Raw genomic sequence first — 57,671 nt, forward strand, 5'->3', positions numbered from 1 at the left:
GACCCGGAGCCGGGGACCGGCGGATCGTGTGGAAGCCAAGACAATCTCCCGGGCGACAAGTGAATAGGGCTCCGGTCAATATAGTTGTAAGTCGAACTATCCGAAGGCGAAATTCGCCCCCGCGGATCGCCTGATTCGGGGTATCGTGCCCGTTCGACAACACATCTGCCGATACCACCTGGTAACGGTCCCCCAGCGGGTAGCGTAGCGCCGCGCAACACTGCACTCGAAGCCGTGCGACACTGCACTCGAATCACGCTCGTGTACCGCGAAACGATGGATACCTGAATCGAAAGGGATTGCTTTCCAATGGATTTGACGCAGTTGCAGTTGCTCACCGAACTCGAGCCGGTGGTCGCGAGCAACCTGGACCGGCATCTGGCCACCGCCAAGGAGTGGCATCCGCACGACTACGTGCCGTGGGACGAGGGGCGTAACTTCGCCGCTCTGGGTGGGGTCGACTGGGATCCGGAGCAGTCGCGACTGTCGCAGGTGGCCAAGGTCGCCATGATCACCAACCTGCTCACCGAGGACAATCTGCCCTCCTATCACCGCACCATTTCCGAGCACTTCTCCCGTGACGGCGCCTGGGGCACTTGGGTGGGCCGCTGGACTGCCGAGGAGAACCGGCACGGTATCGCGATGCGCGATTACCTCGTCGTGACCCGCGGCGTGGATCCGGTAGCGCTCGAACAGGACCGGATGGTGCACATGACCCGTGGGGTGCACGCGCCGGACGATTTCGCCGGCGTGCTCGACCAGGTGATCTACGTGACCATCCAGGAGCTGGCGACCCGGATCAGCCACCGCGCCACCGGCAGGGTGTGCGGTGACCCTGTAGCCGACCGCATGCTGGCGCGGATCGCGGCGGACGAGAACCTGCACATGATCTTCTACCGGTCGGTCGCGGCGGCGGCGTTCGATATCGCCCCGGATCAGACCATGGAATCGGTCACCAAGATCATCAAGAGTTTCGCCATGCCCGGCAGCGGTATGCCGAACTGGCGGCGTAACGGTGTGCTGATGGTCAAGCACGGCATCTACGACCTGGTCCAGCATCAGGACGAGGTCCTGAACCCCACACTGCGCAGCTGGAATGTGTTCGACCGCACCGACTTCACCGCCCGCGGCGAGCGTGCCCGGGAGGAACTGGGCGAATACATGGACAAACTCCGCCGTGACGTAGTGCGTTTCGAGGAGCAGCGGGCGCGGCTCCTGGCGCGGGAGGCGGCCAAGGCCGAAGGCAAGGACCCGGCCCGGGTGTAGGACGAGGGCCCGGCCCGGATCCACCGGGCCGGTCGGCGCGCCGCTCGTGGGGGAGCGGTGCCCGCCTCAGCGGTCCGTACCGGGACTCAGCGCGGAGTCCGGCTGTTCGAGAAGTCGATCTGCGCCGCGGCATTGCCGACAGCGGTCACCATGCCGGTGCCGATCGGGCCGCGTGAATCGAACAGTGTCGCAGTGCCGACGGAGATCCCGTGGTCGGTGAGGTGGGTTTCGGCATGCAGGCCGATCCGGTCGCCGACCGGCAGACGGTCGAGCGCGACGGTGAGATCGCCGTTGATGTAGCCGATGCCCTCCGACCCCCAGTTGGTGACCAGGCTGGTCGATTCGGCGGCGATGACCGCCTGCACGAAGGGGCTGCGTTCCTCGCCGTCGACCGCGCTCAGCGGAACCGCCCACAGGCTTTTACGGCCGGTGTTCTGGTGGTCTTTCATCGAGGTGGTCCAGTCGTTGTCGCTGCGATACCACCAATTCAGGCCGGGGTCGGCGGGCGGATCGAACGGATGCTCGGAATGCCATTCGGTACCGCGTGGCGGTTCGGTCGTGCGCAATTGCACCAGCCGGGCCTGAGCGACCTCGACCTCGCCCTGGCGAATACTGGCCGCCGAGATGTGGATGCGCCGCCCCGCCCGGACGACTTCGGTGTGGACTTCGAGCGGCTGTCCCTTGGCCGCCTTGAACAGATCGATCGTGAACCGTGCGGGGACGAACTCGGACATCCCGTGCGCCCGCTCGAGCGAGCGAGCCGCGGCGCCGCAGATGGCGGGGCCGTTGAGCATATCCGCACCCCAGCGGCCGTACGCCCACCGTTGCGGCAGGTAGCGTCCCTCGTCGTCGAGCGTGAACATGGCGGGCATATCTGTCATGAAGACATAGTGTCCTATCGGTTCCGGGGCGCTGGATCCGGCTCGTCCGATATCCGGACTGCGAGACTCACTTGGGCGCCAGTGCGTTCTGCAGGCCGCCGACGTCGGTGATCGTCCAGCCGGAATTGCTGTCGATGGTCAGCGAGTAGGTCACGGTGGTCTGGGCACCGTCCGGGGTCTGCGCACTGGTCGAATTCATGTTCAGGTAGGCGTCCACCTTGTAGATGCCACCCGATTCGGAGGTGACCACCGCGGACAGCGGGGTGGCCTTCGAGGTCCACTGCAGCGGCAACAGGATCTGCTCGAGTTGTGGTGCGGTGGACTCGAATTTGGCCGAGAGCTGCGGGCTGGTGCCGTGCTGCAGCCGCTTGATCCACCCCTTGACGTCGTGGAAGTCGATCGTCGAGGCGCCCACGGCGTAATCGGTGGCGACCTGCTCGGCGTGGGTGTTGCCGGCGGCCGCGGCATCGCGGTCGGCCAGGGTGGATCGCACCGAGAAGTACAGGAAACCGAAGACGATGGTGGCCGTCAGCAATGCCACGATCGCCACCGCGGTGAGCACTGTCGACAGGCGGACGGCGAGGGTGAGCTGGCGGCGCCCCGGGGGAGTCTTCCCGGTCTCCGACTGCTTGGTCTCGGTCGTTCCCTGTTCGGTCCCGGTTGCCGTGTCCGCTACCGCTGTGCCCATATTCGGTCCTCCTGCCGGTCGTGCTGGTGGTGCGTTATTTGACGTTGATCCGGAAATGCAGCGTTCCCTCCGGGTCGACCCCGTGCAGGGCCTGACCGATCAATGCACCGATGTCGAGCTGCGGGGCCCGGCTGACCGCATCGGTCACCACGGGCTGCAGCATCGGTGCGAGTGGGGAGAGCTCGGGGCCGATCCGGTCCAGGAATTCGGTCAGCCGGCCGAGGAAGGGGTTGAGCCCGTCACCGGTGAAGTAGTTCGACACCGGTTGTTTGTGGGTCAGGACGGATCCCGATTCCACGATCTGGGTCAGTGAGGTGCCGAACAGGCCGAGTTCGGGGCCCGCGGTGGACAGTGAGGGCCCCAGCCAGGCCATATCGCCGCCCATGGCCTGCATATCGCCGAGCAGTTGGCGGATGGCGCCGGTGCGGCTCAGCAGGGTGGCCGCCAGCAGATCCGACGACCGCCGCAGCGTCGCCATCGCGTCGTCGGTCCCGGCCAGTGCGGTGTCGAAGGTGCCGACCAGGTTGGCGACGGCTTCCGGATGGATCTGGTCGAGCAGCTGGACCACCCGCGACGACAAGGCGGTGACCGTCATCGGCATCCGGACGCGGTCGGTCGAAATGGTCTGCCCGTCACGGACATACGGTCCGCCCGCGGCAGTGGGGGCGAACGCGATGTACGGCTCGCCGAGTGCCGAGAGCTGCTCGATACGCACGTCGCTGGCGACCGGGATGTGGTATCGGGTATCGATCCGCAGCCGCACCAGCACCCCGGAGGCCTGTTTGGTGACCGACTCCGCCTTGCCGACCGCGACCCCGTCCAGCAGCACGGGCGAATTCGATGCCAGCCCACCGGAATTGCGGAGGTGGAGTTCGGCGGTGAGATACGACTTGCGAGGGTCGTAGTGCAGTACTCCCACGGTCATGTAGACGATGCCGAAGACGAGCACCACCGCGATGGCCAGCAAGGATATCGTCGCGCGTGTTCTCATCGGACCGCTCCGATCATTCGCAGGGTGTCGATGATGCGGTCGGTCTGCTCTCCGGTGCTCAGCCGGGGGCCGTCCGGGGTGGTGACGTCGACGCCGACGAGATTCACCTTCGGGCCGCGCTCGGCGAACGGGATGATCTTGTTCTGCAGCAGGTCGAGCAGCGCCGACAGATTCGACGGTTCGGAGGTGTCGAGCGGATGGCTGCCGAACAACATCGGCACCACCGCGCGCAGGGTCGAGTCGGCCGAGTCGAGCATCGGCCCCAGCCAGGCGGTGGACGGGGCGAACGGGCCGAGGGTGGTGAGGACGAAGATGACGCCGGTTTCGGCGCGCATCACATCGGTGGTGCGCTTGACACCGTCGGGCGTCAGCAGCGGCACCCACGTCTCGAGATTGTTCAGCATCCCCTCGTCGACGGTGGCCTGAATACCACTCACGATGTCGTGGATCGAATCGGTATGGGCGGCAAGATCCCCCAGATCCGAGCCGAGCGTGTCGGCGATGCGTGCCGTCTCGCGGGGATCGTCGGGCATCACCCCGTTCATCGTCCGGACGATGTCCTGGATATCGTGCACCGCACCGCTGCCCACGAAGGTGGCGAGCTCGGCCAGGATGTCCTCGATCGGTGGCGACTGGTGGGTGTCGGCGAGTGGAATGGTGGCATCCGGCGGAATCGGGGCCGCATCGGTTGTCGGTGGTTCGGTGAGCGCGATGTGCACATCACCGAGCGGGGTCGCCTGCCGGAGTTCGGCCGTCGTGCCGACCGGCAGCCGGACCGAGTCCCGGATCTCGACGTCGGCGATCACATACCCTTGGCGGGCGGGGGCGGTCGCCGTGGCGGCGACCGGATCGACCAGCGTGACACCGGTCAGCTGCCCGATTCTGACGCCGTCGGCGACCACTTTGGCGCCCTGCGGCAGATTGAGCACATCGGCGAACTGGATGCGCAGATGATAGGTCGGGCCGCCCACGCCGGTGCCCGGGATCGGAATATCGGCCGGTTGCACGTCGCATCCGGTGCTCGCGACGGTGATGGCGGTGGCTGCCAGCGCGCTGAAACCGATGCGGCGCAGCAGCTGTGGAGTTCGTTTCATGGTGTACTCACCGCCGCGAGAAGGGCCGGAAGTGCGGGAACCGTGACCGTGCCGCCGGCCGCGGGCCGGCAGTCCTGGCCGACGGCGCGCAGTGCCGCGCAGATCTGATCGCTCTGCTGGGGTGGCAGTGCGAGTTTCGGTGGGGCGTAGCCGATGGTGGCCCTACCGTCGGCGGGGTCGATGGCTCCGGCGAACGCACTCGTGATGCCCGGGGCCATCCGGATGATCTCGGCGAGCGAACCGACGCCGGCCGAGATCAGTTGCGGCAGATTAGGAATCGATTCCAGTGATCGCAGCGCGGGGGAGCCCAGCTTCATGATCACCTCGTTGAGCTGCGGCAGCACGTCGATGAGTGCGGTCACCAACTCGATGATGGGTGGGAAGGCCAGGGTGTTGATGTCGGAGAAGAGCTGGGTCAGACCGATCACCGAGGTGTGTAGATCCGACCAGCCGTTGCGGGCGCGGTGCGCGAGCTCGGTGAGATTGTCGAGCAGACTGCCGAGGTGACCGATCGCCGCGTCGGGCGAGTTCAAGGCGCTGCTGAGCTGTTGGATCACCGCATTGATCTGCTCTCCGGAACCGGCGGTGGCGCGGTCGAGTGCGTCGATGCCGTTGCCGAGGGCGGCGCGTTGCGTGGGGTCGTCGGCGGCGTTGAGCTGATCGGCCAGGCCGGCGAGGGCGTCGAAGGTCTGCGACAGGCTCTTGGGAGTCAGGGTTTTGGTGATGCAGGTGCCCGGATCCCAGGCTCTTCCGGTGGGCTCGGCGCCGACCAGTGCCAGATTCCGGTCGGCCACAATGGCATTGCTCACCGTCACCGCGCCGACATCCGGCGGCAGTTTACGGTCCGCGCGCACCGTGAAGTGGACGCGTGCGGTGCCACCGCGCGGCTCGATATCGGTGACCGAACCGACCTTCACTCCCATCACGGTGACCGCGCTGTCGGTGTACAGGCCGATGCTGTCGGGCATATCGGCGCAATACGTGCGGACGTCCGGTTCATCTTTCGAGATCTTCAGTCCGAGCCCCGCGGCCAGGACCAGGACCAGGATCACCGCGGCCGACATCAGCCCGCGCGAGCCCAGAACTTTGACCAGCATCAGCACCCTCCACCCGGGACCGGGACGCAGAATCCGGAAATCGTGGCGGCCGACTGATCGACCGTGATCCTGCCGCCGGGCGCCACGAACGGCGTGAGGCGCTGTTCGAAGCCGCGCACCGACTCGAGCAGTCCGTTCATCCGGGTGCCCAGTTCCTGGAGTTTCGGGATCGCGTCGATCAGCGGTTGGGCCTGTGCCTTCAGTGAGTCGTCCCAGATCCGTCCGAGGGGCGTGAACTGGTGAACCAGCTTCGCCAAACCGTGCAGTGCCCAATCGAGCGAATCGCGATTGTTCTTGACCAGGATCTCCAGGGTGCCGAAGGTGTTCATCAGCTGGGCAGCCACATCGGAGTTCTGGTTCAGGGCCGAAAGGTATTCGTCGGACAGCGACAGTGTGTGGGAGATGTCGGCGTTCTGTTTGTCCATGATCGACACGATGTCGCCGACAGCTGTCACCGCGTTGCGCACCGAGTCCGGACTCTTGTCGATCGACGTCGACAGCACCGCGAGATTGCGGCGGATCGTCTCACCGTCGGTCTGCCGCACCGGGGCGATCGCGTCCTCGAAGGTCTGGGTGAGACTGTAGGGCAGGATGACTCGCTGCGGCGGGATCGCGGTCTCGCCCAGCGGTGCGGTGCCCGCCGGTTCGACGGCCACGTAGTAGCCGCCGACCAGGGTGAGCATGCGTACCGCCAGGGTGGTCTGATTACCCAGGAACACACCGTCTTCCACGGTGAACGTCATCCGGACCCGGTCGGGGAGCAGGTCCAGGGACTCGACCTTGCCGACCGGAATTCCCGCGACCCGCACATCGTCGCCGGTGCGGACCGCGACGGCCTCACCGAGCTCGGCGGTATAGGTGCGGTGCGAGGTGGTGCCCACCAGGTTGATCACACCGACCGCGGCCACCAGGATCAGCACGACGACTATTCCCGCGATACCCCAGCGCAGCTCCCGGCCGCGGTCGGTCGTGGCGGCGACCAGGGTGCGTACCCGGCCCGGACGCCGCCGCGCCCACCGCGAATTCACCGATGACATAGCGTAATCCTCTGTCCGGCAACGAGTATGCTCAGCGGCTCGGGAGCGACCGCGACGCCGTGCGAACACGTCATCGCTGCTTCCGGACCGGTCGGTGGCACGGTGGCGGCCATGGTCTGAACCAGGCCGGGCAGCCTGCCCAGCACCGCCACCGCCTGATGCGGATCCGGCAGCGCCTGATGCAGCAGGGCGTCGAGGTCCTTACCGCGGTCACCGGTCACGCCCAGGACCTTCATGATGTCCAGCAGCGGTCGCAACATCGGGGGAATCTCCAGTCCGAACTGGATCAGTCCGGGCAGCTGGTCGGTGATGGTGACGAACAGATCGGTCAGACCCTTCATCAGCGCCATCGCATTTCCCGATCTGCCGGCCATGTGCTGCGACACCTGCGCGAAATTGCGGACCAGGATCGACAGCACCTGCTGCCGATCGGAGGCGTACCGGCTCAGGGTGTCGATGGCACTCAGGGCGGGGCCTATCCCGTTGCCGTCGCCCTGGATCACCGCGAGCAGGCTGGAGGCGAAGCGGTTCAGATCCTCGGGCGACATCTCCTTCAGTACCGGCTGTAATCCGTTGAACAGCGTGGTGATGTCGAAGGCCGGAACGGTGTGCGCGGTGTCGAAGACCGCCGCCGGTTTCCGCGGCTGTCCCGGCTGCTCGGGCTGTTGGATATCGAGGTACCGGAACCCGGTGAGGTTCTGATAGCGGACGGCGACCTTCGTCTCGGTGAACAGATCGTGGCCCCGGGCGACGGTGAAGTGCACCCGGGCGTGGGCGTCGCGGTCGAGCTCGACGTCACCGACCTTCCCGACCTGCACGCCGTACAGGCGTACGTCGTCGCCGGGACGCAGGCCGTTGGCATCGGTGAACACCGCGGTATAGGTATCGGTGTGCTCCGCGACTGGGCGTTGGATCAGGCGGAAGACCCCGACCAGCACCACGGCCATGACCACCACCGACACGGCGACGCGCAGCAGCAACTTCCGGGTCGACATCAGCGCCCTCCCGGTCCGGGCTGCTGGTTCAGCAGTGCCGACAGCGGCGCCGCCAGACCGGGCACCATCGCCAGGTCCAGTTGTGCGTTCAGGACCGGACCCGAGGGCGAATCATGGAAGGCGGCGCCGAGCCGGGTGAGCAGTTCGCGCAGCTCGTCATGTGATCGGGGCGTCGTGCCGGCCGATGCGGTCACCTGATCGAGGATCGCGGACGCGATGGGCATGAAGCCGCCGAAGTGCCGGGCCGCGGTGTAGAGCGTGCGGGTCGCGGTCGGTAGCAGATCGGTCTGCACCTTCCCGAACATGTTGGTGAACAGCGCGATGTCCTCCGGGGTCTGCAACTTCTGGTTGTTCAGATCGGATTCGAGCAGCACGGCAGCTCCGGTGAGGAATGCCGGCACACCGTCGAGCGCCGATCCGAACTGGCTCAGCAGATACGACGGCGGCAACTGCCTGGTCTCGGTGTAGGAGCGCACGGTGGTTCCGATGGCCTGCATCAGCGGGGTGAAGGCGCGTACATCGTGCGACACCGTGCGCAGCAGTTGGGTGAGCTTCGGGGTCAGCACGTCGCCGGTGAGCTGTCCGGTCGATTCGAGTATGGCGGTGAGGGTGGCGTCGCGCACGTCGTCGCGGTCGCTGAGATCCACGATCGATCCGTCGTCCAGTGCGGTCCCGCCCGTGCCCGAATTCAGTTGCAGGGCCGTAATTCCGAACAGATTGTCCGGCGCGTAATCGAGGGTGAGCGCATCGGTCAGGCCGAACAGCTGTGAGCGCAACAGTTCCACGCCGATCCGCTGCTGCCCGGGGCCGGCGGCTGCCACGGTGTCTACCCGGCCGACCCGGACCCCGTCGAGCCGGACATCGGTGCCGGGACCGACACCGGCGCCGATCCGGGTCGTCATCAGCGTGACCCGGATTTCGTCGTCGGGGCGCTGCTCGGGCAGCATCTGCCACACGCCGACGATCAGCACCGCGAGAACGAGGGCACCGATGCCGAGCAGGCGTGCGCGGCGGGGCCCGACTTCGGTTCCGGGCAGGGCATAAGCAGGCATGGCATCACCCGGTGAACGTGATGGGGGATTGGAATCCCCAGAGGACGATGGTGGTGACCATGTCGAGCGCGATGATCGACACGAGGCTGGCGCGTACGGCACGCCCGGAGGCGGTGCCCACGCCCTCGGGGCCGCCGGTGGCGAAAAACCCCTGGTAACAGTGGATCAGGACCACGGCGAGTGCGAACACCATCACCTTCACGGTCGCGGCGATCACGTCCCAGCCGACCACGAACTGGTCGAAGTAGTGGTCGTAGGTGCCGGCGGGGGTGCCGTGGATCGCGGTGACGATCAACTCGCAGGACACATAGCTGAGGATCAGTGCCACCACGAAAGCCGGTGCCACCGCGATGATTCCGGCGACAACGCGGGTGGTCACCACGAACGGCACCGACCGCACACCGAGCGATTCGAGCGCGTCGATCTCCTCGGAGATGCGCATCGAACCGATTTCGGCGGTCATCCGGCAGCCGGCTTGGGCCGCGAATCCGACCCCGGCGGCGATGGGGGCGAGCTCCCGGGTGACACCGAATGCGGAAATCAGCCCACTGAGCTGGCCCAGTGACAGTAGATTGAGCGCACTGTAGGCCTCGATACCGATGGAGGCGCCCATGGCGGCACCCATCAGCAGCATCAGCGGCACCACGCCGCCGCCGATGATGACCGACCCGCGACCCCAGGTCATATCGGTGATCACCGCGAGGGTCTGGCGGCGGTAGTGCACGAGGGTATAGGGCACCGATGAGAGCACCTGCCAGCCGAAGCCGAGGACGAAGCCGATCGATTCGACGGGGCGCATCGGGTGGATGCGGTGCCGGTAACGACTGGCCCAGCGCAGACCGAACGGAGCATACGGAGTCGCGGTCATCAGGCCATCCTCACCGGGAAGAACATGGTGACCACCTGTGTGATCGCGGTATTGAGGACGGTGACCGCGGCGATCGACATGACCACCGCGGCGTTCACACCGTCGGCGACGCCGCGGGGACCGCCGTGTGCTTCGAGTCCGCGCTGGCAGGCGATCACGACTACCAGGAAGCCGAAGATCAACGCCTTGATCAGCGAGACCCACACATCCAGCGAGGTGGTGAATGCGCCGAAGGATTGCCAGTAGCTTCCGGGAGTGACGTCCAGTGCGGCGACCGCGACGGCGAAACCGGAAGTGATGCCCACCGCGATGATCAGGATGTTGAGCAGCGGGGCGACCAGCATCATGGCGGCGATCCGCGGCACCACCAGGCGCTGCACCGGGTCGATGCCCATCACGCGCATGGCGTCGACCTCTTCGCGCACGGTCTGCGCGCCGAGGTCGGAGGCGATGGCCGCCGAACCGGCACCGCCCAGCATCATCGCCGTCGCCAGCGGCGCACCCTGTTTGATCACGCCGAGGCCACCGGCGGCGCCGATCATCGAATCGGCACCCAGCTGGGACACGATATTCCCGACCTGTGTGGAGACGATAACGCCGAACGGAATAGCCATCAGGACGCTCGGAATCGCGGTGACCTTGATGAGAAACCACGCCTGGGTGAGTGTTTCGTGCACGCGAAAACGCATCCGGACCACATCGGTGACGCCGATCCGCGCGGCCTGTACGCCCATGCGTAACGCGCGGCCGAGGGTGGCGAGGCTGGACAGCACCGTCTCGGAGAAGTTGCGGCGCAAGGCCGCACTCGCCGTGGGTTGCGGCGCAGTCGGGTGTATGTCGAGTTCTGCGGTCGACATCGAACCTCCCGTATTCGCCGACGCACTGCCGGGAAACTACCATATGATCTGGACCACATTCCAGACACTTATCCAGATACCTGACCCGACGGGTGAACATAACAGCGTCGACCGATGTAGGACCCGGAAATCGACGGTTTTATCAGGAAAGATTTCCGCTGCCCGTTCTGCGTATTTTCGGCTCCGAGTGGGTAGGTGGGCAGTCTGATCTACGGATGTGATGCAGGGTGCCCGCACATGTGCCGCCGGTGCTGTCGGGGAACGCCGTGCCGGGTCTTGGGCATCGCTGTTCCCCCGATTGCCGGCTCGACGCGGCAGGGCCTTGGGCGGGGCTGCCGCACGGTGGTAGCCGGCATCGGCCGGACCTCCCTTACCGGCCGGGCGGCAGCCGCGGAACAGGGTTGCCGATGGTGTGCTGAGCCGTTTCAGTGAAAACGAGAATCCTTGAGGGAACGTACGTTTCGTTGCTAATGTGACATATCGCCATCGGTGTGAGGGGCTGTTCGCGAGCGCAGCGCATCGGTGGCTACGCGAGAGACATTGCAGGGGTTCGAACTTCCACGTGGTGGTGGCGCTCCCGGATGTGCAGAGCAAGGGTTGGGCAGGGAGACGATGGCTGCACCGGATATCGACTACGGGCGGCTCGCGGCGGCGCGAGCACAGGATTTTCTTCATTCACAGTGGGACGAGCGGGGTCTGCCGAGAACGCTGGTGTCGGTCTCGGCCGCCATGGACGCGGCTCGTCCGGCCACCGAAGGGCGGCAGGTGCTGCTGCGTGAGTTCGGCCGGGACATCGGATTCGATCTCGGCGACGAAAGATTCACCGCCAGCCTGGCGTTGGCCCACCTCCCCGACGGTGACACCGCCGATCGGAGCCTCGGCGCGCAACTGGGCGAGGTGGTCAAGTCGGGGCGGGACGAGGCCAATCGTTTCGGATTCTTCTTTGACGCCAACGGTTTTCCGGCCGACAGCGACTGCACCGGGATGGCGGTGGGTGCCCTCTACGACCGCGGCCTGATCTCGACCGGTGAACTGGTGGAGTTCGGCCGCGAACTGCTGGCCTCGGCGACGCCGGCAACCGGCCCGGCCGACGAGCCCGGGGTGGTCATGGTCTACTGGCAGGACCGGGCCGAACCGGGAAAGCTGCGCCGTGGGCCCACCTACGACGCAGTGGCCTGCGCCAACGCGCTCTATGTACTGAAACATGCTGTCACACACGGGCTACCGGACCCGGACGGCGTGGTAGCGGCAACCACCGGATACGTCGCCGACCACCTGCGTTCCGGTCGCTATCGCGGCGGTACCCGCTACTATCCGCGCCCGGAACCATTTCTGCATGCGATGTCGCGGCTGTGCGCGTCCTTCGACGACATCGCGGCGGAATGTGGTGCTGAACTGGCCCGTGCCCTGTCGGCAAGCGACGCCCCGGAACAGGTACCCGCGCTGGATCTGGCGTTGACGATCCTGGCGGTCGACAATCTGGGCGGCGACGCACATCAGCGGTGGCGACGCGATGTGCTGGTCGCCCAGCAGGACGGATCCGGCAGCTGGCCGGCGAGCGCGTACTTCCGGATGGGCCGGCTACCGCTGTACTGGGGTTCATCGACACTGACCGCCGTCTTCGCGGCCGGAGCGCTCGCATGACCGACAGCCCACACCTCACGGACGCGCTGGCACCCTTCCGCGCCCATTTCCTGCCGGGGCGACACCACGAGGAACTTGCCGAACAGATCCTCGACTGGTTGTTGCGGTACTGCACCTGTGCCCGTGGCGCCACCCGGCACGCGATGGATGCATACGTGGCCAGTACCTATGAACTGTATTGCGCCCCAGCCGATGCCACTCCCGACGAGTATCTGCTCGGAGCGCAGTACGTGGCGGTCACCCTGCTCGCCGACGATGCCTACGACGGCGCGCCGGACCTGAACGGGCTCGAACGCTACCTGCGCACCGGTGAGGTGGCCGACGACGGCGAACTACTGTCCTGCTACCGCTCGATCACCACGACCATGCGGGAACGCGGACGGTCGCCCGCCGGTTTCGAGGCCGCCGTCCTCGACACCCTCGAGGGCAGGTTGCGGGAACGCCGGGCCGATCCGGACACCATCGGATGGGCCGAACACTGGTCGATCCGCCGCCACACCATCGCGGTCGCACCGTATGTGTGGTGCCATCGGGTGGCCCGCGGCCTGCAGTTGTCGGCCGGTGCCGAGGCGGCGGTGCGTGCCGAGCGGGTTCTCGAACTGGTGTCGGAGGCGGTAGCGCGCGGCAACGACATCGCCTCCTATCTCAAGGAGTCCGAGCCGGATCCGGACGACCCGGTAGCCCTCAACAGCGTGCTGCACTACGCGCGTGACCTCGGTAGCCTGCAGGCCGGCATCGATGCCGCCGTCCCCGCCTACCGGGAATCGGTGCGCGCGTTCGAGACGGCTACCGCGAACGTGGCGGCGACGTGGCCGATACCGCCCGTGCAGGACTATCTGGCGGTGCTGCGGGCGGTCCTGGCCGGCAATCTGCGAGCGATCCGCCGGCTGAGTGCTCAGCGGTATCCGGGGGCCCTGCCGTTGCTGGACGAGTTGGCGCACGTGCCGGCCTCTCCGACCGCTTAGCTCGGCCCGGGAACCACCAGCACGCGTCACCGAGTAACTGCATGGTCGCGGGCACCAGTAGTACCCGCACGATCGTGGCGTCGATCAGCAGTGCCGCGACCATGCCGACGGCGATGTACTGCATCATCACCAGATCCGACAGCGCGAAGGCGCCGGTGACGACCAGCAGGATCAGCGCGGCGGCGGTGATGATGCGGCCGGTGTGCGCGACACCGGACCGGATCGCTTCGGTGGTGGAGGCGCCCGCCGCGCGCGCCTCCACCATGCGGGACAGCAGAAATATCTCGTAATCGGTGGACAACCCGTAGATCACCGACACGATCACCACCAGGACCAGCGCCATGATGGGCTGCGGGGTGAAGCCGAGCAGTGCGGCGCCGTGCCCGTCGATGAAGATCCAGGTGAGAATCCCGATCGTCGCGCCCAGTCCGAGCAGATTCAGCGCCGCGGCCTGCAGCGGCAGGATCAGGGACCGGAAGCTGATCGCCATCAGCAGACCGGTGGCCAGGAAGACCAGAGCGATCACCAGCGGCATGCGGTGCACCAGAGCGTCGATGCTGTCCTTCTCGACGGCCGGCTGACCACCGACCAGCAGGGTGCTGCCCGGCGGCAGTGGCATCGAACGCAAGTGTTCGATGGTGGCATTGCGGTCGGCGCCGGGCGCGAGCACGGTCTGTGTGGTGAACACACTGGACTGCGCCGGGCGTTGCATCCACTGCGCGAACGGTGCGGCCAGCCCCGGAGTCCGGGAAGCCTCGGCCAGCACCGAACCTCTGCTGCTCGAGTCGTAGGTGATCAGTACCAGGTCGATCGGATCGATCTGCCGTAGCGGGAAGATCTCGTCGAAATGATGCTGCGCCAGCCGCGCCGGATGCTCCGCCGGCAGGAAACGCTCGTTGATCCCGCCGAAGGCGAGTCCGCGGATCGGCGCGACCAGCACCAGCAGTCCGATGCCGACGGTCACGGTCACCACCAGCGGCCGGCGCACGACGCGGGCCGCGACTCGACCCCAGACGGTGTCCGGCACCCGATCCGGCGGACTGGTCCGGCGAAACCAGCGCACCCCGAAGCTGTCCACCCGAGGTCCGAGCACCGCCAGGACGGCCGGCAGCAGGGTGACCGAGGTGAACGCGGCCAACGACACGGTGATGACCGCACCGTAGGCGAACGAGCGCAGAAAGCCCTGCGGGAAAACGAGTATCACGGCCGCCGCGACGACGACGATCGTGGCGGAGAACGCGACGGTACGACCCGCGCTGCCCAGCGCATGCCGCACCGCATCGTGCACCTCGCGTCCGGCGGCGAGCTCGTCGCGGAAACGGCCCAGTACGAACAACCCGTAATCGATCGCGAGGCCGAGGCCGATCATCGAAACCACCGGGGAGACGAAGGAATTCACCTCGGTGACGGTGGTGAGCAGGCGAATGATGCCCCAGGCACCGCCCACGGTGAGCCCGCCCACGAGCAGCGGCAGCGAGGCCGCCACCGCACCCCCGAACAGGAAGAACAACAGCACCGCCACCGCGGGGATCGCGAACAGCTCCATCCGCTGCTGATCATGGACCATGGTGTCGTTCAGGGCCCCCGCGACGGCCTGGCCGCCCGCGATCTCCATATCCACACCGGGAACATCGAATCCGTCGGCCTCGGCCACGGCGCGATAGTTACGCGCCTGCTCGGTGGCATCGGCACCGTGGATCGCGATCGACGCGAAGGCATGCCGGCCGTCGTCGGAGCCGAACAGTTCCGGTAGCGCCATGCCCGTCGTCGTCGGCCAGTAGGCGCCGTTGACCCGGTCGATGTGCCCGGGAAAACGCTGCGGCAGCGTGTCGAGCGCGGCCACGATCGGATCGGCGAAGTCCGGATCATCGAGACTCGTACCGGGCGGAGCGTGATAGAGCAGCAACACATCGGCGCTGTGATCGCGGCCGAAGACTTGCTGCCGAACCTGCGCGGCGCGCACCGACTGCGAGGACGGATCGTCCCAGCCGGACGAACTCAGCTGCTCACCCAGTCCCAGCCCGTACCCGCCGAGAGCGAGCAGGCCGGCCACCATGACGCCGATGACCACGAATCGGCCGCGCAGCACTACATCGGCCCATCGGCCCGACAGCGCGAAAATGGTGCCTCCCAACTCCGAACCTCGAAATACTCGACCGGGAAATATATGACCGTGACGGCGGCGACGGGGCCCGGTGCCCGAAATTGAAGGACGATCATAAATTCGCAGTCCCGCTGTTGTGAGATGTCGGAACCGGACACCGCGCGACGCGTACTCGTAATGCGCTGGGCAGCTTCACAATCCGAGGTTTCGCTTTTGGTCGCCCTCCACAGAAGTCCGAAGAATCCGCTCATGCGATGTCCACGATCAATACCGTGTCGGCCATCGGTCGATTCACGCGACCGCACCGAGGACACGGCCACCGACCCGGTCCGGGGCCGTTGTACGCAAAACCGGAGGACATTCGTGTCGGATATTGCAATTGTGGGTATCGGTTGTCGATTCGCCGGTGGCATCGATTCACCGGACAGTTTCTGGGACTTCGTGATCGACAAACGAGACGGCGTGGTCGACATGCCGGCCGACCGGTGGGACTACCGCCGCTACTACGATCCCGAACCTCGCACCCCGGGCCGCAGCTACACCAAACGCGGCGCGTTCATGACCGCCGATCCCTGGCAGTTCGATCCCGACTTCTTCGGTATCTCCCCGCGCGAGGCGACGGTGCTGGATCCGCAGCAGCGCCTCATGCTCGAGGTGACCTGGGAGGCCCTCGACGACGCCGGTATGGCCGGGAGTGCGGCCGGCGGTTCGGTCGGGGTGTACGTCGGCGGATTCGTGGTCGACCAGTCGGTGATCGGTGTGGTGGGCCCGGCCCTGTTCCACACCGATATGCACACCCCGGCCAGTGCCTCCTACACCATGCTGTCGAACCGGATCGCGTATGCGCTCAACCTCGTCGGGCCTGCGATCACCGTCGACACCGCCTGTTCGTCGTCGCTGGTGGCCTTCCATCTGGCCTGCCAGGCGGTGCAGAACGGCGATTGCACGGTGGCGCTGGCGGGCGGCGTGAACGTGATGCTGCAGCCGGAAACCTTCGTGCTGATGTGCAAGGGCGGCTTCCTGGCCACCGACGGCCGCTGCAAATCCTTCGACGCCTCCGCCGACGGGTACGGCCGCGGCGAGGGCGCCGGCATGGTCGCGTTGAAGAAACTCGACGACGCGGTGCGCGACGGTGACCGGATCTACGCCGTGGTCAAGGCCACCGGCTCGAATCAGGACGGGCGCACCACCGCCATCACGGTGCCCAATGTCGATTCGCAGGAGTCGCTGGCGCGCACGGTCTGTGCACGCTCGGGCCTGGCGCCGGAGTCGATCACCTACCTGGAGGCGCACGGCACCGGCACCCTGGTCGGTGACCCGGTCGAATTGCGCGCGCTCGGCAAGGTTTTCGGTGCGCCGGCCGGTCGCACCGATCCGGTCGGTGTCGGGTCGGTGAAGGCCACCATCGGCCACACCGAAGCCGCCGCCGGTATCGCCAGCGTGATCAAGGCGGCGATGGCGATCAAGCATCGCACTCTGCCACCGCAGGGCTGGCTGGAGAAACAGAACCCCGACATCCCGTTCGAGGAGCTGGGCCTCTACGTTCAAACCGAAGCGCAACCGCTGCCCGCCGCGTCGGGACCGATGTCGGTGGCGGTCAACGGATTCGGCTACGGCGGCACCAACGCCCACGCCATCCTGCAGGAATACACCGGCGTGCCGGTGCACCCCGCATCCGCCCCGAGCAGGCATCTCGGCATCCTGCCGATTTCGGCGCGTAGCACTGCCGCAGCCCGTGCCCTGGCCGGCCGGTTCGCGGACCTGATCACCACCGGCGCCGATCCGAATCACCTGGCCGAGGCGGCTTGGACCCGGATGGCGCACCACGGCTTCCGCACGGGTGTGCTGATCGGCGACGACCCCGAAGAGCTGGTGCGCGATCTGCGCACCTATGCCTCGGGTGAGGGCCGCGACGCGTCGCGCACCATCGTGTCGCGAGCCACCGAACCGGTCTTCGTGTTCTCCGGAATGGGCCCGCAACACTGGCGCATGGGCCGCGAACTACTCGACGCCGGTGGGGTCTTCGCCGAGACCGCCGCCCGCATCGACGCCGAGTTCCGCGCCCTGTCCGGCTGGTCGATCGTCGAGGAGCTGCGTAAACCGGAGGGCGAATCCCGGGTCACCAGCACCGAGGTCGCGCAGCCGGCGAACTTCCTCGTCCAGGTCGGACTGGTGCGGGAACTGGAACAGTACGGGATCGTCCCGGCCGCCATCGTCGGACACAGTGTGGGTGAGGTATCGGCTGCGTACGTGAGCGGAATGCTGTCACTGCACGACGCCGTCACGGTCGCCTACCATCGCGCCCGCCTGCAGGCCACCACCGCGGGAACGGGCGGCATGCTCGCGGTGGGCCTGCCCAAGGACAAAGCCCTGGAACTGATCGGCGACGACCCGGGCATCGATGTCGCCGCGGTCAACAGTCCCAGCGCCGTCACCCTGTCCGGTGATGTGGAGCGCCTGGACGAGCTGGCCGAAAAGCTCACCGAAGACGGTGTTTTCGCCCGCCGGCTGCGGGTGGAGGTGCCGTATCACAGCCGCCTGATGGCACCGATCGAAGCCGAACTGCGGTCGGTACTGGCCGATCTCACGCCGCGCACGCCGACGGTTCCGCTGTATTCGACCGTCACCGGCATGCGGGTCTCGGAGGCCGACTGGGACGCCTCCTACTGGTGGTCGAATGTGCGGCGGCCGGTGCGGTTCCTCGATGCGATCACCGCACTGATCGGCGAGGGCAGCCGGATCTTCCTCGAGGTGGGGCCGCATCCGGTGCTGTCGGGCAATATCCGTGAAGCGCTGCTCGGCGCGGATGCCCACGGCACCACGGTGCCGACCTTGGACCGGGAACAACCCGATACCGACAGCATCCGCCGCACCCTGATCGGCCTGCATGCGGCGGGCGTACTCGACCGCGACCTGCTGTTCCCGCCGGATCGTCCCGCCACTGCGCATCTGCCGCTGCCGCGTTACCCGTGGCAACGCACCCACCTGCATTCGGCGCTCCCGCTGTTCGAACAGGCCCGCCTCGGCACGCCCGGCGGCTACGCCATGCTCGGCGACCCCGATGTGGAGGGCCGTCCGGAATGGCTGTTGCAGGTCGGTACGGAACTGCTGCCGTGGCTGGCCGATCACGTGGTCAACGGCATCAAGATCATGCCCGGTGCCGCATATCTGGATGCCGCCCTGAGCGCCACCCGCTCGCGCCTCGGTTCGGATCAGGTGGCGCTGGAAGGGGTGCGGTTCGTCGCCCCGCTGATCATGGGTGCCCCGGACGTTCCCCTCGTCGCGTTGAGTATCGAGGAGGCCAGTGGCCGTTTCCTGATCCGGTCCCGTAGCGCGACCGGCACCGCGTGGACGGTGCACGCCTCCGGGCGCACCCTCACCGGCAGTCATGAACAGACCACGGTGCAGGTGCCGGAGATCGAGGTCGGCATCGACGTCGACCCGGCCATGTTCTACTCCGGTCTCGCCGCGGCCGGACTGCAGTACGGGCCCGCGTTCCGGCGGGTCACCTCGGTGCGGGTGGGCCGCGATGTGGTGGTGGCGAGTGTCGACGGTGAGATCGCCGCCGAGTCCGGTCATCTCGCGCATCCGGCCGTCGTGGATGCGGCCATGCAGTGTGCTGCGATGCTGTTCGCCGACGAACGCATCGACGAGGGGGTGATGGTGCCGGTCGGGGTGTCCGCGGTGCGTCTGCTCGCGGAACTTCCCGACACGGTGACGGTGGTGGCCCGTCGCGACCCACAGGCGCGGCTGCGGGCCGACGTCGACCTGCTCGACGCCGAGCACAAGCTGGTCGCCCGCCTGTCCGGCCTGCAGATCGGTGCCCTGCGGCCCGGTGACGACCCGCTGCACCGGATGGCCGATTTCTATTACACCGAGACCATCGAGGAACGCGATCCGATCGATCCGGCCGCCTTTGCCGACGCCGGTTCGGTCAGCACACTCGTGGTTCGTCTCGGCGAGACCGGCCGCGCCGCCGAACTGGTCACCGCGATGCCCGGGTCCCGGTTGTACGCGGTCGAATCCACCGGACCGGAACTGGAGTCCGAACTGGTGGAACAGCTGCGCGCAGCCCGCGCGGAACCCACCGAGCGGCTGCACGTCTGCGTGGTGGCCGGTGCGCTCGGCGACGATGTCGACGAGTTGTGGACGGTGAAACGGATCGCCGTGGCGATCGCCGAGTTCATCGAACCGCCGAGTGAGAACAGCACGCCCCAAACGGTTTTCGGCGACGGACTGGCCCACTGCACCCTGGTCACCGAATCCGCGTTCACCCTGCCCGACAGTCTCGCCGCCCCCGACACCGGCCAGGCGGCGCTGGCCGGCGCGCGCCGGGTACTGCTCAACGAACAGACCGCCCTGCGCTGGCGGCTCGTCGACACCGAACCCGCCACCCCCATCGCCGATCTGGTGGCCGAACTGGCGATACCGGGCGCCTTCTCGCACGACAACTGCGACGAGGTGCTGCTGCGGGACGGCAAGCGCTGGGCCACGGTGATCACCAAGCCGCTGCCCGAGCGTCTCGAAGCGTTGGAAACCTCGGAGCCGCTGACCGACCCGGAGGCGAACTTCGAACTCGATATGCCCCGCACCCGCATGCTGTCGGCGCTCGCGTGGCGGCAGTGCGCGCGCCCGGAGCCGGGGCCCGGCGAGATCGAGATCCGCATGCAGGTCATCGGGTTGAACTACAAGGATCCACTGAAGGTCATCGGCCTGCTCGGCGAACGCGAACTCGCCCCGACCTATTTCGGCACCGTGCCCGGAATGGAGGGCGTCGGTACCGTGGTGCGCGTCGGCGCCGAGGTGACGGGTGTCGCACCCGGTGACCTGGTTGGTGTGGCAGCCAAGGGGATGATGCGCCGTTTCGCGGTGGTGGACCGGCAGCTCGCGGTCGTACTGCCGGAGGGCACCGATCCGGGCCACTGCACCAGCATCATCGCCTTCGGCACCGCCGAATACGCACTACTGGATCTGGCCCGGCTGGAGCCGGGGGAGACGGTGCTGGTGCATGGCGCGGCCGGTGGTGTCGGCACCGCGGCGATTCAGGTCGCCAAGGCCCGGGGCGCCACCATCATCGGCACCGCCAGTACCCCGGAGCGGCGTGAGCACGTGCTGGCGATGGGCGCCGACTACGCGGTGAATTCGCGGTCGCTGAACTTCGTCGACGAGGTCGCCGCGATCACCGGCGGGGCCGGTGCGGATGTGATCGTCAGCAGCGCACCCGGCGAGATCCTGCGTCAGAACTTCCATGCCGCAGCTGAATTCGGTCGCATCGTGGAGGTCGGCAAGGCCGATATCTATACCGGTGGCCTGCTGGAGCTGTCGAACTTCGACAAGAATCTGTCGTATTTCTCGATGGACCTGGACCGCCTGGTCAAGGTGAAGCCGCAACGACTGGCCGCCCTGCTGCAGCGGGTCTTCGAGAAGGTCACCGAGGGCACCTATCGTCCGCTGCCGTACCACCTGTTCGACACCGCAGAGGTCGGCAAGGCATTCGAGGAAACCTTGCGGTCCTCGCGGCCCGCGCGCATCGCGCTGCGTATCGACGCGCCGGAGCCGCCGGTGCGTCCCGGCCTTCCCGATGTCGAGATCAGTGATACGGCAACGTATCTGATCACCGGCGGTTTCGGTGGCTTCGGCCTGGCGATCGGCCGCTGGCTGACTCTGCGCGGTGCCCGCCGGTTGGTGTTGCTGGGCCGCCGCGGCGCGACCACCGAGGAGGCATGCCGCCAGCTCGAGGCGTGGCGGGCCATCGGCGTCGAGATCGTCGAGGAACTGGTCGATGTCACCGACCCGGCGGCGGTGGCCGGGGTGATCGCCAGGTCCCACAGCGCCGAACAGCCACTACGCGGGGTATTCCATGCCGCGGGTGCGGTCGCCGACAACAACCTCGCCAAGATGGAACTCGGTCAGCTCGAACAGGTCTACCGCCCCAAGGTGCTGGGCGCGCAGATCGTGCACCGGGCCGTCGCCGACGCCGGCATCACCCTCGACATGTTCGTGCTCTGCTCGTCCGGTGGATCCATGTACGGCATCTATGGGCAGTACAGCTACTGTGCGGCCAATATCGCGGTCGAATCGCTGGCCCTGCGCTGGGCCCGGGCGGGGGAGCGGGCATTGTGCGTCGGCTGGGGTCACCTGTCCGGTGCCGGTGGGATGGCCGCGAACGAGACCTCCGAGAAATACCTCGACCTGGTCGGATTCGGGCCGATCGATATGGGCGACGCCACCGCCTACCTGGAACAGGCCCTGCGCCTGGGTGCCTCCCGGGTGGCTGTCATTCCGACCGATTGGGGCAAACTCACCGGCACCTTCCCGCAGCTGGCCCGCACCGGTCGCACCGCCGCACTGGCCCGCGCCTCCGCCAAGGACACCTCGGAGCTGGCGCAACTGCGCGAGGAACTGGCCGCGTTGGAGGAAACCAAGCGTGGACCGCATATCGCGCGGCTGATGGCCGGGGAACTAGCGGTGGTGATGGGGGTGGACGTCGAAACCATCGATATGACCGTCCCGGTGCCCGAACTGGGGCTGGATTCGCTGATGGCGGTCGAACTCGGGGCCCGGGTGACCAAGTCGCTGGGTATCGACCTGATGTCGTTGCAGATGGGCCGCTCCTTCAGCCTGGAACAGGCGGGCCCGAAGGTGGCCGAGCTGATCCTGGCGCACGAACCGGGTTCGCAGCCGGACCCGGCGGCACTGTCCGCGGCGGCGGAGCCCTCCGAGAACGGCGCTGTGCCGGCGGCGGACGGCCCGCACGGTTCGCAGGCCGGTGCGGTCGCGGAGATGGCGGGGGTCAGCTGATAACCATGGTCGACTTCGGACTCATCGATGAATGGGCACCGCCACCGGGCCGGATGCTCACCTGGGTCGCGTCACCGGAGTCGGTGGCGCGGGCCCGGACCGCGCCGGTGCACCCGGCGCCCCCGTCCCTGCAACAGGAACAGTATCTGCGCCAGGCGGATCGGCATGCCGCCGCCGACTTCCGGTTCTCCGGCCTGTGCCTGGCCACCGCACAGATCCCCACCGGCGATCTGGACCGGGAGGTGATGACACGCATCATCAACACCTTTCTGTTGCGCCACGACACCTTTCGGACCTGGTTCGACATCGACGCCGGCGGTGCGGTGCGCCGGCATCTGGTGCCCGAGGAGGTGATCGACTTCGTCCCGGTGGATTACGGCTGGATCGACGATCCGGCCGGGATCCGCCGGCACGTCGAGAAGACCACTCCCGACCCGTTCCACTGGGATTGCTTCACCTTCGGTGCCATCGAACACGGCGACGCGACCACGGTCTATCTCGCCGTCGACCACCTGCACACCGACGGTTTGGGGCAGTACCTGTCGGCCTCGGATTTCGCGCAGCTGTATCTCGCCGAACTCGGCGGCGAGGCCGAACCCCTCCCACCGACCGCGAGCTACCTCGACTACTGCGTGACCGAACGCGCCTACAGCGATACACACACGCTGTCCTCACCCGGCGTGCAGAAGTGGCTGCAGCTGTTGCGCGGCAACGACAACCGGTTGCCGTCGTTCCCCCTGGACCTCGGCAAGCGCTCCGACGGCTACCACCGCAGCGCCCACCGCACGGTGCAGCTGCTGGACGAGGACCAGGCATCGGCCTTCGAGGAGATCTGCCGCGCCGCGGACGCCGAATTCGTCGGCGGAGTATTCGCGGCCGCGGCGCTGGCCGAACGTGCGCTCACCGATACCGACTACTACTTCGGCATGACCCCGGTGAGTACCAGGACCTCTGCGGCGGAAGGTAATTCGGTCGGCTGGTACGTGACGCTGGTACCGGTGGCCTTCCCGCTCGGTCCGGCCACTCCCGTCGCCCGCATTCTGAAACTGGCGCAACATGCCTACGAGAACGGGCTCCGCCTGGCCCCCACCTCGTTCCACCGGGTACTCGAACTGCTGCCGCCCGATTCCGAGATCAAGGCCGAACCCGGCTGGGTGACACCGATGATCTCGTTCATCGACGCCCGCGACTTCCTCGGCAACGAATTCTTCGACGAGGTCACCGCGGGTGTATACGCCAACCGCGCCGCCTCCGAGGAGGCGCTGATCTGGGTGAACCGATTCCCCACCGGGACGACACTGAGCGTCATCTATCCGGACACCGCGGTCGCCCACGAGTCGGTGGAGCGCTACCTCGCGGCGATGAGCTCGGTATTCGCGACCATCATCGGCCGCGGCGCCGAATCGAACTGAAGATCAGGAGGTTTCGTGGTGTCAGAGGATTCGGTGGATTCGGTGGATTCAGGTGAGGTTCGCTTCCGGGACCCGGATATTCCCGACGGCGAGAAGTGCCGGTACACGGTCACCACCGACGGCCGGAGTTCGGGATTCGAGATATCCTCCGTCCTCACCCACGAGGACGGCGGCTACCGGGCACTGCTCGAGGCATCCAGCGGCGACGACGAGGTGCAACTCACCATCGACCAGCGCTTCGGCCGGATCGACGGATTCCTGCGCGCGGAGGACTACCGGGCCGAGACCCGCTCACGTGGTGTGGTGGTGTCGCGCGAAGAGGCGCATTTCGTCGACACCGTACACCTCCCGCTCGGCGGTGCACCCGCACCGTTCCCGCCCGCCATCATGCCCATCGTCGGAGGACTGACCCTGCTGCGCGGACTGGATTTCACGGAGGGGGCCGCGCAGACGATCGACACCTGGCTCGCGTTCTCGGTGCACTGGCCACTGATCGCGCGCGCCGAGAAGACCACGACCGTGACGGTCGGTGCCGGCGACATCGAATGCCGGCAGGTCCGGTTGCGGCCGGGCTTCGGTCAGGTGAATACGCTGCTGGACAAGATAATCGGTGGGTTGCTGCCGCCGTTCGTCTTGCACTTCGAGCTGGCGGCGCCGCACCGGCTGGTGCGAATGAGCTTCCCGACCGAGCTGTCGTTGTCCGCGGCGCGTGGTGTGCTGGAGCTGGCCGGGTGACGGGGCGCGATACGGCTGTCGGCGATCGGGCCCGGGACGGTGAGCGGGCAGCAGGTGGTGCCCGCACCGAACTGGCTGCCTGGCTCGCCTTCGCCGGCTGCCTGATTGCGGTGTTCATGCAGATGATCGACGTGACGATCGTCAACACCGCGCTGCCGAAACTGACCGCGGACCTGGCGGCCTCGAGGTCCGCCGAGCTGATGGTGATCTCGGGGTACTCGCTGGCCTTCGCCTGCGCCCTGCTCACCGCTGCCCGCCTCGGCTCGATGGCCGGGCGGCGGATCATGTTCCTGGCATCGGTGGTGGTCTTCACAGCAGCCTCGGTATGGTGCGGATTATCCACCGGCGCTACGGAACTGGTGATCGCGCGCATCGTTCAAGGGGGCGCCGGCGCGGGAATGGCGGCGCAAACCATCGCGATTCTCATCGCGAGCTTTCCTCGTGAACGCCACTCCTTGGTTTTCGCCATGTACGGCGGCGTCGCCGGGTTTGCGGGCATGCTCGGTCCGATCGTCGGCGGGGCGTTGTTGACCCTCGACCTCGGCGGCTGGGGCTGGCGTTCGGTCTTCCTGATCAACCTGCCGATCGGGGTGGTCGCCTTCGCGTTGGCGTGGCGTTACCTGCGGATGGGCCGCCCACCGTCTCCGGACCGCCTCGACCTCGGCGGCGCGGCATTGTCGGGAGTCGGGCTGCTCCTGATCGTCTACGCCCTCGCGCTGGTCCAGCAACACGGTTGGCAGGTCCGCTCCGCCACCCTCGGACTTGCCGGAGTAGCGGTGGCGGCAGTGTTCGTCGTCCATCAGATCCGCCGTGAGAAGCGCGGCGCCGACCCTTTGATGCGCTCGGCCCTGTTCTCCGACAAAGGTTTCCGTATCGGCTCGATCCTGATTTGCGTCTTCTTCGGCCTGTTCACCGCATTCGTGTTCGCCGCATCGATCACCATGCAGGACGTACTCGGCTACACCCCGTGGCACACCGCCGTGGTGATGACCCTGTTCGCCCTGGGCGCCGGCGCCGGAGCGATCGGCTCCCTCTTTCTGGTGCGCCGGTGGGGAACTCTGGTACTGGCCGCCGGCATCACCCTCTACGGCGGCTGCATGGCCGCAGGCGGGATCTATCTCTACCTGACCTCGGGCGAGGTGAACGCCCTCCTCGCCGGCCCTCCGGTCTTCGCGGCAGGGTTCGGGGTCGGCATCTTCGCAGTCCAGATCCAGCCGATCATGCTGTCCGGCCTGAGCGCCGACCACATGTCGGAAACCTCGGGCGTCGTCCCGACCATCGAGCAGATCGGCAACGCCCTGGGTTTGGCGGTCCTCACCACCCTGTTCTTCCGCTCTCACACCCTCAGCGGCGCCATCACGATGATGCTCGCGCTGGCAGCAGTCTCCTTCGCCCTGGGCACGCTGACACTGGCCATGCCACGAACGACAAGGGGGGAGTAGATCGTTCCGCGTGGGACGACCGTGATTCTCAATCGGGGAGGATGACGTCCTTCGGGCGCGGGATATCGGGCATCTCGGATTTGACGAACTGCTCGGTGGTCACCCATTGGGTGAAACCCCAGGGGTTGTAGATTTGCAGTTCGCCCGGTCGGGTAGCGACCACGACCACCTGATGACCGTCACCGCTTCCCTTCGGTTCGAGTCCGATCGGGACGGGTTTGCCCGCTGCCACCGCGGCCTCGATCTGCGGCAGGGCCGCCGCCCGCGTCTCTTCGCTGGACAGCTTGGACATGTGGTAGTTGCTGCCGGTGACGGGGTTCAGGAGGTCGTTCACCATCTTCTGGTTGCCCCGCGGGTGTGGGGTGAGGTCGGGGTCGAAGTTGTCGTTGAATACCCGAACCAGTCGATCCCGGAACGCTTTCGGGCTGTCGTCGCCTGCTTTCGCGCCGCTCACCGCCGCCGGCCCGGTGCCTGTGGTGACACCGAGCATCAGCACGGGATCGGCGTCCAGCCGAGCGACGACCGTGGACGCCGACGTGCAGTTCTCCCTGTCCTGGGTGTAAGTGACGGCCTCGGCCACCTGATCGGGAGTGTAGCCGAGACCGTGCCTTCCGTCGCGCACCCTGCGGTTGTCGGCGACGTCGTCGACATGGAGGTGTTTCCAGAGCCAGTAGCGATTGTTCCCGTGGTCGTGGATCTGTTTGTCGAACGCGGTGATGTCGGACAATGAGTATCCCGCCGCCAACGCCTCCCAGAGGTAGGCCGCTTCCTGCGGCGATTCGGCGTCGCTCACCAGCTTTTCGAACCTGGACCGATCGTCGGATGACATTGCCGAGAGCCGCTGCGATGCGCGGGCCAGAGCTGTCGGAGTGAGGATATCGTCGGAGGGGTTGGATGCTGCGCCGGCTTGACCTGTGTAGGCGAGGGTTGCGGCATCGACCGGGCTGATGCCGGGTGCTTCGACCATGCGGGCCCGTGCTCTCTGGGCGGCCGCATCGAGCAATGACGCGCACGTTGTTGCCGCCGTCTCATAGGACTTGGTCGCAGCAATCCGGGCCCGGCAGCCGTCGATGGCGTGCTCGCGAACCTTGTCGTCGGTCTCCTGGCCGAGTCGAGTACGCGCCTCGGTGAGTCCGGCCATCGCGGTGTTGTCTTGCCGTTGTGTCTTGGCCAGGGCGTTCGACCAGGTGCTCAGTGCCTTGCCGGCCGTGGTGAACGCGCCGTGCGCGTGCCGGGCGGCGCCGCCGAATGTCGAGACTGCCTCCGCCGCTGTCTCACCGGCATGACCACGCCAGGAGTGCGGAAGCTTGTCTTTTGCCACCTTCTCGAGATCGTCGTGCGCGCGTTCGTACACCGAGGCCGACGCGGCGAAGGTCTTGGCCTGAATGTCGACGGCTTTCGTCGATCCGGGTAACGCCGGAACCTCGAGCGCGATGTCGATCGCCTTTCGCAGATGATCCCGGTTCAGGCCCCACTGCATCGATATCAACGCCAGCTCCAGCGCCTTCAGCCGCTCGCTGCTCCCGGCCAGCGCGAGTTCCGATGGGATCCCGGAAAAGCCGTCGTAGGCAAACGCGTAGCCCGTGGCCGACAAACCGACCCCGCCCGCCTGGACCAGCTTGCTCACCGTCGTGCCGACACCTGCGGGAAGTCGGGCGGCGAGTGGCGCGATGCCTTTGCCGACGACCGGTAGCTTGCCCGCCAGCCCTTTCAGTGAGCCGGCCAGTCCGCCGGCCGCCTTCGCGAACAGGCCTCCCGTGACAGCCCCCACCCCGGCGTCGACCAGAAGGCCCGTTCCGGTCTGACCATCGATCAACCCGGTGAGAGCGCCGCTGACCGCGCCACCGACGAGCGCCGCGCCGGGAACGGGGGCCAGCGAGATGGCTCCGCCGAGCAGTCCGGCGCCGACGCGTTGCCAGGTCTTGCTGATCATGCGTGGCTCCACGGTGTCCGGGCCCTGCGGACGAGCGTGCGCCGCGACCGCAACACGGAGGCCACCGTCTCCAACCATCGTGCGAACGCCTCGTCGCGCGCGACATCGGGCTCCGGGGAGGGGCACGCCGCGGTCATCCAGGTGTGGACGATCGCTGTGGAGTGCGCGCCTACCAGTGGTTCGGGTAGTAACCGCGCATCGGGCAGCCCCATGGCGCGCACGCAGGCCGCGAGGAAATCGACCGGATTCGGGCCCACCCGAAGATCCTCCAGTTGCAGTGCGCCGGCCACCGCCGCTTCGGCGAGCGAAACAGCCCGAGTACCGGGGGAACTCGACATCGCGGCGGTCAATGCCGACGCGACATCCAGGGTGCGCAGCGTCGCGTCGACACGACGGTCACCGGTCATGGCCTAGGGGACAGGTCCGAAGGTCCGGCGATCGGAGGAACCTGTGCGGGCATCTCGGCGATACTACTGTCGATGCTCCCGCCGCTGTCCTGGTCGACTTCCTGATATGCGCGCTTGACCCGTGGCAGTAACTCCACGATGATTCCGACCGCTTTGGCGGTGAGCTCGGTCTCGGCCACCCAAGCGCGGTGGAAGTCCGTGCACGCCGATACAACGGTGCTGTCACCGAGATCGGAGTAGTCGATACCGGTGTTCTTCATATTGCTCGACAGGCTGTTCAGGTCGTCGTAGGTCATGACAACCCCGGCGACCGCCGGGTCGAAGGAGTCCGGGTCGAGAAAGAGTGGCAGGCTTCTGCCGTTCCCTAAATCGAAATCGCCCACCCGCAGATCATAATTATCCAGGTACAACTTCCCTGGTGTGGGAATCGCTTCTGCCGGTACCGCCGACCGGGGTATCCACTCGTGAAAGGACACTCAGATGGCTGAGGGGTTGATCGACAACACCGGTGCGTCCGTGACCGTCGAGCGTCATATCGCCGATCCGGTCAGCTCCTATACTGTGAGTCTCGCCGAGGGGGCGCAGGCCGGCCGGGCCGATTTCGTCGATCGGCCCGCAGCGGCGGAGCGGATCTTCTTCCACACCGAGGTAGCTCAGGAGTTCGGTGGACGTGGGCTGGCCGGGTTGCTGGTGCGCGAGGCGCTCGCCGACTGCATTCGCGAGAAACTCACCGTGGTGCCGGTGTGCCCGCTGTTCGCTCGCCATCTGCAGACGCACGGCGAGGAATTCGCCGCCGACGGTGGTGTGTTTCGCCGACCGGTGCCGGCCGATATCGACCTCGTTCAGCGCGCGGTCCGAAACGAGGCATAGATGCGTCCGGCGTTGGACAAGGTGATTCCCGAGGCGTGGCAGGCGGCGGAAGAGTTCGCGGCGGCGATCCGTCGGGCGGCGTTGCTGCGCGGGTTGTCGGTCCAGGAATCCGAGTTCGTCAAGTTGCGTGCCTCGCAACTCAACGCGTGCGCGTTCTGTGTGGATCTGCACTCGCGCTCGGCGAGACGTGCCGGGATCACGCAGCAGAAGCTGGACTTGCTGCCGGCCTGGCGTGAGACCGGCTTGTTCGACGAACGGGAGCGGGCGGTGCTCGCGGTGGCCGAAGCCGCCACCATGCTCCCGACCACCGACGAATCCGATGCCGATCTGGTGGGTGCCCGATCGGTGCTCGGCGACGACGCATTCGTCGCGGCCGAGTGGGTGGCGGTCACCATCAACGCGTTCAACCGGATCTCGATCCTCAGCCGGCACACGGTGCGCCCTCGCGACAACGAAGGAAGGATCATTCGATGACCGACCTCGACCCGCATCCCGATCTGAAGGTTCTCGATCCCGGGCAGCCGTGCACGGCCACGGAGGTCCTGGAGTCGCGCCCCGTGCCCCTCGGTGGCGTGCGGACGATGACCGTCTACCGGACCCTGCCGCAACGCCGGCGGTCACTGGTGGGCGCGTGGTGCTTCCTGGATCACTACGGTCCGGACGACATCTCACTGACCGGCGGCATGCAGGTGCCGCGGCATCCGCACACCGGGCTCGCGACCGTATCCTGGCTGTTCTCCGGCCGCATCGATCATCTGGACTCCGGCGGCAACGCGGCCTCGGTCGTTCCGGGGGAGCTGAACCTGATGATCGCGGGCCGCGGCATCACTCATCAGGAGATCAGCGACCTCGACACCAGCACCCTGCACGGCGTGCAGCTCTGGTACGCGCTGCCCGACGAGACACGCTTCAGCGACAACGCTTTCGCGCACTATGTGCCCGAACCGGTGACGATCCCCGGCGTCACCGCACGTGTGTTCCTCGGCGAACTCCTCGGATCGGTCTCCCCGGTCGATACACGAACCCCCGACCTGCTCGGTGCCGAACTGACTCTCGCGCCCGGCGCCACCGCCGAACTCACCGTGCGGACCGACTTCGAACACGCCGTCCTCGCCGAAAATGGCGGCGTCACAGTGAATTCGACCGCCGTAGCGCACCGATCCCTCGCCTACATCCCACCCGGATCCGATACGGTGATCATCACCGCAGGCGACACCGAAACCCGCATCATCCTGCTGGGCGGTATCCCACTGCGGGAACGAATCGTGATGTGGTGGAACTTCGTCGGCCGCGATCACGACGAGATCGTCGAATACCGACGCCGCTACCAGGCCGAACTCGGCTTCGAGCCCGCCGACCCGGCAGACGCCGGCAAACCCGCCCTGTTCGGCGACTACCCACCCGACCAGCCCCCACCACTCCCGGCTCCACCGCTCCCGAACTCCAGGTTGAGGCCGCGCGAGTAGCTCTACAAGGAAGCGTCGACCGACCCACGGACCGTGCCGACGCGTATTCTGCGTGCACGCAAATTTGCGTGCACGCAAGTTAATCTTCTAGTCTAACGTCCTCTCGAGTGGCCTCGGCGGTATTACCGCGGCGGACCACCCTGCGGACGACAGAAGGAAGACGCAGATGACCGTCGATGTTGTGATCAGCGGAGGTGGCCCGAACGGGCTGATGCTGGCGTGCGAGCTGAGCCTGGCCGGAGTTCGTGCCGTTGTGCTGGAACGGCAGGCCGCACCGAATGAGGAACCGAAAGCCAATGGGTTACTCGGCCAGGTCGTGCAACTGGTCGACCGGCGGGGCCTCTACGGGCAGCTGAGCGGCAGTACGGAACCGCCGCAACCGAATTCCACCTACTTCATGTTCGCCGCGATGGCCCTGGACCTGAGCCTGCTCGACGAGAGCCCGATCTACGGTCTGCCCGTCCCGCAACACCACATCACCAAGGTCCTCGAAGAGCGTGCGGTGGAACTCGGCGCACAGATCCGGCGCGGACACGAGGTGGTCGACCTGACGCAGGACGACGATACGGTCACCGTGGATGTCGCAGGCCCACAAGGAAATTACCAGCTGTCGGCCCGCTACCTCGTCGGCGCCGACGGCGCGCACAGCGCGACCCGCAAACTGTCCGGAATCGGTTTCCCCGGTGTCACCTACGACCGCGCGACCAGCCGGGCAGCACACGTCACCGTCCCGTCCGACTGGATGGACCCGGCGACCGGTGCGCTGACCGTGCCCGGCTATGGGACCGTCCAGTCGTTCCTGCCACTGCGCACCGACCACGGCGGATTCTCCTACGCGCCGTTCCCCGGTCTTCCGCCGCTGCTCAGCACGATCGAATGGGATCAGCCCGCGACCGACGCGCCCATGAGCCTCGACGAACTCGCGGCGAGCGTGCGCCGCGTACTCGGCGTCGACATCCCACTCGGCCCACCCGCCGGCGCGGGGCCGCACGTGCTGCGCCGGCTCAGCGGCGGCCACACTCGAATCGCCGACCGATTACGAGACCGCCGCGTGTTCCTGATCGGCGACGCCGCCCACATCTACACCGCAGGAGGCGGTCCGGGACTCAACCTCGGCCTCCAGGATGCCGCCAACCTCGGCTGGAAACTCGCGACCGACCTCCGCGGCAGCGCCCCGGCCGCGCTGCTGGACAGCTACGAGACCGAACGCCGGCAAGCCGCCTCCCGCATGGTCACCTACGCCCAAGCGCAATCCGCGCTGATCGCCCCGGGCAGCGATGTCACCGCCCTACGCGACCTGTTCACCGAACTACTACGTGACCAGAACACGGTGCACCGCCTCGCAGCCCTCACCGCAGGCAGCGACATCCGTTACGACATGGGCGGATCCGACGCGCACCCACTGATCGGCCGATTCGCTCCAGACATGGAACTGGTCACTGCGGCCGGGACCGTCCGGCTCGCCGAGCTGACCAGAACCGCACGGCCGCTGTTGCTGGACCTGACCGGCGATCCAGGTCTGCCGGAATCACTGACCGAGTGGGATGGGCAGATCGATATCGTCACCGCACGTCCGCAACCCGGTGCGCCCACCGCACTACTCCTACGCCCGGACTGCTACGTCGCCTGGGCAACCACCTCACCTCACCCGGATGCTGCGGACCGGCAGGCGCTCCATGCAGCACTACAGCGCTGGTTCCGCGCCGCCCGCAGCTGACCGCGAAATCGCCACCGGGTCGAACTCCAGTCGACCGTCTCGTCGGCTCAGGCCGGAGGCGGGAAGCCGCTCTTGCTGATGACGCTCGTGAAGGAGTCCCATTCGCCGGGCGCAAAAACGAGCGCCGGCCCGGTGCGATCCTTCGAATCCCTAACCCCGACATGGCCTCCGGGCAGAAACGCCACTTCGACGCAATCCTTACCACCGGATGTACGAGTGCTGGTAAACCACTTCGCGGTCGATAGGTCGATCTCGTTGTTGCCGGTCACGCTGCGTGCTCCCTTGTCACCTGACGGATCAGGTCCCTGCTGGCCTTCTCGTCCAACGCTGCGCGCTGAAGTGCGAGATGTGCCTCATGGTACCGATCTACGTCGCCTTGTTTTTGCAGGTACATGTCGCCGGTGAGGTTCTCCATGTACACGACGGACGGCTCGATCGGCTGGCCCTTGGTGCGCGCGCCGAAATCCAGGACGGTGAAGAGGCCGAGTGGATCTCCGGACGGGATGCCGGCAGCGAAGGGGAGAACGTGCAGTGTCACGTTCGGCAGGGTGCTGAGGTCCGCCAAATGTTTGAGTTGGCGATTCATGACCCGCTTGTTGCCCACGATGCGCCGTAACGTCGCTTCACCCAGTACTGCGTTCAGCGTCACCGGCCGACGTTTGCGGGTGATCAGCGTTTGACGGCGCTTCTTGAGGTGGATGAGTTGATCCAGTTCCTCCGGTGTGCTGTCCGGGTGAACGCTGTGAGCCAACACGCGTGCATACTCGGGGCACTGGAGGATACCGAGGACCGCATCCGGCGAGTAGGATGTCATCCGCTCGGTGGCGGCTTCCAACCCCATGTACACGTTGAAGTCGTTCGGGATGAGATCGCCGTACTCGTGCCACCAGTTCGGGACATTGGCTTGCTGCGCCAAGCCCATGAGCGCCGATGTCATGGTTTCGTCGGCGCCGAGCGCGAGGCACATCTCGCGGATCTCGACGGTACGGATCTTGGCGGGAAAATCGCCTACCTCATATCTCTGGACGGTGCTCGAACTGCGTTCGACGAGCTTGGCGACCTCCGGGATGGTCATTCCAACTTGAGTCCGTAGGTCGCGCAGGTATCGGCCGAGTTGGCGACGCGGCACGGTGCTACCGGACTCTGACATGGGGAGCTCTCCGTTCTCGGCGGATGGATTGCGGTCGACCTGCTACGAACTATCTCACCGCTGTGGGTTCCGGGCAGGCGGTTTGCTGAGATCAGCGTGAGAAACCCAGAAATGGTTTTCGATCTGTCGTGCATGCGGTCTGCTCTCCTTCTACGTCCGCTTGGCGTCGTACGTGCCACGAATCACCGTGCGGCGCCGCAGTGTCGGTCGCTGAAGCTGTCGAGCCCGCCGGATGTCCCGGCCCCACCGAAGGAAGGAAGGTTGCGATGGATCAGATGGCAGTCGTCGGTATCCCGGCCGCGCGTCGCTACTACTCGATGAGGGCGGTGACTACCGCTTGTGCCGACCGGGTGGCGAAACCATGACTTGCTCAATCGCTTTGGGGTGGATCGCCTATGAGATTGCCGCCGCTCCCGAGTGGGACAGAGCCCAGATACGCCGCCTGGCCCGGCATCTCGGGTACCACCTCGTCTGGCCGTGTGAGCGCTCGGTACTTCCGGTCGCGGTGCAGGCGCGCAATGCTGCCGCAGACTTGGTAATACTGTCGGCCCCGGCCCATCTGAGCGCACTCGAGTTGAACGCCGTGATGGAAGTGGCCGATGTCGAGACCGTCTCTCCGCGTCTGAGTTTCGCGCGGTGGGCATCGTCGGGAATGGTGCGGTGAGCGCCGGCGTGGTGGTCGGATTGATTGTCGCGGTCGGGCTGCCGCTGGCGGTGATTGCCGTGGCGATCTGGTGGCCCTCATGACCGGCGGTCGTGTGGGTCCAGGCCACGTCGGCGCGGCATACCATGGCTGGCATGCCCTCGTCGCGCATCGAGAAGCCCGACCTTCCCGAGCGCTTGACCTGGGAAGAACTCGAGCGGCTACCGGACGAGGTTGCGGACCGGATCGAACTCTGGGCCGAGCGCGTGATGTGGGAGCCACCCAGCCCGGCCGAACATCAGATGTTCACTGTCCGGATGCGCAACGCGATCGAGAGTTGCGCGCGCACATCGATGTCGGATGACCCCGAGACCTGCTGGCGGGTCAATATCGAGACCAACGTCTTCCTCGGCAAGGCCGGAAAGTCTGACTTCCTGACGCCCGACTTCCTGGTCCACCGATGCCTGGAATCTCCGTATCAGGATGTGCGGGCGACCGACACGCTACTTGTCGGCGAAGTGCTCTCTCCGTCCAATACTCAGTCGGACATGGAGGCGAAGAAGAGCCGCTACGCGGGCTCGGGGATTCCTTGGTACTGGGAGGTGACGTTGGCACGCGATACCAGTGCGATAGCGATAGTCCGCGCCTATGCATTGGAAACCGGGCACGCTCAGCTTCCGCAGGGGGTACGGCCGCTGCACCCGGCCAACTACCTGTTGGCGGGTGAATGGACGCCATCCGGCGAAGAAGGGGTCCGGATCGGATTCCCGTTCCCCATCACCATCGACTGGTCCGACCTCGAGTACTGATCGGGCTATCCCACCGTTCCGCCGCAGGCGATCCCGAACACATCACTGGTACTGCCGCAGCATGGCCGCTGCCAGCTCGCGGATCCGTGCTCGAGCCTGCGGCGGCTCGAGCACGATGAAATCGTCGGCGAACTGCAGGAGTTGCCGTACATCCTCGAGCACTCGACAAGTCACACCGATACGTACCCGGCCGTCCGCTTGCGGCGACAGGACGGTCAATCGTGTTCCGAGGAGCCGTTTCGCGCGTTCCAGCTGGCCCGCGGTGAGATCGCCCTCGACCTGGAAGGATCCCGCAGTTTCCCAGCCCGAGGATAATTCCGCCGCGACGGCATGCAGAGTGGTCCCGGGCCGCAGCCGTCGCGGCGTGCGTAACGGGCGCCAGCCGGCGATCCGTTCCAGTGCATACAGGCGTGGTGCGGCCGAGCGGTCGGCCACGAGATACCAGCGGCCCCCTTTGGCGAGAAGGCCGTACGGATCGACGATCTGCCAGCTCGGCCCGGCCTCGTTCGATCGGCGGTAGTTGACTCGCAGGCGGACGCCGCGTCGCAGGTCACCCAGCAGCTCCGCGGGACCGATTCCCGCAGTGGGAGGCCCGAACCACGGCCGATTGTCGGTGGTGACCACCGCGTGCACCGGAAGCAGGTTTTCCGGGCGCTGCCGCCCCGGCGCCACTTTGCTCCGGGCTCGCCGGCTGTCGGCCCCGCCGCCGAGTTGGTCGCGCTGCGCATCGTCTAGCCCTGACAATGCGAGATGGTCGCGCTCGGCCGGGGTGAGCCGCGCCAGGTCAAGTGCGCCGCCGGGCAACAGAGTCACCCCACCCGAGCGCCCGCGCCGAACCAGCAACGGAAACCCGGCGTCCTGCAGCCATTGCACGTCCCGGAACACTGTTCGCACCGAAATGCCCAGCTCCGCGGCCAGATCGGTGGTGGTGACGGTGTCTCGGGACTGCAGGGCGATCAACAGCGAGAAGAAGCGATCGGGCGTCATGCCGAAAGATTCTTCCGAAAACCTGCCGGATTCTGTCAGGTATGGCCGCGAAGCTCTTGTTGTTCACAACGACGGCAAGAGGAGAACACCCCATGACCACTCCGAACATGTTCATCGTGTACGTGCGCGACGCGGCCGCGGCCGCTCGCTTCTACGGCGATCTGTTCGACATGAAGCCCGTCTTCGAGTCTCCGCACTTCATCGCCTTCGACCTCGGTGGTGGCATCCAACTCGCCGTCTGGAGCGGCGCCGAGGAGGGATTCTCCTTCACCGGCCCGCGCACGAGCGAACTCTGCCTGACCCTGCCGGGCGGGCGCGAGGAGATCGACAACCACTTCCGCACCTGGGTCGACAAGGGCGTCGAGGTGGTCAAGGAGCCCCACGACGCAGTATTCGGCCGCACCTTCGTGGTCGCCGACCTCGACGGCAATCTCATTCGAGTCGCCCCAGTGGACTGAGACGCGGGAGGTATGGACGAGGTCGTGATCTCCCCGTCCATACCGGGCGACCTCGAGGCGGTCGATACCTCAGAGTTGATTGTGCGCGGACCTGCGTTCGCGGTCGATGTCGGCGTCACGTTCGCGGTCGCGTTCATGATCGGATTTGGCGTTGGCGTTCCACGAGACCGGGTGCGCAGCGGGACCGCAGTCCAGGCTCAGTTCGATCGTCGCTTCGGGACGTATCCGTTCCTCCCGAGTCAGCACGCGCAGGTCGCTGCACACGACCATCACTCCAGCTGATGCCGGACCCACATCGGTATTCGTGCAGGTGATATCGACACGGCTGTCGACCGGAACCGGGGTGCAGGACGCTTCGCGGGGCCGCGCCTGAGCGGCACCCGCGCCGATGGTCGTCGATACCGCGACGGCGGCGAGGCCGGTTACCGCCGCGACTACGATCGACCGCCGGCGGGTAGTTCTCTCGGGGGTGGACACCTGTTTTCTCTCTTTCGCTGTGCTGCAAAACAATTCCCGGGATCGTAAGCGCAGCGAAGTAATTTCCCAGTGGAAGGAACGTGAGGGCGCGGTGCGGCTGTTCGGTGTTCGATCGGTACCGAACACCGAACAGGAATTCGCTCTGTCGAACCCGGGGCCCGCAGCAGCTCGTGGTAGAGGGCCGCCTTGTACTGTGGCGTCATGCCCGCCCACGAGCCCGAGATCAGCGCAGAGCTCGTCCGTGACGTGCTGCAAGAGCAGCACCCGGATCTAGCCGGCCTGGCGATCCGCGAGGTGGAGGGTGGCTGGGGCAATCAGATGTGGCGCCTCGGAGACGAGTTGGTGGTGCGGATGCAGCGGATGGATTCCACTCCGGAGCCGCAGCTGAAGGAACGGCATTGGTTACCCGTATTGGCTCCGAATCTGCCGCTGCCGGTGCCGACCCCGGTGCGGTGCGGCGAACCGTCCGAGCGGTTCCCCAAACACTGGACCGTGATGACGTGGGTCCACGGCACGCCGCTGGACCAGAGCACGATCAGCCGTGGCACCCATGCGGCGGACACTTTGGCGGGCTTCCTCGAGGCTCTCCACATGCCGGCGCCCGAGGACGCGCCGGCCAGTAGGGATCGTGATCACCCGAGCAAGTGCACGGACGGATTCGATCATTTCTTCCACGCCGTCGTACCCGACGCTCTCGCCGACGAGGTCCGTGCGGTCTGGGACGATGCCGTAGCGGCGCCCGAGTGGCAGGGACCGCCACTGTGGGTGCACGGCGACCTTCACCCCGCGAATGTTGTCGTCGCGGACGGGACGCTCTCTGGCATAGTCGATTTCGGTGACATGTTCGCCGGTGACCCGGCATGGGACCTCGCCGCCGCATGGGTCCTCCTTCCCGCCGGCGCCGCGCCACGCTTCTTCGACGTATACCCACAGGTGGACGAGGCCACGATCCGGCGTGCCCGCGGGTTGGCGGCCATGAAGAGCCTGTTCCTCATGCTGATGGGGCAGAACGGAGACCAGGGCATCCCAGGAGGCAAGCCGGCATGGGGACCGGTCGGCCGCGCAGCACTAGATCGCGTTCTCGGTGATGAACGTGGCTGCGGCCTGCGGAAAGGTAGCTTTCGTTCCCGCTGATCGCCATCGGCAACCGTACTGCCTCCCGGGTGGTACTGCAGGCCTGCACCGTATTCCGCCGTGGCAAGTCGGGACGGCGCAGTGGCCTGGGCAGCGTCCCCGCTTCACTTCCCGATGGTGGTATCCATCCAATCCACTACTTCCGCCTGGTAGTCCGCTGTATTGCGCGCAAGATTCACCGCGTGCCCGCTCCCGGGCAGCACGAAGGTGCGCAGTTTCGCCTCGGGGGCGAAGAACGGTGCTTCCTCGGCGTGGAGTGTGGCCGAATTCGCGCAGGCCGCGTAGTCGATTCCGCACAGCATCCGGTCGCGGCTGCCGACGGCGATCATCACGGGAGCGGTGAGGAAGTTGGACATGCCGGGCAGCGTGGACATCATGCCGTCCGGGTATTCGGTGAGTGAGAAGACCTCTTTCTGCTTCTCGTCCAGCGCGAGCACCTCCGGATCCACATTTCCCGGATCGTAGAAGTTGTGCATGCGGGTGCCGGGTTTGCTGACCAGATATCCGGGATCCAGTCCGCGCCCGGAGAATGCGGGCTCGTCCACCGCGGGGTGATAGGTGGCGATGACGCTGAGCGTTTCGGGAATGTTCACCGCATGCGAATAGCCTGTCAGCAGCAGGCCGTCGACATCATGGTATTGGGTGGCTTCCATGATAGAGGTGCCGGAGGTCAGTGAATGCCCGACCGTGACCACCTTGTCGAACGGTGCGGCCCCGTCGATTCCGTGTTTGGCGGCCTGCACGAGGTCGTGCAGATGCTGCGCGGTGGCGGTTGCCGACAGGGATGTGCTCGGGGGATGTGTGCTGTTGCCGTTGCCGAGCCGGTCCACCACGAGCGTCGCATAGCCGGCCGCGTTCATCGCGCGCCGGAAGTTGTAGGTTTCCGGCTGGTAGGAGAAATCCCAATAGCTGCCATTGAAGTTGGACCCCGACATCAGCACCATCACGGTCTGCGCGCCGCCGGTCGGTGTGCACAGGGTCGCCGACAATTCGCCCTGCGGCACCGCGAACGGGAAGGATCGGCAGGCCGCGGCCGGTTCGGTGTCGGCGGTGGCTACACCGGTGGCGAAGCCGCACAACATGATCGCGGCGAAGATGACCCGTGCCCACAACGAGACCCGCATGTGAAACGCTTCCTGTGCTGTATACCGGAGCTGAGGACCACCGGACCGGCGGCCTCGGTCGAGCTGTAATGGCGCACGTTATCGCCCGAGGCGTCCACGTGCAACAAATTCGTCGATATCTGTCCCCGGTGTGATGTCGGCGTAATATCCTGCACAACAGTATTTTTGGTCTCGCATTCGAGAATTCCGTGCCGTCCTCCGGCGGAATACCGCCCCGGTGTCCATTACGATCCCTGGCATGGCCGAGCGAGCGGTGCATTTAGTAGGTAGTTTCCCGGCCAACAGCACCGAGGACGCGATGCGGGCGATGATGCGCGAGGCAGGCCCGTTGTTGCATACGCTGCCGACCGGAGAAACGCGGCGCCATCGCACCTATATCGAACCCATCATCGACGATTTGGTAGCGCAACATGTGCTGGAGGTTCGTCGATTACGTGCGGACCGGACCGTGCATCGACTTCGAAAAGGCAGCGAAAGAAATAGCGAGCCGGTAACTCTCGGATATGCGCGGGAAACTTCGGAAGCCTTGCCGATCATCGCCCGGCTGCGTGATTCCACCGGCCCCACCCTGCAGATCGGGATGCCGACCCCGCTCACCCTGGCATTCGTCGCGTTGGGTGTGCGTGGGGCGATCACGCGCCCTCCGGTATTCGCCGACGCGACCGCCGCTGAACTCGCGGGCGTGCGAGCGGTCGCCGGAGACGATGTCGTCGTGCAACTGGAAGCCCCTGCCGAGTTGGTGCTCACCGCCAGGACGCGGCCGCTGCATCGCACGGTGGACGCGGCGATCGGGTTGAGCCGGGGGATCGGTGCGCTCGCGGCACGTGCTCCGGAGGGAACCCGCTTCGGGGTGCACCTGTGTCTCGGCGGAAAACGTAACAAGGCGCGTGCGGTGCTGCGGGACGTACGGCCGCTGGTGGATCTGGCGAATGCCGTTGTCCGGCACTGGCCGACGGGCCGGACATTGGAGTATCTGCACGCCCCGCTGTCGGCTGGTGAGATCATGCCCTCGGACCGCCCCGATTTCTATGCGCCCCTTGCGGATCTGGCTCTGGGGGAGCGGACCGCGTTTCACGCAGGCTTCGTGCACGAGGAGCCGTCGCGGGATCAGCAGGTCCGGACGCTGCACCTGATCGAGACGGCGCTGGGGCGCCCGGTCGACGGCGTCGCGACGGCCTGTGGCCTGGGTCGTTACGACCGTTCGACGGCCGAGATGCTCATCGCGCGCTCGGCCGCCCTCGCCGCGACGGAGTGAGGATCAGAGTTTGCGGCCGATACCGCCGGTGACAACCATCCGGGTCTCCGGAAGGTCGTCGCCGAGCCAGTGCTGAATCGGCGCGATACCGGGGTCCAGCAAGTCGAAGCCGGTGAATATCGCCGCCACATCGGCCCGGGAGCGGAACACGAACTGCGCCGTACTCCCCACGGTGTCGGTGACGGTCTGAGTCACCCAGGTCTCGTCGCTCTCGGTGGCGCCGTGCGTGAACGCCACATAGCTGCCGGGCGCCATCACCTCGTGGAAGCGGGCCATCACCGCGGCCGGACATTCGTGTTCCAGGATGAAATGCAGGACACCGACCAGCAGGATCGCGACGGGTTGTGACAGGTCGATTCCCGCTTCCGCGGGCAGCCGGGCGATGATGTCGTCCGGATCGCGGAAATCGCCCAGCATCGTGGTGACCCCGGGAACGCCGTTGTACATCGCGTTGGTGTGGGCGAAGACGACCGGATCGTAATCGATGGCCGCGAGCCGCATGTCGGGATCGACCGCGGTGATCGCCTCGTGGACGCTGGGTGAGGTCGGAATCCCCGAACCGATGTCGACGAACTGCCGAATTCCGGCCTCGGCGGCCAATTTCGCGGAGCCGGTGAGGAATTCGCGACTGAACCAGGCGACCGTCCGATTGTCCAGTGCGATGGACAGCATACGTTTCGCCACGACGCGGTCGGCTTCGTAGTTGTCCTTACCACCCAATAGATAGTTGTAGATCCGCGCCGCGTTGGGCTTGGCCGGATCGACACCTTTCGGTGCCGGTCGCTCCACACCACACCTCCCTCGATTCCGGCCAGAGTAGCAGTTGTCGCAGGCTGTGCGGGGTGTGAAAGCGATGCTCGGGGGTCGCGACGAGATCTGCTGCCCGGTTGCCGAGCGGTTGGTGATCTTGTTGCCCGGCAACCGATCACGGGGTGGAATCTTCCGCTCAGCCGTCGGGCATCAGTACGGTCGATACGATGCGGCGGATTCGTTCCTCGTTCGGCTCGTTCGCGGCGAAACGGCTCAGCAACTGCCCCAATTCGTTGATGAATTCGCCGAACTCCGCATCGGAGAGCCACAGTGCCGATTGCCGCAGGGCGATGCCGTCGTGCTCCGGTGCGATCTCGTCGCGGGCGAGGTAGCGGTCCAGATCGCCGGCCAGTCCGGCGACGAACACCGTGAATATCGTGCGGAGTTGATCATGATCGATTCCGTCGCTGCCGTCGTCACTGGCGGCGGAGCCGAGCGCGTACGTGCGTTCGACGGTTCCGCGGATCCGACGCTGCGCGACGACCTCCAGGACGCCGGCCTTCACCAGTACTCCGACATGGCGGTACAGGGTGGTTGCTGCGACGTCGGGCAGCCGCTCGGCGAGCTCACTGGTGGTGAGGTTGCGGCCGATCAGCGCCTGCACGATGCGCCACCGCACCGGTTGATGCAGTAGTTCGGCCAGCGAGGGGCGAGGCGGAGCCATTGCCATTACTCCCAACTTTGGTAATAATGCATGTATCGGGATTATTCTAATTTCCAGGAGGGCAAGTGGCTGAAGTCTATGTCGATCAGGGCACGGTACAAGTGGAGCTGCGCTGGTGGGAGAGTATCTTCGCTGGTCAGCGCAAACGACTGGCCATACCCGTCGAATCGCTGCTGACGGCGGAGCGGGTCGATCGGCCCACCCAGTATTCGGCGACGCCGGGTGGGCGCGCCGGAGTGGTCGTCACCGGCGTGCTGAAGATCGGGCGGTGGGGGATCGGGACCTCCAACAAGCTTTTCGTGAGCGTTCGCCGTTCGGTCCCGGCGCTCCGGCTGATCGTCGACAAGCAGACTTCGGAGCAGTTGGGGTACAACATCATCCTGATCAGCACCCCCGAAGTCGACCGGCTCGTCGAATCCCTCCAGCCGGTAGGTTGATCGCGGTTACCTCCACTCCGATGTCGTCCTCGACCACATGTTGTGAACAATCGAAGCCACCAGAGGGTGCTCCGGTCGGTCGTGTCAGTCCTTACCTGAAGCTGGAAGGAGCGAGCCTGTTTCGGGCTCGGCCCTTCCGGGCTTGCTCAGGGAGCAGCCCCTTCGTCGACCCAGCGAGCGAACACGGCGATGTATTCCTCGGGCCACGGGCCGTCACACGGCATGGTTCCGTCGCGCAGCCGGGCGAGGATCGCCGCGGCGTGGGTCGCCACATCCGCATGTTTCCACAGGTCGAAAGAGAACAGCATCGACCGCCGATCCCGTTCGCGGAACAGCATTTTGATGTGGCTGTCGAAGCCGACCGGCTGCCCCGCGGTGGGCAATACGACCTGCTGTTCCACCTGTTTGCGGACGTCGGGTTCGCTCGTGGACAGGGCCGATATGCGCGCACCGGGCGGACCGGCCGCAGTGTGCCAGCCCCAGGACGGCATCGGCATGTGCCGTGGAGGTTCGGCTCCGGTTTGTGAATTCTCCCAGGCGAGTCGTGAGCCCCATTCGATGTACGAGCCGAACGCCGAACGGAATTCGGCGTCGTTGGGCAGGCCCGCTTCGGCGGCCGCGCGCATGAGCAACGTGACCCAGCGGGCGCGTTGCTGTTCGGTCAGGCATTTGCCGATGTGTTCGGACAGCATCCGCCGATACCCGCCGTAACTGTCGCTGTAGGTGGTCGGTCCACCGAAAACCTCGGTCAGCCAGGCGGCGACGCGCTGTGGGTGATCAGCGGACATGGTTGCGAACAGTGGACCCAACAGGTCGTCGGCGGGGACGTGTCTTTCGTAGAACAGTCGGGTCATTCGTTCGAAGGCGGGAAAGCCTCCGGCCCATTCCGATACCGTCGGCATCGCCTCCGAGTCCGGTGCCGGGTCGCGGAAGTCCACGTAGTAGTGCATTCCCGAGCAGAACGGCTTGTTCTGTGAATGCCCGCACCGGCACAGCGCCGCGTGCTCGGCCGACGCGCCTTGCGCCCGCGGGAGTGGCTCGCCGGTGCCGTCGACGATCTCGACCCCGCCGGTCAACCGGTACGGTCCGTCCTTGGTGATCAGGATCGACGGTGCTCGCTGGCCTCCCCAATCCACCTGGCCGCGCGCCTCGTCCCCGTCGACACCGAACGACAGTGCCCCGGAAGGGCAGTCGCGCACCGCACGAATGATCTCGTCCATTCGCCCGCCGCTGGGCGTGACGAACGCACTCGCCCCGGCCTCGGCCGTCGTCGAATCCGACTCGGTGTGGAAGACCGTCGAGAGACGATCGGTACACAGACCCGAGTGCTGACAGATGCCCCGGTTGTCGTACACCGTAACCTGGTGCCCGACATAGGTGTCGCGTCGATCCGGGACGCGGTCCGGACTCTTCGTGTCGTCGAAACCCGTTCGGACGCAGGCGGCGTCACAGTCGGGTTTGGTCGCCGATTCGCCGCACCGGCACAGAGCTGTCACGCGATCGTGTTCGACCGGGCAGCCGAGATGATCGGCGATCCGCACCGGGCCGCTCACCACATACGGACCACGCTGCACGACGATCACCCGCACCGGAGTGGATTCGTCGACGGTCTCGCCGCGCAGCGCAGACGTCGCCGCTGCCGGCCATCCTGCGGTGTCACCGACCTCCGCCAGCGACTGTTGCGCGCTCTTGCTGATCATGGGCAATTCCTCGATGCTTGCGCCGGCCGCGCTAGGCACCGGTGGTGGGGCGCAGTTCGTAATGCTTCATCTCCTCGATCGCGGAGAAGAAGGGCTTCACCTCGGCGAAGAACTCGCGGAATCGGGCACTGCCACGGAAGCCGCGCTCATGCCCCTCGAGTGAATCCCATTCGATCCGCACCACGAAATGCTCCGGCTCCTCGACCCCGCGAGCCATCTCCCATCGCAGGCAATGCTCGTCCGCGTCCAATACGGTGCCGGCCCGGTGATATGCCTGCTCGAACTCCTCGGCTCGAGCTGGGGGAACGGTGTAGCGGATGTATTCGACGATCACGACGACACTCCAATGTATTGGCGATATGACTTTCAACAATCCAATACGGTACTGTATTGAAATGTGCCCGGCAAGAGGAGAACGTGGACGCGGCCGTGCCCGCGATCCGGAGATCGACGCGCGCGTATTGGCCGCGGCCGGTAGACACCTGGCCCGCCACGGATTCGAGGCCATGTCGTTGACCGCGGTCGCCGAAGAGGCCGGAACCACACGACAGGCGCTGTATCGGCGCTGGCCGACCAAGGCCGCTCTCGCCGCCGCTGCCCTGGACATGGCGGTCGATACAGCGCCCGACCGCGCCGCCGGCGACCCACTCGCCGACCTGATCGCCGAACTGGAAAACTTCCAGCGCGGCGTATCCCAGCCCGGCCGGCTCTCATTGGTCGGCGCCATGCTCCAGGAGAACACCGCCCCCGACGTCCTCGCCCGCTACCGAGCCGACGTGATCACGCCGCGCCGCACCAGGATCCGGGCAATCCTGGAGCGTGCCCAGGAGGCCGGGCTGATCGACCGTGACGTCGACCTCGAGGTCGCCGTCACGCTGGGGACCGGGTCCTGGTACGCCCGCGCCCTGGCCGCCAACGACCCACCGGAGGACTGGCCCACCCGTGCCGCGCACCTGGTATGGCGTGCTGTGGGTGGGAAGCTCGGCCCGCCACAGGTGGATGAGGTCGGCCGCTGCTCGTAGCCCGACCATCATCCAGCGCCGTCCCTGCAGGTGCCGCCGGGCCGAGCGGCGTGGACGATCGCGTCGCTGCGCCGCCGAACGGTGATCGCCGCGCCGGGTTCTTTCCTCAGGACAGGTCGGACATGTCGAGTACGAAGCGGTAGCGGACGTCGTTTCGTGCGAGTCGGTCCAGCGCCTGGTCGACGTCGGCCGAGGGGAGGAGCTCGATGTCGGCGGTGACATCGTGGTCGGCGCAGAAATCCAGCAGTGCGGCGGTCGAAGCCCGGCCGCCACTACCGGCGGAGGTCAGTTTCTTCCGGCCTACGAGCAGGTCCATGGTCTGCACGCTGATCGGGCCGAGATACCCGACCTGGGTCAGTGTGCCGTCCATGGCGACCAGCTTCAGGTAGGGGGCGAGGTCGTGCGGGGCCGAGATGGTGTCGATGACTACATCGAACCGCTCTTTGTTCGCTTCCAGCTGTTCGGGGTCGGTGGAGATTACGAGGTCGTGGGCACCCAGCCGGCGGGCATCGGCGGCCTTGTCCCGCGATCGGCTGATCACCGAGGTGTCGGCGCCGAGCGCTACGGCGAGTTTGACCGCTAGATGTCCTAGACCGCCCAGGCCGGCGACGGCTACGCGAGTGCCCGGCCCGACGTCGAGCGCGTGCAGCGGCTCCCAGACGGTGACACCGGCGCAGAGCAGTGGTGCCGCCGCGGCTGGGTCGAGACCCTCGGGCAGTCGGTAGGTGAATCCTTCGCGCACAACGTATTCGCGGGAGTAACCGCCCAATGTGGTTGTTCCGTCGTGGCGGTCGGTGCCGCCGTAGGTCAGGGTGGGGAACTCGTGGCAGAAGTTTTCCTGACCTGCCTTGCACATCGCGCAGACGCCGCACGAGTCGACGATGTTGCCGACCGCGACCGAATCCCCGACGGCGAGACCGGTGACCTCCGGCCCGACTTCCGTTACCACCCCGGTGAACTCGTGGCCCGGCACGAGGGCCGGCGCGTTCTCGGTGCCGCGATGTTCTCGGACCGCGTGCAGGTCCGTATGGCAGACGCCGCAGTAGTCCACTCGCACCGCGACATCGTCGGGTCGCAGCGCTCGCCGTTGCAGCGGCACCCGCTGCAGTGTCGCCGTGGCGGCGTCGGCCGCCCATCCCACCGTGGTTCTCACATCGACTCCTTTAAACAGACTATTCTGTCTATTAGAAGAGTAGACCGAGATCGCCGAAAGGTAAACAGACTGTTCTGTTGATAGGGTGGCGGCCATGACCGATCGGCCCCTGACTGCCCGTGGCGCCGCGACACGGGAGCGTATTCTCGACGCGGCGACCAGGGAGTTCGCCCGATACGGCATCGCCGGAGCGCGCATCGAACGGATCGTGGCGGAAGCGCGCACGAACAAGGCGCAGCTCTACGGCTACTTCGGCAACAAAGAGGCACTGTTCGACGCCATCTTCTACGCGTCGCTGGAACAGATCGTCAACGTCGTTCCCATCGACGCCACCGACCTCCCGGACTGGGCGGTGCGCTTGTACGACGAGTACCTGCGCCGTCCGGACCTCATTCGGCTGGCAACCTGGACGCGGCTGGAACGCCGGCCCGCCGGCCACCTCGTCGAGGAGCCCGACCGCCTCGACGATCCCAAACTGCGCGCCATCGCCGCCGCACAGACCGCGGGCATCGTCGTACCGGGCGACCCGTTCGACATCATGGCAATGGTGATCGCGATGTCGATGGCATGGTCCCCGGTCAGCAACGTCTATGCGGCCACCGCCGAAGAACCCTCCGAGCTGCACGAGCGCCGCCGCGCCCTGCTCCGCGAAACCGTCGCCCGCGCCGTAACCACAGCGGGCGTGCAATGAACGTTCGGGCCGGGCGCTTCCGGCCGATCTACGATCCGAGCGCCGGCGAGTCGCAACCGTGGTACATCAACGACCACACCGTCATTCGTGACGGCTCGGGGCGGTGGCATCTGTTCGGCATCACCCATGCCGAACCGGCGGACCCGTTCGACGAGATCGAATTCGCGCATGCCAGTGCCGACGACCTGCACGGCCCGTGGACCAAACACCCGTCGGTGTTGCACGTGGACCGTGACTACGGGGAGACGCATCTGTGGGCGCCGTACGTGATTCGCGCCGACGGGCGCTACCACATGTTCTATGCGGGTGGTGGTGACGACCGGACCGCGGCGGTGATCTGTGTGGCCACGTCCGACGACCTGTTCGAGTGGACTCGTGAACCGTCCGGGCCGCTGTTTCGCGACGGGTACGACGCCCGCGATCCGATGCTCGCGTGGATCGACGGACGCTGGGTCATGTACTACGCCGCGACCAGTGCGCCGTCGGGCGGCAATTATGTGGTCGCGTATCGCACGAGCACCGATCTGCGCACGTGGAGTGCGCGGCACATCGCGTTCACCGACCCCACCTCGGGGACCGAAGCCGGCAATACCGAATCTCCGTTCGTCCTGTGCCACAACGGTTCCTGGTATCTGTTCATCGGTCCACGGGAGGGTTACGCCGGGACCGACGTATTCCGTAGCGACACCCCTTTCCACTTCCGGATCGACGACCGGGTCGGACATATCGCCGCCCACGCCGCAGAAGTGATCGACGACGGCGACTTGTGGATCACCAGTTGCGGCTGGGGTCAGGGCGGAGTGTCGCTGGCGGCACTCGAGATCGCGCGAACTCCACCGGAAACCGCGCCCTGAGTGATATCTCTAGGAGGTCAGACCGTTCGTCTCGTGAAGGGATCCGGCGTGGCACGTATCGGGGTAATCAGCATTTCCGACGGACGCGACTATGTGCACGACGGCATAGCCGAGTTCATCCGCACCACTGAGGACCGGCTGGTCGCCGAGCTCACCTCGGCCGGCCACGAGGTGGTGCGCGGTTCCGCGCCGGTCAGCACCAACACCCTCGCCGTCTCGGTGGCCCGCGAAGTCGCCGCGGCCGGAGTCGATCTGACGGTGCTGCACTACGCGGTATGGGCATTCCCGCACTTCACGATGCTCGCCGCAGATGCCACGCCGGGGGCACTGCTGTTGCTGTCCAATATCGACCCGGTCCAGCCCGGAATGGTCGGAATGCTGGCGGCCGGGGGAGCCCTGGACCAGATCGGCCGAACCCACACCCGGCTGTGGGGAGACCCCGCCGACCCGGACCTGATCGGGAAGATCGGAACGCAGGCGGTGGCGGCGTCGGCGGTGACGAGCCTGCGCGGCTCGACATTCGGCCGATTCGGCGGGCGGCCGATGGGCATGAACACCGCCGTCGCGAATACCGATCAGTGGCAACACCTTTTCGGTATCGACGTGGAGGAGATCGACCAGTGGGAGATCGTGCGCCGCGCGGAACTGGCCGACGCGTCTGAAGTGACGAAAGCCCGGACCTGGCTGGAGGAGACCACGGCGGGCGTGCACTACGACGGTGACAAGCTCACACCGGAGCTCCTGGAGCGGCAGATCCGCTCCTACCTCGCGGTGCGCGAGCTGATCGACGAATGGAATATCGACTTCTCCGGCATCAAGGGCCAGCCCGAACTCACCCGGCACTTCGCCACCATGGATATCACCGAGGCGTTCCTCAACGACCCGTACGACTGGAACGGCCCGAAACCGACCCACGTGTGCGCAACCGAAGCCGATATGGACGGCGCGCTGACCATGCAACTGCTCAAACAGATCTCGGGCACACCGGTGCTGTTCGCCGACGTCCGCCACTATCACGCGGACCGCGATATCTGGGATCTGTGCAACTCCGGCCAGCACGCCACCTGGTTCGCCGCCCGCAGCGACGATCCGGCGGAAAACCTGTCCCGAGTGCACCTGTTCCCCGAAGTGTTCTTCTTCCCCGCCGGTGGGGCCTCGGTGCATCATCTCGCGGCACCGGGGCAGATGACGTTCGGTCGGTTGACCCGCAACGACGGCAACTATCGAATGCAGTTGATGCTCGGCGACTTCGAGACCTACGACGAGGCCACCAACGACGCATTGATGAGCCAGTCGACCCGCGAATGGCCGCACGCGTTCGCACGGCTCGATGCGCGCGCCGAGGATTTCCTGTCCCGGTTCGGCGCCAACCACATCCACGCTGTGCCCGGTGACCAGCGCGGGACCGTGCGGGCCGCCTGTGAGCTGCTCGGGGTCACCGTGGACGAATTCACTCGGTGACCATGTTCCTCGGAATCGATATCGGCACGTCCGGTTCCAAGGGTGTGCTGACCGATGCCGACGGCCGGGTTCTCGCCCGCGCCGAACGGCCGCACGAGGTGTCGATGCCGCGACCGGGCTGGGTCGAACACGACGCCGAAACGGTGTGGTGGGCGGATTTCGTCGCCATCGCACGGGAACTTGTCGATGCCGCCGCCGGAGCGCGACTGGAGGGCCTCGGGATCAGCGGAATCGGCCCGTGCCTGCTGCCCGCCGACGCCCAGGGCGTTCCGCTGCGGCCGGCCATCCTGTACGGGGTCGACACGCGGGCAGGTGTCGAAATCGGCGAGCTGACCGACGAATTGGGCGAGGCGAAGGTTCTCGAGCGGGCCGGCTCACCGCTGACCAGCCAAGCTGTAGGACCGAAGCTGCGTTGGCTGGCAAGGCACGAGCCGGACGTCTATTCCGGCACCCGCATGCTGCTGATGGCGAGTTCCTTTCTCGTGTACCGGTTGACCGGACGTTACGTACTCGACCATCAGTCGGCGAGCCAGTGCGTGCCCATGTACGACCTGCGCAGACGAGAATGGGCGAGCGACTGGGCCGAACACTGCGCCCCAGGACTGCGGCTGCCCGAACTCGCGTGGCCCACCGAGGTAGTCGGCCGGGTGACCGCGGAAGGTGCTGCCGCGACCGGTCTTCCGGAGGGACTACCGGTCACCACCGGCACCGTCGACGCGTGGGCCGAGGCCGCCAGCGTCGGCGTCCGTGCTCCCGGTGACGCGATGGTCATGTACGGCACCACCATGTTCCTGGTCCAGATCCTCACCCGACCCCGTCCGCACCCCGGTCTGTGGGGCACCTGTGGGGCCTGGCCGGGCACGTATTCGCTGGCCGCGGGAATGGCGACCTCGGGTGCGGTCACCGATTGGCTGCGCCGCCTGGTCGGCGGAGAATTCGGTGAGCTGATCGCGGACGCCGACAAGGTTCCGGCGGGCAGCCGGGGGCTGCTCATGCTGCCGTATTTCGCCGGTGAACGCACACCGCTGTTCGATCCCGACGCTCGCGGCATCGTCGCCGGGCTCACCACCAGCCACGGCCGCAGCGAGCTGTACCGCGCCGCGCTGGAAGGAACCGCATACGGGGTACGGCACAACCTGGAAGCCATGTCCGATGCCGGTGGGCAGCCTCGACGGCTCGTCGCGGTCGGCGGCGGCACCAAGGGCGGTCTGTGGACCCGGATCGTGTCCGATGTGACCGGGCTGCGGCAGGAACTGCCGGCCGAAACCGTCGGTGCCTGCTTGGGGGACGCGTTGCTGGCCGCGGAGGCCGCCGGTGTCGACACCTCCGGCTGGAATCCGGTGACATCGATCATCGAGCCGGACGCCGAGCGGCACGCGATCTACGACCGGTACAACCGGCGTTACCGCGAACTCTACGAATCGACGACGGATATCGCGCACTTCCTTGCCGCAGAACAACATCGGACGGCAGGCGATGGCTGAACACGGGTATCCCGAGGACGCGCGCGACCGCTCGATCAGCGGCGTGGAACACCATAGGACGGCCCGAGGAATAGCTGAGCTCGGTCATCGCGAAAGCGTACGTACCCAATCGGTCAGCACCACGGAACATTATCGGGAGGTGGTAGGCAATGCCTGAACTGTGGCGGATCGATCAGGCACGCACGCGCTCGATCAGTCCGGAGAATCCGACCGGCGCGACGGGCGCGGGTGGGCGCGCGGACACCGGCACCGGTGCACGGGCAGCACGCGATCTCGGCGTGGGCTGGAAGGTGTCCCCGTCGATCGACCTGGCCGCCGGATCCACCGCAACACTTGCCGACATTGCCGGACCGGGTGTGATCCGGCACTTCTGGCTGACCACCGACCGCACCGTGCTGCGCCGGCTGAGGTTGACGTTCACCTGGGACGACGAGTCGCAGCCCGCGATCGACGTGCCGCTGGGCGACTTCTTCTGCAACGGCTGGGACGAACTGGCACTCGTGAGTTCGGAAATGGTCGTGGTCGCACCCGCCGGTGGCCTGAACTGTTACTGGCCCATGCCGTTTCGCCGACGCGCCCGCGTCGCTCTGCACAATCCGACCGAACACTCGGTGCCGGTCTACTACCAGCTCACCTACGACGACACCGAAGTAGGCGAGGACGCGGGCTACCTGCATTGCCGACGTCGACAGAGCAATCCGCTGGGCACCCCGGCCGTGCACACCGTCGTCGACGAGGTTCGCGGCCGCGGACACTACGTCGGGACCTACCTGGCGATCGCACCGAAGGCATCGGGTTGGTGGGGTGAGGGCGAGATCAAATTCCATCTCGACGGGGACGACGAATTCCCGACCATCTGCGGCACCGGCACCGAAGACTATTTCGGTGGCGCCTGGAACTTCGACCTCGACGGCACCTACCGCGACTACTCCAGCCCGTATCTCGGCCTGCACCAGGTACTTCCGCACGACGAGATCTACTCACCGCACCAACGATTCGGCATGTACCGCTGGCACGTACGCGATCCCATCCGCTTCCACCGGGAGCTGCGTGTCACGCTGCAGGCGCTGGGCTGGCAGGACGAGGATCGAGACCCACGGTATCTGCCGCTGGCCGACGCCGATATCGCCACCACCGCATGGTGGTACCAGGAAAGGGGACGGTAGATGCGTGCACTGGTCATCGAGAAGCCCGGCGAATACTCGGTGCAGACGATTCCCGACCCGACCCCCGGTCCTGGGGAAGTTGTCGTCCAGGTCGCCGCGGTGGGTATCTGCGGAACCGACATCCACATCGTCGAAGGGGAGTTCCCGCCCACGCCGTACCCGATCGTCCCCGGCCACGAGTTCTGCGGCGAAATCGTCGACGGCCCGGGCACAGGCGAGAAGGTCGCCGTCGACCCGTCCCTGTTCTGCGGCGCCTGCCACTACTGCCGGATCGGCCGCGGCAACCTCTGCGAACGCTGGGGCGCGATCGGTGACACGGTGGACGGCGCGATGGCCGAATACGTCGCAGTCCCGGGAGCCAACTGCTATCGCCTGCCCGACAACCTGCCCGCCTCACACGGCGCACTGGTCGAACCCCTGTCGTGCGCGGTCCACGGATTCGACGGCCTGCCCCGAATGCTCGGTTCGCACTATCTGATCTACGGCGCGGGCACGATGGGACTGATGATGCTGCAACTCGCGGTAGCGGCAGGCGCGGCATCGGTGTCGGTGATCGACCTCAACACCGACCGGTTGGAGGTCGCCCACACGCTCGGCGCGGACGCGGTAGCCACGAATGCCGACGAATTCGCCCGACCACAGGGATGGGAAGTCGTGATCGACTGCACGGGCGCGATCCCGGCTATCGAAGACGGCCTCACCCGCGTCCGCCGCGGCGGCACCTACCAGCAGTTCGGTGTGGCCCCCGGCGACGCGACAGCATCGTTCTCGCCCTTCCGCATCTACAACGACGAAATCACCGTCGTCGGCTCGATGGCGGTCGTGCACAGCTTCGGCCGCGCCGTCGACCTCGTCTGCAAGGGCACGATCGACGCCGACACCATGGTTACCCACACCTTCGGCCTCGACCAGTTCTCCGAGGCACTGCAAGCGTTCCGCGACGGCGTCGGCCGCAAGATCCAGATCGCGCCGGGCCGATAGATGGCGACCGTCGCCGGCGTGGACAGCTCCACCCGATCCTGCAAGATCGTGGTGTGCGACGCGGACAACGGCGCGGTCCTGGCACGGGGACAAGCGCCGCATCCGGACGGGACCGAAGTCGCGCCCGAGGCATGGTGGGCCGCGCTGCAGCAGGCGGGGGAGGGGCTGCTCGACACCGTCGACGCGGTGTCGATCGCCGGCCAGCAGCACGGGCTAGTCGCGCTCGACGACTCACATCGCCCCGTGCGAGATGCGTTGCTGTGGAACGATGTCCGCTCCGCCGCAGCCGCCGACGACCTCGTCGCGGAACTGGGTGGCCCGCAGGCGTGGCTCGACGCGGTCGGCAGCGTCCCGGTCGCCGCATTCACCGCCGCCAAGCTGCGCTGGATGGCCGACCACGAGCCCGGACTCGCGGACCGCGTCGCCCGGGTGATGCTGCCGCACGACTACCTCACCTGGCGATTGCGCGGCGGCGGCGATGCCGTACCTACCACTGATCGCAGCGATGCCTCGGGCACCGGATACTGGTCCGCGACAGCGGGCCGGTATCGCGACGACCTGCTGTCTCGCGCGTTCCGCGGTCGGACCCCGATGCTCCCCACCGTGCTGGAACCGTCCGACAGTGCCGGACGCACCGCATCCGGCGCCCTCGTAGCGGCCGGCGCAGGGGACAACGCGGCGGCAGCACTCGGACTCGGGATCGGCGACGGTGATGTGGTGATCTCGCTGGGCACCAGCGGCACCGCGTTCGCGCGAACCTCGCAGCCCGCCGGCGACCCCGCGGTGAACGGATTCGCCGACGCCACAGGACAATTCCTCCCACTGGTGTGCACCCTCAACGCCGCCCGAGTCCTCGAGGCGACAGCAACCGTCCTGGGAATCGAACTCAGCGAATTCGACGCCCTGGCCCGTCAGGCCCCGCCCGGCGCAGACGGCCTCGTCCTGCTGCCGTATCTGTCCGGCGAACGTACCCCGAACCTGCCACACGCCACCGGCAGCCTGCACGGATTACGCGTGGAGACAATGCGTCCCGCACACCTGGCCCGCGCCGCGGTCGAAGGAATGCTCTGCAACATGGCCGACGCACTCGACCGGCTCCGCGCGGCCGGTGCGACACCCCGGCGAGTACTGCTGATCGGCGGTGCGTCGCGTTCGGCATTCGTCGCCGAGACCGCCGCGCAGATCTTCGGTGCGGCGGTGACGGTCCCGGAACCGGAGGAGTACGTCGCGCTCGGTGCCGCGCGCCAGGCAGCGTGGGCATTGCGCGGCGGGGACGAACCTCCGAGATGGGCCGGTGCCGCGACTGCCGAGATTCCGGCACCCGGTGATGGTGTCACTGGTGCGATGATCCGCGGCACGTATGCGCATGTGGTAGAGGCGTTGTACAACAACTGATTTCGCGCATCGAGGTGCGCCGACGAAGGTGCCGGAGGTACTGACCGGGCAGGTTGGTCGAACGAGGCGGTCATGGCCGATAGCGGTCGGCCAATGCTTGTGCCCGTTCATACATGGCTTTGCGGGCGGCATCAGGGGCCAGCACTTCGGCGTCGGTACCCAATTGCCATATCGCCCATACGGCGTGTCGCAGGTCCTCGAAGGTGACCTCGAGTCGCACCCATCCGTCCGCTGCCGGCTCCTCGGCGCGGACGGCCCGTGCGGTGTTCAGCAGCTCGTCTCGGCGTGATCGCCTGACTCCGACGGTCACGGGAATGTGACCCTCCGAGAGGAACCGAGCGCTGCGCTCGGCCCAGATACGGTCGAGGTCGACCTGCGTAGGTCGCTGCGCCGGATCGGAGAGTTCTTCGGCGCGAAGTATGCGCGACAGGCGGTAGGTGCGGTCGTCACCGGACTTGGTCGCCAGCAGGTAGGTTCGACCGCGGACGGTGACCAGCCCGATGGGGTCGACGGCGTGCGAGCTCGGCACCTTCCCGGGTGCTGCGTAGTCGAAGCGGAGCCGGTGCCCGGTGAGCACCGCACCGCGGACCTCGCCCATCACCCCCTCGGCCAGTTCCTCGGAGATCGGCCGGCGCGAGAGCAGGTCGGTCTCCGGCTCTACCAGGAACCGTTTGGCAGCGCCGTTCACGCTCGCCCGATGCCCCTCGGGCAATGCGTCCACCACCTTGCGCATCGCGGCGGCCAGCGGTGCACTGAGGCCGAAGACCTTCTCCCCACGGTCCGATCCAGCGGTGAGCAGCGCGAGGGCCTCGTCGTGATTCAACCCCGTCAACTCGGTGCGGAATCCGGGCAGCAACGAGAAGCCGCCGTGGCGACCACGATCGGCGTATACGGGCACACCCGCGGTCGACAATGCGTCGATGTCGCGCAGCACCGTGCGCGTGGACACCTCCAGCTCGCTCGCCAGCTGGTCCGCGGTCATCCGCCCTCGCTGACGCAGCAGCAGCACCAACGAGACCAATCGATCGGCACGCACAGATTCATTTCTTATCAGAAAACACGACACAAGATGTCATGTTTTGCGGCCAGGCTTGGTCTGCTGCCGACGGGGCGGCGCGGGCAACGACCGGTTGTCCGTTGGTTGTTCATCAACGTGAAGGAGCGCCACATGGCGTCACGGCTCAATCCCTGCCTCTTGTTCGACGGGGACGCCCGAGAGGCGATGGAGTTCTATCAGTCGGTGTTCGGCGGAGACCTCGAGATCATCACAGCTTCCGACTTCGGAGTCCAGGGGTCGGCGGATACCGAGAGCGCCGACAAGGTCATGCACTCGACGTTGAACACACCCGACGGTTACACCCTCATGGCCTGGGACGCACCAGAACGTCTGCCGTACCGCCCCGGGAACAATGTCGCGGTCTTCCTCGGCGGCACCGATGATGCACTCGCCCAGCACTTTGCGAGCCTGTCGGAGGGCGGCACCGTGACGTTGCCGTTGGGCAAGCAGGTGTGGGGCGATACGGCCGGATCTCTGGTCGACCGGTTCGGGATCAGCTGGATGTTCAATATCGGTGCAGCAGAACGGAATGCTGGATCAGCTGCGATTCGCCGTGCGGCGATCAACCCGGTCACCTGGTCGCAGGAGATGGGATTCAACCAGGGCGAAGTCGTCGCGGGCGCGACGCGGACGCTCTACATCTCGGGACAGACGGCGATGAGCAAGGACGGCCGACCCGAACACGACGGGGATATCGCAGCGCAGCTCGCACTGGCCGTGGACAACCTCGAAGCCGTGCTCACCGAAGCCGGCATGTCCCTGGCGAACCTGGTCCGCCTCAACGTCTACACCACCGACGTGGACGCGCTGTTCCCGCACTACGGCGTGCTCGCCGGGAAGCTCGGAGCCGCAGGCGTCGCCCCCACCACCACGATGCTCGGAGTCACCCGTCTCGCGATCCCCGGCCAGATGGTCGAGCTCGAAGGAACCGCCGTCGCGTAAACGACTCGTCATCAGTGACGGCCGGTGGCGCAACGACGCCGGCCGTCTCGGTGGGCCGAGGAGACCGTGAACGTCCCCGTCGGGGGCGGCGGGTCGGGTAGGTCTCGGAGTCCGAGGAGTCTCGATCCGGTCAGCAGGAATCGTCCTGGCCGAGGATCGGAATCGACGGCCACCTTGATGGAGAGTAGAAGCTCGGGGACCCGCTGGATCTCATCGATGATCAAGGGGGCCTCGGAGTCGACGAACCCCCCTCGGGATCGGCCAGCGCTGCCTCGCGGCCGGTCGAGGTCGCGCCAGTCCGCGGTGCACTGCCCGGCGACCTGTCGGACGAGTGTGCTCTTGCCGGCTTGCCGTGCGCCGTTGACCAGCACCACGCGGGTGTCGGCCAACGCCGCTTCGATTGCCGTGGTGGCACGTCTGGGCAGCAGGTTTCGTGAGACACGGTTCCGATCGTCCGTCTCCCGCATTCAATATGCGACGGGTGACGTGTTCCATATGCGACAGTTCTATGTTCAATTTGCGGCGGGTGGTGCATGCAGCTTGCGGCCCTGATGCTGCCCAATGGTGGTGCCGACCGCCTCGGTGAACCCGCTCCGCGGGTGTCGTGCCGGTCTCGTAGTTCGGCGGCCGGTAGTGGGGACCCCGCAGCGGGCGGGGATCGGCCGGACTTCGGTTCCCGGGAGGGCGAGGTGGAGATGTGAAACCAGCTAACACGTCCGCGATATATGTTAAGTTTTCCGAGAAAATTTAACATATTCCCTGTAATGGTTGAAGGAGCTAACACGTGCCCTGGAGCCCTCAGGTTCCGTTCAATGCGCTTCCGTCGTTGCCGCCCGACGGCGTCGACCTGGAACCGAAGATCGTTCTCAAGGCGACTATCGAGGCTCGTGCCGCGCTGGCTACGCTGGCCCAAGCCGGGCAGCTTCTTCCTGATCCGAACGTGCTGATACACGCGGTGCCTCTGCTCGAGGCGCAGGCGAGCTCCGAGATCGAGAACATCGTGACGACGGCCGATGAGCTGTTCAAGTACGCGGAATCAGGCGGTGCCGACGGTGCGACGGAGGAAGCCTTACGCTACCGGTCGGCCCTCTTCGCGGGGGTCGAGTCGATCCGTACCCGTCCGCTGACAGCCCGGACAGCGGCGAAAATCTGCTCCGAGTTGCAGGGGCGCGAGATGACCGTCCGAGCTGTACCGGGCACCCGGATAGCCAATCCCAGGACACGGCAGGTTCTGTACTCACCGCCGGAGGGCGTGCACGTTATCCGAGAGAAGCTCTCGGATTGGGAACGTTTCGCACACGCCGAGGACGACCTCGACCCCCTCGTTCGAATGGCGGTGTCTCACTATCAATTCGAGGCCATCCATCCGTTCCACGACGGCAATGGCCGCACCGGACGTGTGCTGAATATCTTGATGCTGATCGAGGCGGGGCTGTTGAGCGATCCGATCCTCTATCTGTCACGGGCGATTATTGCTCGAAAGAACGACTACTAC

51 protein-coding genes and 2 pseudogenes (1 of these 53 running past the window's edge) are annotated in these 57,671 nt (G+C 66.4%); 27 read left to right on the plus strand and 26 right to left on the minus strand.

Going from position 1 to position 57,671, the window contains the following annotated elements:
- Window positions 1–309: 309 nt before the first annotated feature.
- Window positions 310–1,266, plus strand: a complete 957-nt coding sequence (locus tag NV2_RS27130) for an acyl-ACP desaturase (protein WP_067880545.1) — start codon at window positions 310–312, stop codon at window positions 1,264–1,266.
- A gap of 86 nt (window positions 1,267–1,352) precedes the next feature.
- On the opposite strand, the gene NV2_RS27135 is transcribed toward NV2_RS27130, so the two are convergent.
- The 10 genes from NV2_RS27135 to NV2_RS27180 all read right to left on the minus strand — a co-directional run bounded on the left by NV2_RS27135 (window position 1,353) and on the right by NV2_RS27180 (window position 10,826).
- Window positions 1,353–2,147: an acyl-CoA thioesterase domain-containing protein gene (locus NV2_RS27135; protein ID WP_067880548.1), complete on the minus strand. Its 795-nt coding sequence runs from the start codon at window positions 2,145–2,147 to the stop codon at window positions 1,353–1,355.
- Between the two features lie 67 nt (window positions 2,148–2,214).
- Window positions 2,215–2,835: a hypothetical protein gene (locus tag NV2_RS27140; protein ID WP_245662796.1), complete on the minus strand. Its 621-nt coding sequence runs from the start codon at window positions 2,833–2,835 to the stop codon at window positions 2,215–2,217.
- A gap of 34 nt (window positions 2,836–2,869) precedes the next feature.
- Window positions 2,870–3,826, minus strand: coding sequence for an MlaD family protein (locus tag NV2_RS27145; RefSeq protein ID WP_067880551.1), 957 nt, complete (start codon window positions 3,824–3,826; stop codon window positions 2,870–2,872).
- The gene (locus NV2_RS27150; protein WP_084475561.1) at window positions 3,823–4,920 is read right to left on the minus strand and encodes an MlaD family protein; all 1,098 of its coding nucleotides are present in this window, start codon (window positions 4,918–4,920) and stop codon (window positions 3,823–3,825) included. The genes NV2_RS27145 and NV2_RS27150 overlap by 4 nt, the downstream gene beginning before the upstream one ends.
- Complete coding sequence (locus NV2_RS27155) at window positions 4,917–6,017, minus strand: MlaD family protein (protein WP_067880674.1); 1,101 nt, start codon at window positions 6,015–6,017, stop codon at window positions 4,917–4,919. The genes NV2_RS27150 and NV2_RS27155 overlap by 4 nt, the downstream gene beginning before the upstream one ends.
- On the minus strand, window positions 6,017–7,054 hold the full coding sequence (locus tag NV2_RS27160; RefSeq protein ID WP_067880555.1) for an MlaD family protein: 1,038 nt from the start codon (window positions 7,052–7,054) through the stop codon (window positions 6,017–6,019). The genes NV2_RS27155 and NV2_RS27160 overlap by 1 nt, the downstream gene beginning before the upstream one ends.
- Window positions 7,042–8,049 (minus strand): MlaD family protein, encoded by a 1,008-nt coding sequence (locus tag NV2_RS27165; protein WP_067880558.1) that lies wholly within the window; start codon window positions 8,047–8,049, stop codon window positions 7,042–7,044. Before NV2_RS27165 ends, NV2_RS27160 begins: the two co-directional genes overlap by 13 nt.
- Window positions 8,049–9,101, minus strand: a complete 1,053-nt coding sequence (locus tag NV2_RS27170; protein WP_067880561.1) for an MlaD family protein — start codon at window positions 9,099–9,101, stop codon at window positions 8,049–8,051. Before NV2_RS27170 ends, NV2_RS27165 begins: the two co-directional genes overlap by 1 nt.
- A 4-nt stretch (window positions 9,102–9,105) precedes the next feature.
- Complete coding sequence (locus tag NV2_RS27175) at window positions 9,106–9,969, minus strand: ABC transporter permease (RefSeq protein WP_067880563.1); 864 nt, start codon at window positions 9,967–9,969, stop codon at window positions 9,106–9,108.
- Window positions 9,969–10,826: an MlaE family ABC transporter permease gene (locus NV2_RS27180; RefSeq protein WP_067880566.1), complete on the minus strand. Its 858-nt coding sequence runs from the start codon at window positions 10,824–10,826 to the stop codon at window positions 9,969–9,971. Before NV2_RS27180 ends, NV2_RS27175 begins: the two co-directional genes overlap by 1 nt.
- Window positions 10,827–11,438: 612 nt before the next feature.
- Between NV2_RS27180 and NV2_RS27185 the strand changes: the two genes are divergently transcribed.
- Window positions 11,439–12,470, plus strand: coding sequence for a hypothetical protein (locus tag NV2_RS27185; RefSeq protein ID WP_067880568.1), 1,032 nt, complete (start codon window positions 11,439–11,441; stop codon window positions 12,468–12,470).
- A gap of 365 nt (window positions 12,471–12,835) precedes the next feature.
- Window positions 12,836–13,222, plus strand: a pseudogene (locus NV2_RS33065) (terpene synthase family protein); the annotation flags it as partial.
- 34 nt (window positions 13,223–13,256) lie between these two features.
- Here NV2_RS33065 and NV2_RS27195 read toward each other — a convergent pair.
- Window positions 13,257–15,569 carry an MMPL family transporter gene (locus NV2_RS27195; protein ID WP_307613582.1) on the minus strand — a complete coding sequence of 771 codons (2,313 nt, stop codon included), beginning with the start codon at window positions 15,567–15,569 and terminating at the stop codon, window positions 13,257–13,259.
- Between the two features lie 333 nt (window positions 15,570–15,902).
- On the opposite strand from NV2_RS27195, the gene NV2_RS27200 reads away from it, so the two are divergent.
- From NV2_RS27200 to NV2_RS27215, 4 genes are read left to right on the plus strand one after another with little or no spacing between them, the layout of a single operon-like run.
- Window positions 15,903–22,340, plus strand: coding sequence for a type I polyketide synthase (locus NV2_RS27200; RefSeq protein ID WP_067880574.1), 6,438 nt, complete (start codon window positions 15,903–15,905; stop codon window positions 22,338–22,340).
- Between the two features lie 5 nt (window positions 22,341–22,345).
- Complete coding sequence (locus NV2_RS27205; protein WP_067880578.1) at window positions 22,346–23,752, plus strand: condensation domain-containing protein; 1,407 nt, start codon at window positions 22,346–22,348, stop codon at window positions 23,750–23,752.
- A 15-nt stretch (window positions 23,753–23,767) separates the two neighbouring features.
- Entirely contained in the window at window positions 23,768–24,487 is a 720-nt protein-coding gene (locus NV2_RS27210) for an immunoglobulin domain-containing protein (protein ID WP_245662797.1), read from the plus strand.
- Entirely contained in the window at window positions 24,484–25,929 is a 1,446-nt protein-coding gene (locus NV2_RS27215) for an MFS transporter (RefSeq protein ID WP_245662798.1), read from the plus strand. The genes NV2_RS27210 and NV2_RS27215 overlap by 4 nt, the downstream gene beginning before the upstream one ends.
- A gap of 28 nt (window positions 25,930–25,957) precedes the next feature.
- Here NV2_RS27215 and NV2_RS27220 read toward each other — a convergent pair whose 3' ends face one another.
- The 3 genes from NV2_RS27220 to NV2_RS27230 are packed head-to-tail and all read right to left on the minus strand — an operon-like array spanning window position 25,958 to window position 28,652.
- Window positions 25,958–27,862, minus strand: coding sequence for a phage tail tape measure protein (locus NV2_RS27220; protein ID WP_067880581.1), 1,905 nt, complete (start codon window positions 27,860–27,862; stop codon window positions 25,958–25,960).
- On the minus strand, window positions 27,859–28,269 hold the full coding sequence (locus NV2_RS27225) for a hypothetical protein (protein ID WP_067880584.1): 411 nt from the start codon (window positions 28,267–28,269) through the stop codon (window positions 27,859–27,861). Before NV2_RS27225 ends, NV2_RS27220 begins: the two co-directional genes overlap by 4 nt.
- Window positions 28,266–28,652: a hypothetical protein gene (locus NV2_RS27230; protein WP_157103119.1), complete on the minus strand. Its 387-nt coding sequence runs from the start codon at window positions 28,650–28,652 to the stop codon at window positions 28,266–28,268. Before NV2_RS27230 ends, NV2_RS27225 begins: the two co-directional genes overlap by 4 nt.
- A 97-nt stretch (window positions 28,653–28,749) precedes the next feature.
- Between NV2_RS27230 and NV2_RS27235 the strand changes: the two genes are divergently transcribed.
- The 4 genes from NV2_RS27235 (at window position 28,750) to NV2_RS27250 (ending at window position 32,322) form a co-directional block, all read left to right on the plus strand.
- Window positions 28,750–29,139: a GNAT family N-acetyltransferase gene (locus NV2_RS27235; protein WP_067880590.1), complete on the plus strand. Its 390-nt coding sequence runs from the start codon at window positions 28,750–28,752 to the stop codon at window positions 29,137–29,139.
- Complete coding sequence (locus NV2_RS27240) at window positions 29,140–29,613, plus strand: carboxymuconolactone decarboxylase family protein (RefSeq protein WP_067880593.1); 474 nt, start codon at window positions 29,140–29,142, stop codon at window positions 29,611–29,613.
- Window positions 29,610–30,605, plus strand: coding sequence for a pirin family protein (locus NV2_RS27245; protein ID WP_067880595.1), 996 nt, complete (start codon window positions 29,610–29,612; stop codon window positions 30,603–30,605). The genes NV2_RS27240 and NV2_RS27245 overlap by 4 nt, the downstream gene beginning before the upstream one ends.
- Before the next feature lie 166 nt (window positions 30,606–30,771).
- Entirely contained in the window at window positions 30,772–32,322 is a 1,551-nt protein-coding gene (locus NV2_RS27250) for an FAD-dependent monooxygenase (protein WP_067880598.1), read from the plus strand.
- Window positions 32,323–32,369: 47 nt separating this feature from the next.
- Here the strand turns inward: NV2_RS27250 and NV2_RS31140 are convergent, their stop codons facing one another.
- Together NV2_RS31140 and NV2_RS27255 are read right to left on the minus strand one after the other, a co-directional pair.
- A complete protein-coding gene (locus NV2_RS31140) occupies window positions 32,370–32,591 on the minus strand; it encodes a DUF397 domain-containing protein (RefSeq protein ID WP_084475563.1) in 222 nt (73 codons plus the stop codon).
- Window positions 32,588–33,472, minus strand: a complete 885-nt coding sequence (locus NV2_RS27255) for a helix-turn-helix domain-containing protein (RefSeq protein WP_067880601.1) — start codon at window positions 33,470–33,472, stop codon at window positions 32,588–32,590. Before NV2_RS27255 ends, NV2_RS31140 begins: the two co-directional genes overlap by 4 nt.
- A gap of 798 nt (window positions 33,473–34,270) precedes the next feature.
- Here NV2_RS27255 and NV2_RS27265 point away from each other — a divergent pair.
- The gene (locus NV2_RS27265; protein ID WP_067880607.1) at window positions 34,271–34,924 is read left to right on the plus strand and encodes a Uma2 family endonuclease; all 654 of its coding nucleotides are present in this window, start codon (window positions 34,271–34,273) and stop codon (window positions 34,922–34,924) included.
- Window positions 34,925–34,966: 42 nt separating this feature from the next.
- On the opposite strand, the gene NV2_RS27270 is transcribed toward NV2_RS27265, so the two are convergent.
- Complete coding sequence (locus NV2_RS27270; protein ID WP_067880609.1) at window positions 34,967–35,911, minus strand: helix-turn-helix transcriptional regulator; 945 nt, start codon at window positions 35,909–35,911, stop codon at window positions 34,967–34,969.
- A 92-nt stretch (window positions 35,912–36,003) separates the two neighbouring features.
- Between NV2_RS27270 and NV2_RS27275 the strand changes: the two genes are divergently transcribed.
- Window positions 36,004–36,369, plus strand: coding sequence for a VOC family protein (locus tag NV2_RS27275; RefSeq protein ID WP_067880613.1), 366 nt, complete (start codon window positions 36,004–36,006; stop codon window positions 36,367–36,369).
- A gap of 69 nt (window positions 36,370–36,438) precedes the next feature.
- Here NV2_RS27275 and NV2_RS27280 read toward each other — a convergent pair whose 3' ends face one another.
- Entirely contained in the window at window positions 36,439–36,846 is a 408-nt protein-coding gene (locus NV2_RS27280) for a hypothetical protein (RefSeq protein WP_067880616.1), read from the minus strand.
- A 201-nt stretch (window positions 36,847–37,047) separates the two neighbouring features.
- Here NV2_RS27280 and NV2_RS27285 point away from each other — a divergent pair, with 201 nt between their 5' ends.
- The gene (locus NV2_RS27285; RefSeq protein WP_067880619.1) at window positions 37,048–37,980 is read left to right on the plus strand and encodes an aminoglycoside phosphotransferase family protein; all 933 of its coding nucleotides are present in this window, start codon (window positions 37,048–37,050) and stop codon (window positions 37,978–37,980) included.
- Window positions 37,981–38,084: 104 nt separating this feature from the next.
- Here NV2_RS27285 and NV2_RS27290 read toward each other — a convergent pair whose 3' ends face one another.
- A complete protein-coding gene (locus NV2_RS27290; RefSeq protein ID WP_067880622.1) occupies window positions 38,085–39,104 on the minus strand; it encodes an alpha/beta hydrolase in 1,020 nt (339 codons plus the stop codon).
- A 238-nt stretch (window positions 39,105–39,342) separates the two neighbouring features.
- Here NV2_RS27290 and NV2_RS27295 point away from each other — a divergent pair, with 238 nt between their 5' ends.
- Window positions 39,343–40,359, plus strand: a complete 1,017-nt coding sequence (locus NV2_RS27295; protein WP_067880625.1) for a hypothetical protein — start codon at window positions 39,343–39,345, stop codon at window positions 40,357–40,359.
- Between the two features lie 3 nt (window positions 40,360–40,362).
- On the opposite strand, the gene NV2_RS27300 is transcribed toward NV2_RS27295, so the two are convergent.
- Entirely contained in the window at window positions 40,363–41,148 is a 786-nt protein-coding gene (locus NV2_RS27300; RefSeq protein ID WP_067880628.1) for an SAM-dependent methyltransferase, read from the minus strand.
- 157 nt (window positions 41,149–41,305) lie between these two features.
- The gene (locus NV2_RS27305) at window positions 41,306–41,839 is read right to left on the minus strand and encodes a helix-turn-helix domain-containing protein (protein ID WP_245662800.1); all 534 of its coding nucleotides are present in this window, start codon (window positions 41,837–41,839) and stop codon (window positions 41,306–41,308) included.
- A 59-nt stretch (window positions 41,840–41,898) separates the two neighbouring features.
- Between NV2_RS27305 and NV2_RS27310 the strand changes: the two genes are divergently transcribed.
- A complete protein-coding gene (locus tag NV2_RS27310; protein ID WP_067880633.1) occupies window positions 41,899–42,270 on the plus strand; it encodes a hypothetical protein in 372 nt (123 codons plus the stop codon).
- 146 nt (window positions 42,271–42,416) lie between these two features.
- On the opposite strand, the gene NV2_RS32490 is transcribed toward NV2_RS27310, so the two are convergent.
- Both NV2_RS32490 and NV2_RS27320 read right to left on the minus strand, forming a co-directional pair.
- Window positions 42,417–43,970, minus strand: a complete 1,554-nt coding sequence (locus NV2_RS32490) for a CDGSH iron-sulfur domain-containing protein (RefSeq protein ID WP_084475565.1) — start codon at window positions 43,968–43,970, stop codon at window positions 42,417–42,419.
- A 31-nt stretch (window positions 43,971–44,001) separates the two neighbouring features.
- The gene (locus NV2_RS27320) at window positions 44,002–44,304 is read right to left on the minus strand and encodes an antibiotic biosynthesis monooxygenase family protein (protein WP_067880635.1); all 303 of its coding nucleotides are present in this window, start codon (window positions 44,302–44,304) and stop codon (window positions 44,002–44,004) included.
- 61 nt (window positions 44,305–44,365) lie between these two features.
- Here NV2_RS27320 and NV2_RS27325 point away from each other — a divergent pair, with 61 nt between their 5' ends.
- On the plus strand, window positions 44,366–44,992 hold the full coding sequence (locus tag NV2_RS27325; protein ID WP_067880638.1) for a TetR/AcrR family transcriptional regulator: 627 nt from the start codon (window positions 44,366–44,368) through the stop codon (window positions 44,990–44,992).
- A gap of 106 nt (window positions 44,993–45,098) precedes the next feature.
- On the opposite strand, the gene NV2_RS27330 is transcribed toward NV2_RS27325, so the two are convergent.
- Window positions 45,099–46,145: an NAD(P)-dependent alcohol dehydrogenase gene (locus tag NV2_RS27330; RefSeq protein ID WP_067880642.1), complete on the minus strand. Its 1,047-nt coding sequence runs from the start codon at window positions 46,143–46,145 to the stop codon at window positions 45,099–45,101.
- Window positions 46,146–46,239: 94 nt separating this feature from the next.
- Between NV2_RS27330 and NV2_RS27335 the strand changes: the two genes are divergently transcribed.
- The 7 genes from NV2_RS27335 to xylB all read left to right on the plus strand — a co-directional run bounded on the left by NV2_RS27335 (window position 46,240) and on the right by xylB (window position 54,177).
- The gene (locus NV2_RS27335; RefSeq protein WP_067880645.1) at window positions 46,240–46,836 is read left to right on the plus strand and encodes a TetR/AcrR family transcriptional regulator; all 597 of its coding nucleotides are present in this window, start codon (window positions 46,240–46,242) and stop codon (window positions 46,834–46,836) included.
- Window positions 46,833–47,690 (plus strand): family 43 glycosylhydrolase, encoded by an 858-nt coding sequence (locus NV2_RS27340; RefSeq protein WP_067880648.1) that lies wholly within the window; start codon window positions 46,833–46,835, stop codon window positions 47,688–47,690. The genes NV2_RS27335 and NV2_RS27340 overlap by 4 nt, the downstream gene beginning before the upstream one ends.
- A gap of 48 nt (window positions 47,691–47,738) precedes the next feature.
- Complete coding sequence (locus tag NV2_RS27345) at window positions 47,739–49,151, plus strand: L-fucose/L-arabinose isomerase family protein (protein ID WP_067880686.1); 1,413 nt, start codon at window positions 47,739–47,741, stop codon at window positions 49,149–49,151.
- Between the two features lie 2 nt (window positions 49,152–49,153).
- Window positions 49,154–50,635, plus strand: a complete 1,482-nt coding sequence (locus NV2_RS27350; RefSeq protein ID WP_067880651.1) for an FGGY-family carbohydrate kinase — start codon at window positions 49,154–49,156, stop codon at window positions 50,633–50,635.
- 149 nt (window positions 50,636–50,784) lie between these two features.
- Window positions 50,785–51,801, plus strand: a complete 1,017-nt coding sequence (locus tag NV2_RS27355) for a glycoside hydrolase family 172 protein (RefSeq protein WP_067880654.1) — start codon at window positions 50,785–50,787, stop codon at window positions 51,799–51,801.
- Window positions 51,802–52,782: a zinc-dependent alcohol dehydrogenase family protein gene (locus NV2_RS27360; protein WP_067880657.1), complete on the plus strand. Its 981-nt coding sequence runs from the start codon at window positions 51,802–51,804 to the stop codon at window positions 52,780–52,782.
- Window positions 52,783–54,177, plus strand: a complete 1,395-nt coding sequence (gene xylB / locus NV2_RS27365) for a xylulokinase (RefSeq protein ID WP_067880660.1) — start codon at window positions 52,783–52,785, stop codon at window positions 54,175–54,177.
- A 70-nt stretch (window positions 54,178–54,247) separates the two neighbouring features.
- Here xylB and NV2_RS27370 read toward each other — a convergent pair whose 3' ends face one another.
- Window positions 54,248–55,213, minus strand: a complete 966-nt coding sequence (locus NV2_RS27370; protein ID WP_067880663.1) for a helix-turn-helix transcriptional regulator — start codon at window positions 55,211–55,213, stop codon at window positions 54,248–54,250.
- Window positions 55,214–55,345: 132 nt separating this feature from the next.
- Between NV2_RS27370 and NV2_RS31995 the strand changes: the two are divergent.
- Both NV2_RS31995 and NV2_RS32000 read left to right on the plus strand, forming a co-directional pair.
- A pseudogene (locus NV2_RS31995) lies at window positions 55,346–55,729 on the plus strand (VOC family protein); the annotation flags it as partial.
- Between the two features lie 51 nt (window positions 55,730–55,780).
- Complete coding sequence (locus tag NV2_RS32000) at window positions 55,781–56,176, plus strand: RidA family protein (protein ID WP_067880689.1); 396 nt, start codon at window positions 55,781–55,783, stop codon at window positions 56,174–56,176.
- Between the two features lie 11 nt (window positions 56,177–56,187).
- Here NV2_RS32000 and NV2_RS33020 read toward each other — a convergent pair whose 3' ends face one another.
- On the minus strand, window positions 56,188–56,643 hold the full coding sequence (locus NV2_RS33020; RefSeq protein WP_067880665.1) for an AAA family ATPase: 456 nt from the start codon (window positions 56,641–56,643) through the stop codon (window positions 56,188–56,190).
- Between the two features lie 317 nt (window positions 56,644–56,960).
- On the opposite strand from NV2_RS33020, the gene NV2_RS27385 reads away from it, so the two are divergent.
- On the plus strand, window positions 56,961–57,671 hold the 5' portion of the coding sequence (locus NV2_RS27385) for a Fic family protein (protein ID WP_067880668.1). It continues 372 nt past the right edge of the window; only the first 711 of its 1,083 coding nucleotides appear in the window; its start codon is at window positions 56,961–56,963; its stop codon lies off the right edge, out of view.

The organism is Nocardia vermiculata NBRC 100427, assembly GCF_001613265.1.
Classification (GTDB): domain Bacteria; phylum Actinomycetota; class Actinomycetes; order Mycobacteriales; family Mycobacteriaceae; genus Nocardia; species Nocardia vermiculata.

Coding starts and splice junctions, on each gene's coding strand:
- NV2_RS27220 (WP_067880581.1), bottom strand. CDS start 27,862: ATGATCAGCAAGACCTGGCAACGCGTCGGCGCCGGACTGCTCGGCGGA.
- NV2_RS27175 (WP_067880563.1), bottom strand. CDS start 9,969: ATGACCGCGACTCCGTATGCTCCGTTCGGTCTGCGCTGGGCCAGTCGT.
- NV2_RS27135 (WP_067880548.1), bottom strand. CDS start 2,147: ATGACAGATATGCCCGCCATGTTCACGCTCGACGACGAGGGACGCTAC.
- NV2_RS27185 (WP_067880568.1), top strand. CDS start 11,439: ATGGCTGCACCGGATATCGACTACGGGCGGCTCGCGGCGGCGCGAGCA.
- NV2_RS27335 (WP_067880645.1), top strand. CDS start 46,240: ATGACCGATCGGCCCCTGACTGCCCGTGGCGCCGCGACACGGGAGCGT.
- NV2_RS27150 (WP_084475561.1), bottom strand. CDS start 4,920: ATGAAACGAACTCCACAGCTGCTGCGCCGCATCGGTTTCAGCGCGCTG.
- NV2_RS27305 (WP_245662800.1), bottom strand. CDS start 41,839: ATGGCAATGGCTCCGCCTCGCCCCTCGCTGGCCGAACTACTGCATCAA.
- NV2_RS27155 (WP_067880674.1), bottom strand. CDS start 6,017: ATGCTGGTCAAAGTTCTGGGCTCGCGCGGGCTGATGTCGGCCGCGGTG.
- NV2_RS33020 (WP_067880665.1), bottom strand. CDS start 56,643: ATGCGGGAGACGGACGATCGGAACCGTGTCTCACGAAACCTGCTGCCC.
- NV2_RS27235 (WP_067880590.1), top strand. CDS start 28,750: ATGGCTGAGGGGTTGATCGACAACACCGGTGCGTCCGTGACCGTCGAG.
- NV2_RS27360 (WP_067880657.1), top strand. CDS start 51,802: ATGCGTGCACTGGTCATCGAGAAGCCCGGCGAATACTCGGTGCAGACG.
- NV2_RS27265 (WP_067880607.1), top strand. CDS start 34,271: ATGCCCTCGTCGCGCATCGAGAAGCCCGACCTTCCCGAGCGCTTGACC.
- NV2_RS27145 (WP_067880551.1), bottom strand. CDS start 3,826: ATGAGAACACGCGCGACGATATCCTTGCTGGCCATCGCGGTGGTGCTC.
- NV2_RS27180 (WP_067880566.1), bottom strand. CDS start 10,826: ATGTCGACCGCAGAACTCGACATACACCCGACTGCGCCGCAACCCACG.
- NV2_RS27255 (WP_067880601.1), bottom strand. CDS start 33,472: ATGTCAGAGTCCGGTAGCACCGTGCCGCGTCGCCAACTCGGCCGATAC.
- NV2_RS27270 (WP_067880609.1), bottom strand. CDS start 35,911: ATGACGCCCGATCGCTTCTTCTCGCTGTTGATCGCCCTGCAGTCCCGA.
- NV2_RS27290 (WP_067880622.1), bottom strand. CDS start 39,104: ATGCGGGTCTCGTTGTGGGCACGGGTCATCTTCGCCGCGATCATGTTG.
- NV2_RS27350 (WP_067880651.1), top strand. CDS start 49,154: ATGTTCCTCGGAATCGATATCGGCACGTCCGGTTCCAAGGGTGTGCTG.
- NV2_RS27295 (WP_067880625.1), top strand. CDS start 39,343: ATGGCCGAGCGAGCGGTGCATTTAGTAGGTAGTTTCCCGGCCAACAGC.
- NV2_RS27275 (WP_067880613.1), top strand. CDS start 36,004: ATGACCACTCCGAACATGTTCATCGTGTACGTGCGCGACGCGGCCGCG.
- xylB (WP_067880660.1), top strand. CDS start 52,783: ATGGCGACCGTCGCCGGCGTGGACAGCTCCACCCGATCCTGCAAGATC.
- NV2_RS27240 (WP_067880593.1), top strand. CDS start 29,140: ATGCGTCCGGCGTTGGACAAGGTGATTCCCGAGGCGTGGCAGGCGGCG.
- NV2_RS27340 (WP_067880648.1), top strand. CDS start 46,833: ATGAACGTTCGGGCCGGGCGCTTCCGGCCGATCTACGATCCGAGCGCC.
- NV2_RS27325 (WP_067880638.1), top strand. CDS start 44,366: ATGTGCCCGGCAAGAGGAGAACGTGGACGCGGCCGTGCCCGCGATCCG.
- NV2_RS27245 (WP_067880595.1), top strand. CDS start 29,610: ATGACCGACCTCGACCCGCATCCCGATCTGAAGGTTCTCGATCCCGGG.
- NV2_RS27165 (WP_067880558.1), bottom strand. CDS start 8,049: ATGTCGACCCGGAAGTTGCTGCTGCGCGTCGCCGTGTCGGTGGTGGTC.
- NV2_RS27355 (WP_067880654.1), top strand. CDS start 50,785: ATGCCTGAACTGTGGCGGATCGATCAGGCACGCACGCGCTCGATCAGT.
- NV2_RS27285 (WP_067880619.1), top strand. CDS start 37,048: ATGCCCGCCCACGAGCCCGAGATCAGCGCAGAGCTCGTCCGTGACGTG.
- NV2_RS27140 (WP_245662796.1), bottom strand. CDS start 2,835: ATGGGCACAGCGGTAGCGGACACGGCAACCGGGACCGAACAGGGAACG.
- NV2_RS27225 (WP_067880584.1), bottom strand. CDS start 28,269: ATGACCGGTGACCGTCGTGTCGACGCGACGCTGCGCACCCTGGATGTC.
- NV2_RS27160 (WP_067880555.1), bottom strand. CDS start 7,054: ATGTCATCGGTGAATTCGCGGTGGGCGCGGCGGCGTCCGGGCCGGGTA.
- NV2_RS32490 (WP_084475565.1), bottom strand. CDS start 43,970: ATGATCAGCAAGAGCGCGCAACAGTCGCTGGCGGAGGTCGGTGACACC.
- NV2_RS27205 (WP_067880578.1), top strand. CDS start 22,346: ATGGTCGACTTCGGACTCATCGATGAATGGGCACCGCCACCGGGCCGG.
- NV2_RS27250 (WP_067880598.1), top strand. CDS start 30,772: ATGACCGTCGATGTTGTGATCAGCGGAGGTGGCCCGAACGGGCTGATG.
- NV2_RS27130 (WP_067880545.1), top strand. CDS start 310: ATGGATTTGACGCAGTTGCAGTTGCTCACCGAACTCGAGCCGGTGGTC.
- NV2_RS27170 (WP_067880561.1), bottom strand. CDS start 9,101: ATGCCTGCTTATGCCCTGCCCGGAACCGAAGTCGGGCCCCGCCGCGCA.